Raw genomic sequence first — 54,194 nt, forward strand, 5'->3', positions numbered from 1 at the left:
CATCAGCGCGGCGCCGGGCCCAACTGGGCCCTGTGCATTTTTCAAATGCACAGGGAACGGGCGGGAGCCCCCCCGCCCGCCGTTTTATTCAGCGGCCGTTGCGCTGGGATTGTTCGGATGCGCGGTCCAATTTCCATATTCGCCGCTGACCACCTTGCCGGTGCGCGCATCGATCTGGCCAACCGGAACCTCTTCCATCGTGATGCAGCCCTCGATGGGGCAGACATTCACACAGAGGTTGCAGGCCACGCATTCGTCGTCCTTCACGGTAAAGGTCCGATCCGGTGACATCGCAATCGCCTGGTGGGAGGTATCCTCGCAGGCGGCAAAACAGCGGCCACATTTGATGCAATCGTCCTGATTGATCTTCGCCTTGGCCACGTAGTTCAGATCGAGATACTGCCAGTCGGTGACATTCGGCGTCGCCATGCCCCGGAAATCCTCGATCGACGTATAGCCCTTTTCGTCCATCCAGTCGGACAGGCCGGAGATCATCTCCTCAACCACTTTGAAGCCATAGGTCATCGCCGCCGTACAGACCTGTACGTTGCCTGCGCCAAGCGCGATGAACTCCGCCGCGTCGCGCCAGGTGGTGACGCCGCCGATGGCGGAAATCGGCAGGCCGGCGGTCTGCGGGTCGCGGGAAATCTCGGCCACCATGTTCATCGCAATCGGCTTGACCGCGGGGCCGCAATAGCCGCCATGGGTGCCCTTGTCGCCGATCATCGGCTCTGGTGCCATGGCATCCAGATTGACCGAGGTGATCGAATTGATCGTGTTGATCAGCGACACCGCATCGGCCTTGCCCGCATGGGCCGCGCGCGCCGGGTGGCGAATGTCGGTGATGTTCGGCGTCAGCTTCACGATCACAGGTTTGTCGTAATACTGTTTGCACCATTCGGTGACCATCTGGATGTATTCCGGCACCTGCCCGACGGCAGAGCCCATGCCCCGCTCGGCCATGCCATGCGGACAGCCAAAGTTCAGCTCGATCCCGTCGCAGCCGGTTTCGGCAACGCGCGGCAGGATCGCTTTCCAGGCCGCTTCTTCGCAGGGCACCATGATCGAGGCGATCAGCGCCCGGTCCGGATAATCCTTCTTGACGCGGGTCATCTCCTCGAGGTTGACCTCCAGCGGGCGGTCGGTGATCAGCTCGATGTTGTTGAGCCCCAGAAGCCGACGATCCGCGCCCCAGATCGCGCCATACCGCGGCCCGTTGACGTTGACCACCGGCGGCCCTTCGGCACCCAGCGTCTTCCACACCACACCGCCCCAGCCGGCCTCAAAGGCACGGCGGACGTTGTATTCCTTGTCGGTTGGCGGCGCCGAGGCGAGCCAGAACGGGTTCGGCGACTTGATACCGAGAAAGTCTGTTGTCAGATCAGCCATTTGATCTCTCCCTGTTTGCTAACTGTAGAGACCCGCTGTTGCGGCGCCTCACACAGCGGCTTCAGCCCATGAGGCTTGCGTGGATATCCTCGGCCGCGTCGCGACCTTCGGCAACGGCAGTCACGGTCAGGTCTTCGCCACCCGAAGCACAATCGCCCCCGGCCCAGACCCCTGCCACCGACGTGCGGCCGGTCTCGGTGACCTTGATCTTGCCGCCGGCGATGTCGACCGTTTCCGGCGCATCCTCCAGCGTCTGACCAATCGCCTTGTAGACCTGATCGGCCAGCAGGCGCACCGTCTCGCCGGTGCCAGAGACACGGCCGTCGACCACTTCGGTATATTCCAGTTCGATCTCCGCCGCCGTGCCCGCGCCGATGATCTGCTTCGGCATGACGTTGAACATCAGCTTCACCCCTTTGGAGGCCGCGAGATCCTGTTCGAACCGGCTGGCACCCATGGCACCGCGATCCCGACGGTAGGCGATCGTGACGTTTTCCGCGCCCAGAAGCTTTGACTGCACCGCGGCATCCACCGCAGTCATGCCACCGCCGATCACCACCACGTTGCGCCCCACGGGCAGCGCAGTGAGGTCTTCGGCCTGGCGCAGTTCGGCGATAAAATCGACCGCGTCGCGCACCCCGTCCATATCCTCGCCCGCGGCCCGCAGGCTGTTGACACCTGTCAACCCGATGGAGAGGAACACCGCGTCATAATCCGCTTTCAGACCCTCCAGCGTCAGGCCGTTGCCAAACCCCTTGCCATACTCGACCGAGATACCACCGATCTGCATCAGCCACTCGACCTCGCGGGCGGCGAAGTCATTGGTGGATTTATAGGCCGCGATGCCAAATTCATTGAGACCGCCCGCCTTGGGTCGGGCCTCGAACATCACCACGTCATGCCCCTTCATCGCCAGGCGATGCGCCGCAGAAAGCCCGGCAGGGCCGGCGCCAACCACCGCGACCGTCTTGCCGGTGCTGGCGGCGCGGGTGAACGGATGAACCCCTTTCGCCATCAGCTGGTCTGTCGCGTAGCGCTGCAGGCGACCGATCTCCACCGGTTTGCCTTCGGCCACTTCCCGCACGCAAACCTCCTCGCAGAGGGTTTCGGTCGGGCAGACACGGGCGCACATGCCGCCCAGAATGTTCTGGTTCAGGATCGTCTTGGCCGCGCTGTCTGCGTGACCGGCCTGGATTTCCCGAATGAACTGCGGAATGTCGATCGAGGTCGGACAAGCCGTCATGCAGGGCGCATCGTAGCAAAAATAGCAACGATCCGCCGCCACGGCTGCCTCATGTGCATCGTAGGGGGCGTGCAGATCCCCGAAATTCTCGGCAATCTCGGCCGCGGACAAGCGTGCGGGCCGGACTCCGGATGCCTGGTGGCTACTCGCCATTGGGTATCTCCCTCTTGGTGGTCGTCTGGGTGTTGGACAGTCTGATTTCTTGTTTTGTTGAACCTAGAGTGCCACAGGTTGATTTTTTATCAACTGGTAAAATTTTGGACCCTGAGGTTTTTTTCTTGAAATACCCGCAAGATGCCACTCAAAGCATTGAAACAACGTAAAATTAACCTGTGCCTAAAAGAGAAGCAGTCCGGTTGCGCGCGTCTCCGACCGCGCCAGATTGGCACATTTGGCCCGGCCCAGGACGCAAAACGGGGACCTGAGTGCTCTCAGATCCCCGCCAAATCACTGCAAGTCAGGCGCTGCTGCGCCTACTGCATGCCGAGCGCTTCCTTGTACATCTCAAGAACGGCTTCTTCTTCGGCAATGTCGTCAGAATCGCGTTTGCGCAGCGCGATGATCTTGCGCAGCACTTTGGTGTCGTAACCGCGCCCCTTGGCTTCGGCCATCACCTCTTTTTGCTGTTCGGCAATCGCCTTTTTTTCCTCGTCCAGCCGCTCGAAACGCTCAACGAACTGGCGCAGCTCGCCTGCGGTGACACGGTAGTTGTCGCTCTTTTCGTCTTCGGTCATGTCCATGGGGGTGCAGCCTCCGCAATTTGCCTCATTCGTCCGGTTTGCAACCGGTTGAGGCAGAGGGATACAGGGCGACATGCCGCCCCGCAAGGCTCTATAGTGCGGCGGGCCACCCCCGCGCGATGCTTGCACCGGCGCGGCCACTCGGGTAGGCGCTAGCACAGCTTGCCGCCCGCACCGGTCGGGCCGGTGCTGCGACGCTACGCAAGGAGGATCGCGAAATGGAAACCCTGATCTGGGGCGGCGGTGTCATATCGCTTCTGGGGCTGCTGGGCGTGTTGTCCTGCGTCTTTACCGTCTCGCGCGCCAAGCGCAAAAACCTGAGCGACGAGGAGCTTCGCGCAGCCCTGAAATCGGTGCTGCCCAGGAACCTCGGCGCGTTGCTGCTGTCGGTTCTCGGCCTGATGCTGATCATGGTTGGTCTGTTTCTCCGCTGACCGCCGCCGACTGAAGGCGGGGCGCGGGCCAGAGGGGGGTCTGCCCCCGGTGGCCCGAGATCCTGGATCCTGTCTTTTACGGGGGGGGCGGCCGCGTACCAATCGCCGGGGCATGGTGCCGCCCGGGCGATCAGTCTTGGTTCCGGTCCCGTCAGGCCCGCTCCTCCGGGATGTCACCCGGTGTCAAAGCAGGCAGATATCTGCGGACCGTCCAGCGGTCAGACTGGCATATTGTCGAAATGTGTTTCGACCAGTTCGTCATGCAAGACTTCTTCGGTCCGGCGCAGATGCCCGGGCACATGCATGCCCGACGCCCTGATCCGTGTCATCACTTTGGAAAACTCGGGCGCGAAGTCCAGGCGCCCGATCTCGGGTGCGCTGCGGATCTCTTGCTCAAGACGGCAGGCACGTTCCAACAGTTGCTCCGTGGTCATATGGTACTCTCCTCCCCTACTCACCAACAAAGCCCGTCTGAAGACCGGTCACGAGCTTCGTTTCACGGCACCAGTCTACAACAGTCTTAGGTTGCATCAATAACAGGGAGATGAAATTTCAACTTTAAGCGCCTGACCGCCGAAATTGTCAAAAAAATAGGCATGCTGCAACGTAGCGAAATTCAAGGGCTTTTCGCGCAGGTGCAGAAAACTTTGGCTCAGCCGCGTGCAAATTTCTATTTCTGGTTGTGCTGGCGCACTTGACAATTCGGGGTGATTTACAAATATGAATTTACGAATGTGAGTTCTGAACGGCGATACGCCGGAAGACAGAGAAAGATGACGGATGCCACAGGATTGGATTTTGGGACTACTCGGGGGTGCGCTGATTGGCTGCGCGGGAGCGCTCTATCTGCTGGGCGCGGGGCGCATTATGGGGGCCAGTGGAATTGTCGGCGGGCTTGTGGATGGCACCGCCCGCAATACCTGGGCCGAACGGCTGCTGTTTCTGGTCGGCCTTGTCGGCGCGCCTGTATTGGTGACGCAGATATTCGGCCTCAGTCCCGCCACCAACGCCACAGGTCCGGGCGCGGTGCTGATCGCTGCCGGATTGTTGGTCGGGCTGGGCACGCGGCTTGCCAATGGCTGCACTTCGGGCCACGGAGTCTGCGGCATTTCACGCCTGTCCCCGCGCGGCATTGTTGCCAGCCTTTTGTACATCGGCGCGGGCATGGCGACGCTTGCCCTGCTGCGGCAGGCCTGGGGTCTGATCTGATGCTGCGTTTCGGGTTTTCACTGATCTCGGGCGCACTGTTCGGGCTGGGGCTGCTGATTTCAGGCATGACCGACACCAAAAAGGTACAGGGGTTTCTGGACATTCTGGGGGCCTGGGACCCCACCCTTGCCTTTGTGATGGGCGGTGCATTGGTGCCGATGGCCCTCGCCTGGCGCTGGACCAGAGGTCGCGCGCCGCTGGTCGGAGGCGCCTTTCCCGCCCTGCCCGCAGCCCCGTTGGATCGCAACCTGATCCTCGGCTCCCTGCTCTTTGGCATCGGCTGGGCGCTGGCCGGGCTTTGTCCCGGACCGGCGCTGGCCTCGCTCAGCTTTGGCGGCGCTCAGGGCTTGCTTTTTGTGGCCGCCATGGCGCTTGGCATGCGGATTGCGCCTGCGCTGCGCTTGGTTCTGGACCGGCGCGCAGCAAAGGCGTAAAGACAGCGTTATGGATGCACGCACGCTTACCCCCCGCTATTCGGTTTCTCCCCAGATCTCTGTGGAGGATGTTCCCGCAATTGTTGCCGCCGGCTACACCACGGTGATTTGCAATCGCCCGGACAGCGAAGTTCCCCCCAGCCATCAGGCCGCCGCGATTCGGGCTGCGGTCGAAGAGGCGGGCCTGACCTTTCTGGAACTGCCGCTCACCCATCAGACCATGACGCCCGAGAACGTCGCCCTGCAACGCAGCTATTACGACGCGGCGGCGGGTCCAGTTCTGGCCTATTGCGCCTCCGGCACACGGTGTTCGGTGGCCTGGGCACTGGGTCTCGCGGGGGAGGTCGCGGTCAGCGACATCATGACCACCACCCAGAACGCCGGCTATGATCTGTCCGGCCTGCGCCCCACTCTGGAAGAGCTGGCGGCGCAGAAAAGCTGACACGCTGACGCCAAGAGCCGGTTGCGGCCGGCCTGTCCGGCGGCCGCTGCACCATCCTGCCCCGAAGCCCTAGTGCGCCGCCCCCGCGTTTGCGGCGGCGGTACCGATTTCTGCCGGGTTGCAGCTGCTGTGCGTCGGCCTAGGTGCCGGTATTGGGAAAGTCGGAGTTCAGGCCGGCCAATTCCGAAATTTCTGACGCTGTATCGTCGGGATTGAAATCTCCGAAATCATTCTGCGGCAGTTCCGACAGGTCCGGCAGCTCCCCCATGGCACCAAAGTCGCCCATGGGCATATCGCCGCCCTCAAGCCCGCCACCGAGGTCATTGCCAAGGCCACCGCCGAGATCGCTGCCGAGATCACCGCCGAAATCGTTGCCCATCTCGCCGCCAAAGCCGCCGAGACTATCGCCCGGCTCCTGCAGGCCATGGGCCGCGATGGACAGACCCATCGCGTTGTCCTCTGCAGCAGGTGCTGCGCCGCCTTTCCCGAGGCTGTCGGAAAACACGCCTTCTTCGATGGCGAGCATCGCCGTGCGCGGTTCATTCAACCGCACCGCCCGCGCGCCTTTCATCTGGCCGAGCCGCCCCTTGGCCATCGCATTGCCATTGATCGCCACCAGATCGGTTTCATAAAGGTAAGCCTGATCCAGATAGAGCAGTTCGCCCTTTTTCAGGGCAGCAAACTGGCGCAAGGGGATGCGCATCTTGCAGAGAACGGCCGTCAGTTCGGCCCGCATCGACCCAACGCTGGACCCCAGGCGCGGGCCACGCACCTTGTCGGCATCATCAAATTGCTGCACCGAGGGTTCCGGCAGGACCAGGCACATCTCGCCCTGCATCTTGCCACCATCCAGATCGACATTCAGGTTTATCACGCGATAATCATCCGCCTCCATACCGAGGACAAGCGTGCGCACATCCTCGACCTGAGCGCCGAACCTATACCCTTCAAAGATCCGCAGATCGGTTTGATCCTTCAGCAGCGCGGTGACGCGGCCAAACAGCTTTTCCAGAAATTCCGCCACCATCGCCGCATCGGTCGGCGTATAGGTGCGCTCACTCGACGACATGCCGAGGACAGCCCCCATGGTCTGCTGCTGAATGAGAGCGGTCACGGTCGCGGCATCCAGTGTGGCGGCACCAATCCGCCCCTGCGGGCAATCGAGGACAACCAACAGATGTTTGTTCGACAACAGGCCGGTCAGGTCTTCGGGCACGCGGTTGGTCTGGCGCGCCGCAATCACGGCCATCGGCAATTCGCACAGGTCTTCGGCAGCACGGGCAACAGAGCGACGCAACGCCTTCAGCGTGATCGACCCACCGGTCCCGCTTGTCCCTTCTTTCGAGGCAGCAAGTTTACGCGCCAGTCCCCCGACCGCGCGCTTGCCATCCTGCGTTTGATCCTTGTCAGTCATAAAATGAACCTGAGCCTTCCGCACCCTTATAGAACTGGTTCTAGCTTAGAGCTGGTTACCAAGACCTTTACGGAATTCAGAGGATTTCTTCTATTTTCGTCTGAATCGGCAAAGTCACTCGGAATCCGGCCCCGCCCTGTCTCGGCAATAACGAGATATCACCGCCCAGACGTCGCATGATTTCACGGCAAATCGCAAGGCCAAGTCCCGCACCACCTGCACGTTCAGGTGTAACCCTTGAAAATTTCTCGAAAATGACCTTTTCGAAGTCAGCGGGAATGCCATCGCCATTGTCCTGCAAATCGACATGGATCACCTGTTCCTCAAATGTCACGCCGATTTGCAATTTCGGATCCGGAGCGGTGCAGTATTTTTGCGCATTGGCGATCAGGTTGATGAAAACCTGCGACAGGCGGTCCACATCGGTTTCCAGCTCAATCGCCTCCGTCTTGCGGTCGCGCACTACTTTCAGCTCGCTTTCTGCCCCCGCCAGCGCCGAGGACATGGCATGGTCCAACACATCGCTCAGACGGCGGCGCGAGACATGCAGCGTCACCTGGCCGCTTTCCAGCACGCTCAGATCCAGCAGATCATTGAGAAGACGGGTCAGCCGGAGGGCCTCGTCATGGATGATCGAGGCGTATTTGTGTTGTTCTTCCGGACGCAGCCCCCAATCGTCCCGCAGGATTTCCGAAAACGCCCGCACAGAGGTCATCGGCGTGCGCAATTCATGGCTGACCTGACTGAGAAACGCATCCTTCTGTTCCGAAAGCTGTGTCAGTTTCTGGTTGGTTTCGCGCAATTGCCGCGCCGTCCGCGACAGTTCCAGAGACTGGGCCTCCAGACGGCTGGAATACTCCAGAAGTTGCGCCGATTCGTCGGCCACCGCCAGCAGATCCTCGACCGAAACCGCAGCCCCGCTGACAATCTGGCCAATCATCGCATGCGCGGCCGCCGCACCGATGGAGGCGCTGAGTTCGCGTTCCAGTTGCTCCAGAAAGGCCGGTGTCGGCTCTGGCAAGGCCCCCTGCCCGCCCTGTCGATCCGCCGCCGCCTGAAAAAACGACTGCGCCTCCTGCGGGCCGAGGATGCGCTGCGACATGATCATCAGGTCTTCGCTTTGGGCGACAGATCCGGTCCAGCCACCGGGGCCGGCCGAATGGTCAAAGACATGCACGAATTGCGCGCCCTGCAGACGCTCCATCGGGCTGGGAAAGCTGAGCACAGACACCAGGCAGAAGGCGAGAACATTCAACGACATCGACCAAAGAACGCAATGCACGATCGGATCAAGTCCTTCGATCCCGAACAGGGCCTGCGGACGCAACCAGGCCAGGCCGAAGGGGCCCTCTGCCAGGGTCGAGGCCGAAAAGACGCCGCCGGCCACCTCTGGCAACAGCAGCGTATAGCCCCAGAGGCTGAAGCCCACGAACAGCCCCGCCAATGCCCCGGCGCGGGTGGCGCCGCGCCAGAACAGCCCGCCCACCAATGCCGGCAGGATCTGCGAAATGCCGGAGAATGAGATCAACCCGATGGCCGCCAGCGCCGCGCCGCCGCCCGAGATCTGGTAATAGGCATAGCCAAGCGCCATGATCGCAGCGATGGAAAACCGGCGCGCAAACAGCACCACGCTGCGCACGTCGCCAGACACCGACGCGCCCCCAAAGGCATCCGTCGAGCGCAGCCAGATCGGCATCACGATATGGTTCGACACCATGGTCGACAGGCTCATGGCGGCCACGATCACCATCGAGGTCGCCGAGGAAAACCCGCCCAGAAACGACAGCATCGCCAGCCCGTTCTCGCCCTGCGACAGCGGCAGCGTCAGAACAAACAGATCGGGGTTTGACCCCTGGGGCAGCAGCTCCAGCCCCAATGCCGCAATCGGCACCACAAAGATCGAGATCAGCAGCAAATAGGTCGGAAAGGCCCAGGCCGCGATGCGCAGGTGGCGCTCGTCTTCGTTTTCGACCACCATCACCTGAAACATCCGGGGCAGACAGACAAAGGCCGCCGCCGCAAGAAAGGTGATCGCGGTCCAGCGCCCGCCATTGACCTGCCATTCCCCCAACGGAGAGGCGTCAATGCGCGCCAGCGTTTGCGACACGCCGCCCGCCAGCCCCCAGACAACAAAGATCCCCACCGCCACAAGCGCGATCAGCTTGACCACCGCCTCCAGCGCGACCGCCATGACGACGCCGTGATGGCGCTCGTTGGCATTGAGGTTGCGGGTGCCGAACAGGATGGCAAAACAGGCCAGACCGGAGGCGATCCAGAAAACGGTGCCGGTCTCATTGTAGCTGCGGGTCGGGTCTGCGGCGGCAAAAATCGAGACGGACAGCGTGATGGACTGCAACTGAAGCGCGATATAGGGCGTCACCCCCACCACCGCGAGCAGGGTCACGCCGATGGCCAGCACGTTGGATTTGCCATAGCGCGCCGACAGAAGATCCGCGATCGAGCTGATGCGCTGGCTGCGCCCCACCCGCACCAGTTTGCGCAGGCCCCACCACCAGCCGATCATCACCAGCGTCGGCCCGAGGTAGATGGTGATATATTCCATACCCGATCGCGCCGCATAGCCGACCGCGCCGTAAAAGGTCCAGGCCGTACAATAGATGGACAGCGACAGGGTGTAGATCAGGGGCGAGCCCATAAACCGGGCGCCCCGCCCGCGCAACGCCATCCGGTCGGCCCAGAAGGCAACCGCAAAGAGGATCGAGACATAGCCAAGGCTGACCATGGCCAGCAAATTCAAAGAGGTCATGACGGCCGCTCGCGATCCGCTTCGCCGCCCGTCTGCGGCGGCATCGGATCATCCGTCGCGGCCTCCTCCAGCCTGGCGGCCGGGATCGTGGCCGTCGGCGGGGCGGCGCGGTCACTCAGGGGATCAGAGATCTCTGTGGTGTTCCGGCTGCCGGTCCAGTGCACCGCCCACCGGCGGACCGCATAGGAAAACCCGACCGAAAAGACGATCAGCCCGACCCAGACGGTAAAGATATAGATCATCGCCGAGGACATGCTGGTGCCCTGTGGTCCTGCGCTGTCCCCTGTGCCGGAGCCGGACCCGCCGTCATGCTGGGGCCACAACAGCGGTATCAGGAACAGCAACGCCCCGATCAACGGCGCCAGCCGCGCGACATCCATCAATCGGCGACGCCGGTAGGTGCGCTGTTCCACAAACGGCGTGCGCAGTTCGTCCTTGCTGCCGGCCCCGTCCGAACGGATCATCGGCGCAGGCTCAGCCGGAGCCGCGCGCGCTGGCGCTTTGCAGGGCCTGGGCGTTCAGGTCACGGACAGCGGTCAGGACCTCGGCATTTGAAAACGGTTTCGTCATGAAGCGGGTCACGCCTGCGCGCTCTGCCATTTCACGATCTTTCAACTGCCCCCGCGCTGTCAGCATCAGCACCGGCAGATGAGCCATCGCCTCTATCTCGCGGATTTCGCGAATGATTTCCATTCCGCTTTTGCCCGGCAGCATAAGATCCAGAATCACCAGATCCGGAGCTGCGGCCTCGATCACCGCCAGCGCATCGCTGCCATCTGCATGCACATCCACCGTCCAGCCCTCACGCGAGAGCAGGAAGCGGATCGCCTCTGCAATATTGGCTTCGTCTTCGATTAGAACGACTCGTCCAGCCATTGTCCCTTTGATCCTCCCTTTGCACCGCGCCGGTTTTCCGGTTCCTCCCGGTGCAGGCCGGATCTTGCACCAAAGCTGCGGCGCTGTCACCCGGCAGTTACAGGGACACCGGTTCGAGCTCCTGCGACCCGCGCAGGATCGACGGTTCACGCCGCGCCGCACAGCCCCGTCGCACACAGATCCGGCAACTGGCCCCGACCGGGCGCGACGCCTGTGCCTCCGGCTCCTGCGGGACACCCCCGTCCTCCGCGCCCTCGGCCGAGGGGCCCGGCAGGATCAGCATGGCGGCGCGGCGCACCGGATCGGTGTCAAAGGTCAGTGGTTCTGCCGCCCAGGAAATTGCAAAACACAGGGTATCGCGCGCCGCGCGCCCCTGTTGATGGACCTGGCGCCGGATCGGCACATCCGGTTGTGACAGGGCGGTAAACAGCGGCCAGAGCGGACAGGACGCGCCGAACCGCGGCAAGGAAAACCCCGCCACCGGCTTGCGAAACAGAATCGACCCGGAGGCATCGCAGACCACCAGCCCGGCAGGTTGCCCCAGAACCTCTTCCGGCAGGGCCGCAAGCCGTCGCAGGACACGGTGCACCTCGACCCCGAACTCCCGCGCCAGCTGGCCCGGTCGCATACCGACCCGCGTCAGCGCCTCTTTGAAAACCCCCAGGGGCATGGCGCGGGCGTCGACCTCGTAGTCCGCCAGCGCCGAGGCGGCCAGCTTTTGCGCCGCGCGCCCCTCCAGTTCCGGTGCCTGATGGGCCAGCTCTGCCGCCGTCGCGGCCCCGGTTTCAAGCTGCGGAAAGTGAAACCCACGGGCGGTGAAAAAGGCCTCGACCTCTTCTTGCGGGATGCCGCGCCGCTCGCTGCCCTGATCGCTGTCGTCCAGAAACCGGACCAGCGCCCGGCTGCTGTCGGCCAGACGCTGGGCATCTTCGTCGAGGTTGCGGTGGAACCGGTCGCGCCATTCGGCCTCCAGCTCGCCGGGCTCTGCCAGAATGGCCGATGTGGAGCGGATCGCCGCCGCCGTCGAAAGCACCTCGTGCAGGGAGGCCGCCAGATGCGGATCATGGGTCAGCCGGTCCGACAGACCGCGCACCGTGCGTTCCAGCGCACCGATGCGGGTGTGAGTCTCGGCCAGCACCTCGGCCCAGCCGGGAAAACGGCCCGCGAATTCCTCGACCCGGTCCAGTTCCGCCTGTGGCCGCCGGGCATCGACCGCCGCCTCACGCAGGGCGGCCACCAGCGTCGCCTCCGCCCCTTCGGTCAGCACCGAAGGCTCCACCCCAAGCGCCTGCGCCAGCGTCACCAACAGTTTTCCGCCGATTCTGCGCCGGTTGTGTTCGATCAGGTTGAGGTAGGAGGCAGAGATCCCTACATCCTGTGCCAGGTCGGCCTGACGTATATTCAACATCAAGCGCCGCTCGCGGATACGACTTCCGGTCAGGCTGTCGGCTGTCATTGTGATGGCTCCGGTCTAAAACCGCCCCTTATCAAGGACTTTCTGCACGGCAGAATAAGGAAATTTACAAGCGTCCCATGCGCTGTGTGTATTTCTTTACAGGAAAACCTCTAAAAACAAGGGTTTTATTGCGCGGATTTACAATAGCCCCCCATACTCATTTTGCACATTGTTGCAGGAGGTGCGCGAAGTGAGGAGTCGCGCATCGCCTTATTCATCCTAGGGAGGAAACTCATGTCCAAGACAGACGTAAGCCGTCGTGGCCTGCTCAGAACCGGTGCCGTTACGGCAGGTGGTCTGGCTCTGCCAACCATCTTTACCGCGCAAAGTGCTTCGGCCTTTACCAATGATCCAACTGGCGGCACCGTCACACTCGGTTTCAACGTGCCGCAGACCGGTGCCTATGCAGACGAAGGCGCCGACGAACTGCGCGCCTACCAGCTCGCCGTCGAACACCTGAACGGTGAAGGCGATGGCGGCATGCTCAACACCTTCAGCTCCAAGGCGCTCGAAGGCAACGGTATCCTGGGTAAGAAGGTGGAATATGTCACCGGTGACACCCAGACCAAATCCGACGCGGCCCGCGCCTCAGCGAAGTCGATGATCGAAAAAGACGGCGCAATCATGATCACCGGCGGTTCGTCCTCCGGCGTTGCGGTTGCTGTCCAGGGTCTCTGCCAGGAAGCGGGCGTCATTTTCATGGCGGGCCTCACCCACTCCAACGACACCACCGGCAAAGACAAGAAAGCCAACGGTTTCCGTCACTTCTTTAACGCGTACATGTCCGCCGCCGCGCTGGCACCGGTGTTGAAGAACCTCTATGGCAGCGACCGCAAAGCCTACCACCTGACCGCAGACTACACCTGGGGCTGGACGCAGGAAGAATCGATCAAGGCCGCCACAGAGGCGCTCGGCTGGGAAACCGTCAACACGGTCAAGACCCCGCTCGCCGCGACCGACTTCTCGTCCTATATCGCACCGGTTCTGAACTCCGGCGCCGACGTTCTGGTTCTGAACCACTATGGCGGTAACATGGTGAACTCGCTCACCAACGCGGTTCAGTTCGGCCTGCGCGAAAAGCAGGTAAACGGCAAGAACTTCGAAATCGTGGTGCCGCTCTACTCCCGCCTGATGGCGAAGGGTGCGGGCGAAAACGTGAAAGGCATTCACGGGTCCACCAACTGGCATTGGTCGCTGCAGGACGAAGGCTCCAAGGCGTTCGTTCGCTCCTTCGGCACCAAATACGGCTTCCCGCCCTCTCAGGCGGCGCATACCTGCTACGTGCAAGCGTTGCTTTATGCGGATGCCGTGGCGCGTGGCGGTTCCTTCAACCCCTGTTCGGTTGTCGAAGCCCTCGAAGGGTTCGAATTCGACGGCATGGGCAACGGCAAGACACTTTATCGTGCCGAAGACCACCAGTGCTTCAAGGACGTTCTGGTTGTGCGCGGGAAAGAAAACCCGACCTCCGAGTTCGACCTGCTGGAAGTTGTCGAGGTCACCCCGCGCGAGCAGGTCGAGTATCCTGTTGACCACCCGATGTTCGCAGGCGGCCAGCTCGGCTCCTGTAACCCCGGCGCGTAAGCGAGAGCATTAAGACAGGTCGGGCGCGCAGGCCGCGCCCGACCCCCCTTCTCCCGCACAGTTTGGTCTACCTTAATCGCGCCTCGGCAAATACCGGGTCGTGACCTGCTGTTGCATTCAAATAACAAGCCACCCAGACGAACCGGAAGGTGGGAATCATGGACGCGTTCCTTCTGCAAATCCTAAATGGGCTCGACAAGGGCTCTGCCTATGCGCTGATTGCGCTCGGCCTGACACTTATTTTCGGCACACTTGGTGTTGTGAACTTCGCCCACGGGGCCTTGTTCATGATCGGGGCCTTCTGCGCGGTGACCGTACAGAAGTTCCTGACCCTCAGTGTCGAAACCATTGATCCAGAGAAAACCGACTTTCTCGGCAATCCGCTGAAGGTAAAGACCCCTTACGTGGAGAACTGGTTCGGCCCCGACATCGGCAACGCCATCATCGACTGGTCCGTGCCGCTGGCGATCCTCTTTGCGATCCCGATCATGATCGCCGTCGGCTTCATCATGGAGCGCGGCTTGATCAAGCATTTCTACAAGCGTCCGCATGCGGATCAGATCCTGGTGACCTTTGGTCTGGCGATCGTTCTGCAAGAAGTCATCAAGTACTTCTACGGCGCCAACCCGATCCCGACGCCCGCCCCCGAGGCGCTGAACGGCGTTGCCAACCTCGGCGCCATCGTCGGCCTCGACCTGATCTATCCGGTCTGGCGGATCGTCTACTTCTGCTTTGCCTGCCTGATTATCAGCGGCGTCTTTGCCTTCCTGCAGTTCACCACCTTCGGGATGGTCGTGCGCGCCGGCATGGCCGACCGCGAGACAGTGGGGCTTCTGGGCATCAACATCGACCGTCGCTTTACGATCATGTTCGGCATTGCGGCCGCGGTGGCCGGACTGGCGGGCGTGATGTACACACCGATCAACTCACCCAACTATCACATGGGCATGGACTTCCTGGTGCTGTCCTTCGTTGTGGTGGTGGTTGGCGGCATGGGCTCCCTCCCCGGCGCTGTGCTCGCGGGCTTCCTGCTCGGTATCCTCGAAAGCTTTGCCTCCATGGAATGGGCCATCAACCTGATCCCCGGCATCAATCAGATCATCATCTACCTTGTCGCCATCATCATCTTGTTGGTCCGCCCACGTGGCTTGATGGGGCGCAAAGGCGTGATGGAGGACTAAACCAATGTTCGGACTTAATAAAAAAGACACCTCCCTGCTTTTGATCGTCATCGTTCTGACGCTCTTTGCCCCCTTCATCCTGAACCCGTTCCCGACCGGATCCGGTCTGGCACAGTTCAACGCGGGCTATCCCGACCTGATGCAGCGGTTTGCGATCTTCGGCATCTTTGCCGTGGGGTTCAACATCCTGTTCGGCCTGACCGGATATCTCTCCTTTGGTCACGCGGCCTTTCTGGGTGTCGGCTCCTACTCCGCCGTGTGGATGTTCAAGCTGCTCAGCATGAATGTGCTGCCGGCCATTATCCTCAGCGTGATCATTGCCGGGCTCTTTGCGCTGGTGATCGGCTACATCAGCCTGCGGCGTTCCGGCATCTACTTCTCGATCCTGACGCTGGCCTTTGCGCAGATGTCCTTCAGCCTGGCCTATTCGGTCCTGACGCCGATCACCAACGGCGAGACCGGCCTGCAGCTGACGCTTGACGACCCGCGCGTGCTGGGGGTTACCTCGACCGCCGATGGCTCGATCCCGGTGACCAACCTCTTTGGCATCGAGATGCGCAGCACCTACAATCTTGCGGTTGGTCCCTGGGATTTCCAGTTCAACATGGGTTACTACCTCTGTGCGCTGGTGCTGATCGCGGCCTTCTACCTGTCGATCCGCATCTTCCGCTCGCCCTTCGGGATGATGCTGCGGGCGGTGAAATCCAACCAGCAGCGGATGAACTACACCGGGCTGAACTCCAAACCCTACACGCTGGCGGCCTTTGTGATCTCCGGCATGTATGCGGGCCTCGCGGGGGGGCTGATGGCCTCCATGGACCCGCTGGCCGGTGCGGAGCGGATGCAATGGACGGCCTCTGGCGAAGTGGTTCTGATGACCATCCTCGGCGGTGCGGGCACCCTGATCGGTCCGGTTCTGGGCGCCGGGTTCATCAAATACTTCGAGAACATCTTCTCCAAGATCAACGACAACATCCTGCACAGCTGGTTCAGCTTCATGCCGGATGGGCTGGAGGATTTCGTGGTCTTCCTCGTGCATCCCTTCATCGGCAAGGGCTGGCACCTGACCCTCGGCATTCTGTTCATGCTGGTGGTGGTCTTCCTGCCCGGTGGGCTGGTCGAAGGTGGTCAACGCATCGCTGGATGGGTTCGCGGCAAGAAAAAGCCCGACGCCCACCAAAGCGAAACCAACCCCGCGGAATAAGGAGAGAAAACAATGGGTATTCTCGAAGTTAAAAACGTGGGCAAACGCTTTGGCGGCTTGCAAGCCCTGTCGGATGTGAACCTGTCGGTGCGGGAAAACTCCGTACACGCCATCATCGGGCCAAACGGCGCGGGCAAATCCACCCTGCTGAACTGCCTGGTCGGCAAGCTGATCCCGGACACCGGATCGGTGATGTTTGACGGCCAGTCGGTTCTGGGGCGCCAGCCCTACGAGATCAACCAGATGGGGATTTCCCGCGTTTTTCAGACGCCCGAGATCTTTGGCGATCTTTCGGTGCTGGAAAACATGATGATCCCCTGCCTGGCCAAGCGCGACGGGTCATTCGAGCTGAACGCGATCGCCTCAGTGATGCGCCAGACGGATATCCTGGAGACCGCCGAAAAGATGCTGCTCGAGATGAACATGGCAGACAAGCGGCATATGAACGCCGCCTCCCTGTCACGTGGCGACAAGCGGCGGCTGGAGATCGGCATGTGCCTCAGTCAGGAACCACGGCTGCTGTTGTTGGACGAACCCACCGCCGGCATGGCGCGGGCCGATACCAACAACACCATCGACCTGCTGAAACAGATCTCGGACGAGCGCAACATCACCATCGCGATCATCGAACACGACATGCATGTGGTGTTCTCGCTCGCCAACCGGATCACCGTTCTGGCACAGGGCAAGCCGTTGGTGGAAGACGACCCGCAGAACATCCGCGGCAACCCCAAGGTGCGCGAAGCCTATCTCGGCGAGTCGGCGTAAAGGAGCAAGACAATGAACGTCAAACCTGATTTCTCCAACAGCGCCAACCAGGCGGCGACCGCCCCGGCGTTTCTGTCGGTCTGGGATGTGCATGCCTACTACGGTGAAAGCTACATCGTTCAGGGCATCAACTTCAACGTGCACGAGGGCGAGATCCTCGCCCTCCTGGGGCGCAACGGCGCGGGCAAGACCTCGACCCTGCGGTCCATTGCCCGCACCGGTTCGCCCATGGTCACCAAGGGCGAGATCTGGCTGGATCACCAGCCGCTGCACCTGATGGCCTCGCATGAGGCGGCCACTGCGGGCCTTGGCCTGGTGCCGGAAGATCGGCGCATCATTCCCGGCCTGACGGTCGAGGAAAACCTGCAGCTGGCGCAGATTGCGCCGCCCATCGGCTGGTCGATCGAACGGCTCTACGAGCTGTTCCCGCGTCTTGGCGAGCGGCGCAAGCAGGAAGGCGTCACCCTGTCGGGCGGCGAACAACAGATGCTGGCCATCGCACGGGCGCTGGCCCGCGACATCAAGGTGCTGTTGCTGGATGAACCCTACGAAGGCCTCGCCCCGGTGATCGTGGACGAGATCGAAAAGACGCTCATCCACATCAAGGAACAGGGCATGACCACGGTCATCGTCGAGCAGAACGCCGTGCGCGCGCTGCAACTGGCCGACCGTGCGGTCATCCTGGATACCGGTGGCATCGTCTTTGACGGGCTGGCCGAAGATGTGCTGTCCAACGAGGAACTGCGCTCCGAGTATCTCGCAATCTGACCGGCCCTTCGGGCCACCGGTCAGTCCGGAGCGCGTGCTCCACTCGTCCCCGATGACAGCCCCCCGCCGGTGCGGGGGGCTGTTTTTTTGCAAAATCCTGCGGTCCGTCCAATGTCGGATCAGAACAGGAAGTCATCCGCCGACAGCGCGTCCAGCGTGATGTCTTTCAGCACGATGACATTGGCGCCGTCCCCGTCGAGATCATAGATGACCCGGCTACCGGACTGTGTGCTTGCCGCCAGGAACGCATCGAAACTCTCGGCTTCGCCAGTGGCCCCTGACAGGTCGATCACATCAAGACCCGGCGTGAAATCCCGCACCACGTCGCGCCCGAAGTTCCCGCCCGAGAACACAAAAACATCTGCGCCATGGCCGCCGACCAATTTGTCATTGCCGGTGCCGCCATCCAGCGTGTCGGCGTGTTTGCCGCCCTTGAGGAGATCACGGCCGCTGCCGCCGCTCAGTTCGTCGGCGCCATTGCCGCCATTCAGCGTATCGGCCCCCTTCTGGCCCAGCAGGCGATCCGCCCCCTTGCCGCCGCTCAGCGTATCGGCGCCACTGCGCCCCTTCAGCAGATCGTCGTTGTCAAAGCCGGCAAAAACATCCGCGGCCGCAGAGCCGATGAACCGGATATCATCTGCAGCAACCAGGCTTCGCAGGCCGTCCGTCAGCCCCCCGTCGCCATAGCCGAGCAGGTCGTAGATCAGGTCGTACACCTCGTCGGCATCGTCGATCTGCGGCTTGAACCGGATCGAGTAATCCACTTCCTCCAGGTCGAGAACGGTGCTGCCGCCCGAAGCGGTGCCGGTCACGCCATAGCCCAGATCGACAGAGCTGACGCTGCCGGAGAGCTGGTGAGTCGTCATGCTGTAGACAATGTCATCGCGCAGAACAAAGGCCTGCGCTTCTGTGTCGGCGGTGTCGGTGATCGCCGCTTCGGAGACCGCGTAGTCCCCCTGGGTGCCGTCCGAAAACGCGCCCCGGCCGCTGGCGGTGAAGGTGGCGTCAAAATCGTCGAGATAGGCGGAAAAGCTCAGGTCGTTGGTGCTGCCCGCAGTGATAATCGTGGTCAAGGCGTGTCTCCTCGTGCGCGCAAATCCGCCCTGGGTCCCTGCCCCGGCCGGTCTGCGACATGCCTGCTCTGCGCAGACTGCAAATTCGTGGAAAGCTGGGCATTGGACGGGTGCCGCATCTGCGGTGCCTTGGGGGACGCATCTTGCGTTCCGGTCTTCTGTACCTCGCAGATCCCCTCTACCTTTGCTGAGTAATTCAGTCAAGATAGGCGCCGCACCATAGGCCAACCGGCGCGACATCAGCCCCGAAGCGCGGGCGCAAAGGCGTTTTTTCCTTTTCCTTCGACGCAATCCACGCAAGAAGGGGCCATGACTGATCCGTCGAGCGACCTTGCCTTTGACTTTGCCCCCGTAGGTCTGGCCCTGCTGGAGCAGCGTGTCATCAAACGCTGCAATCTGCAGTTTGCCGAGACGTTTGGCGGCACGCCGGGCGAATTGCGGGACCTGCCCGTCGCCGCCCTTTACCCCAGTGTCGAGGACTATCAGCGCATTGGCGAACGCCTGCAGTTGCCAGAGGCGCAGCAGGGGCTTTATCACGATGAACGGATCATGCGCCGCATGTCCGGGGCGCTGTTCTGGTGTCGCGTGCGGGGACGCTCCATCAGCCACGCGCAGCCCTTTCAGACCGGGATCTGGTCCTTTGCCGATCTGTCCGAGGAACGCCCGGTCGTCAGCCTGACCCCGCGCGAGCGCGAAGTGGCGATCCTGACCTGCCGCGGCCTGTCCGCCAAGGAGATCGGGCTGCAGCTTGATTTGTCCTACAGGACAGTGGAAACCCACCGCGCGCGGCTGCTTGACAAATTCGCCGCCCGCAAGCTGCCTGAACTGGTGGCGAAACTGACCGGCATGCCCCTTTGACAGCGGCACCAATCCGGTGCCATTGGGGTGAAAATGATTGAAACCCGTGGCTTTCGCCCTCATCTTGTGGCCAAACCAACGCCGCTTTCCTTATGGTCAGCGATGGCCTATAACGCCGAAAATTTCCGCTCCGGTATCGCCCGGAGCCAGACAGGACCCTGCCGAGGAACAAAATGACAAATAAATCTCATGACGCAGATGTGGAATTCATCAAGGCTCTGGCGGAGCTCTTGCGGGAAAACGACCTGACTGAGCTGCAGGTCAAGCGTGACTACGGCGAAGATGACAGCCTGAACGTCCGTGTCTCCCGTCAGATGATGGCCGCACCGATGCAGGTGGCCGCCGCCGCGCCGCTCGCCGCTGCCGCACCGGCCGCTGCCAATGTCTCTGTCGAGGTTGCCGAAGATCCCGCAGCCCATCCCGGTGCTGTCGCGTCGCCGATGGTTGGCACCGTCTATCTGCAGCCAGAACCGGGCGCGCCATCCTTCATCAAGGTCGGCCAGGCCGTGAGCGAAGGCGACACATTGCTGATCGTCGAAGCGATGAAGACCATGAACCACATCCCCGCCCCCAAGGCCGGCACGGTCAAACGCATCCTGGTCGAAGACGGCGCCGCGGTCGAGTTCGGATCGCCGCTGGTCATCGTCGAGTAAGGATCACACATGTTTGACAAGATCCTGATTGCCAACCGGGGAGAGATCGCCCTGCGCGTGATCCGCGCCTGCCGCGAAATGGGTATTCATTCCGTCGCCGTGCATTCCACCGCAGATGCCGATGCCATGCATGTGCGCATGGCCGATGAATCCGTCTGCATCGGACCGCCGTCCGGGGCACAAAGCTATCTGTCGATCCCGGCCATCATTTCGGCCTGCGAAGTGACCGGCGCCCAGGCGATCCATCCGGGCTATGGCTTCCTGTCGGAAAACGCCAATTTCGTCCAGATCGTCGAAGATCACGGCATCACCTTTATCGGCCCCTCCGCCGAACATATTCGCCAGATGGGCGACAAGATCACCGCCAAAGAGACGGCCAAGGCGCTCGGCATTCCCTGCGTGCCCGGCTCTGACGGCGGGGTGCCCGACGTGGAGACCGCCAAGCAGGTCGCCGCCGACATGGGCTATCCGGTGATCATCAAGGCCACCGCCGGTGGCGGTGGACGCGGCATGAAGGTCGCCAAGACCGAAGCCGATCTGGTGCAGGCCTTTCAGACCGCCCGCTCCGAATCCAAGGCCGCATTTGGCAATGACGAAGTTTACATGGAGAAGTACCTCCAGAAACCGCGTCACATCGAAATCCAGGTCTTTGGCGATGGCAAGGGTGGTGGCGTCCACCTGGGCGAGCGCGACTGCTCCCTGCAGCGCCGTCACCAGAAAGTGTTCGAAGAGGCCCCCGGCCCGTCGATCACCGCCGAGGAACGCGCCCGCATCGGCGAGATCTGCGCCAATGCCATTGGCAAGATGGGCTATTCCGGCGCCGGCACCGTCGAATTCCTCTATGAGGATGGCGAGTTCTATTTCATCGAGATGAACACCCGCCTGCAGGTGGAACATCCGGTGACCGAAGCGATCTTTGGCCAGGACCTCGTGCGCGAACAGATCCGTGTCGCCTCCGGCTTGCCGCTGTCGTTCACGCAGGACGAACTGGTCATCAACGGCCACGCCATCGAGGTCCGCATCAACGCTGAAAAACTGCCGAATTTCTCGCCCTGCCCGGGTAAGATCACGGCGTTTCACGCGCCGGGCGGGCTGGGTGTCCGGATGGATTCGGCGCTGTATGACGGCTATTCGATCCCGCCCTATTACGACAGCCTGATCGGCAAGCTGATCGTGCATGGCCGCGACCGGGACGAGGCGCTGGCCCGTCTCAGCCGCTCGCTGGGCGAGTTGATCGTGGATGGCATCGACACCACGGTGCCACTGTTTCACGCGCTGCTGCAGGAAAAGGCCGTGCAAACCGGAGACTACAACATCCACTGGCTGGAAAAATGGCTCGAAGCCAATCTGCAAGGCTGACCACCCCCCGCCGGGGCGGCACTGCGTTTTGCCGCCCCGCACCATCTGTGCCATATGTCACCTATGACACTAACCCCTGAACTTCTGCTTCATGCCTATGCCAGCGGGGTGTTCCCGATGGCAGAAAGCCGCGACGACCCAGAGGTGTTCTGGGTCGATCCCAAACTGCGCGGGATCCTGCCACTGGATGGGTTTCACATCTCCCGGTCGCTGGCCCGCCGGTTGCGCCGCAACGACTACAGCATCAGCGTCAATGGGGATTTCACCGGGGTTGTGCAGGGATGTGCCGCGCGTGCCGAAACCTGGATCAACGAAGAGATTTTCGACCGCTATCTGGAGCTCCACCGGATGGGGTTCGCCCATTCGATCGAGGTCAGGGAAGACGGCAGACTGTCGGGCGGGGTTTACGGCGTCGCGCTGGGGGCGGCGTTTTTTGGCGAAAGCATGTTCTCCCACCGCCGTGACGCCTCCAAGGTGGCCCTTGCCTATCTGGTGGATCGTCTGGTGCAGGGCGGCTACAGCCTCTGCGACACGCAGTTCATCACCCCGCATCTGGCCTCGCTCGGTGGACAAGAGATAAAACGCGCCAGATATCACCGGATGCTGTCAGAGGCTCTGACCCATCGCGGCGATTTCCTCTCCCCTGCGATCCCCTCGGCTCAGGCGCTTTTGCAGCGCAGAACCCAGACGTCATAGCGGCGGTGGTCCAGCGCATTCAGTGCCGGGCTGGAGGCAATCATCCAGCCATCAAAGAAAACCTGACCGCCGCGCGGGTCGCGGATGTTGAGATAGGCATAGGCATCACCCGTCGGATTCTCTGCCGGGTAGCGGCATTCCTGCAAGGTCACCAGGAGGCCAAAGACCTCGGCTGAACCGCCGGTTTTCACATCGACATCAATGCTCTTGCCGTTGACCTTGTCGAGGCCGCGCAGGCTGACGAGATTGCCAACCTCGGCCTCCACCCGTTCCACGCTTTCACGCAGTTCCGGCACCAGGGGCTGGACCGGTGCGGGCGCCAGTTCCTGGATGGAGATGGATTGCGCCACGGCCGCAGTGGTGCAGAACAGCAACGATGCCAGGCTCAGGGTGGTGCGCAGCAGCACAGTCATCAGGAATCGTCACCACCGCTGCCGGATACGAATTTCACCAGGAGCGAGATCAGGCTGACCGCGCCTTGCGTGTCGGTAATTTCATCGCCCGCTTCGAAATTGAACGGCGAACCACCGGGCATGACCTCGACAAAATTCCCGCCCAGCAGCCCTTCGGACGCTATGACGATGGCGCTGTCGTCAGGGATCATGATCTCCTGATCGACGGTAAAGGTAGTGTCGGCGCGAAAGGTTTCGGTGTTGAGCTCGACCTTGGTCACAGTGCCGACTTTGACCCCCGCCAGACGCACATCCGTGCCGACATTGACCCCCTCCAGCGAGCGGAAAGACGCGGTCAGCAGGTAACTGTCACCGCCCCGCGACAGCCCTGCCGCCTGCGCCGCAAAGAACGCAAATCCAGCTGCCACGGCTAGCACAACGCCGCCGGTGATCACTTCGGTGGTGGAATGGGTCATCGTGTTCTGCCTTTTGGCCAGATCGAAACCGCCTGCCCAAAGGGGATGGGCCGACGGGTTTTGGGGTTACTCCGGGCTCCAGGCCTCGTAGTCGCTGCGGTTTTTCGGCTCGCCCCCGGCCCGGATGGAGCCTGCAGGCGCATAGGCCATCATCGTCCCGGTCAGGTTTTCCTGATGCGGCTTTTCCCAGACCTTGTGCGGCAGCGGGTTTATGCTTGGCACCTCGTTAAAAGTCCGGTGCAGCCAGCCATGCCAATCCGCATCAACGCGAGAGGCCTCTGCCTCGCCGTTGAAGATCACCCAGCGTCGGCTGTCGTCGGCCGTGTGGTAGAACAGGTTGCCCTGGCTGTCTTCTCCGACCTTTACCCCTTTGCGACGGGTGTAAAGCATCGTTCCCAGCGTGGCGCCGTTCCACCAGGTCACGGCCTGCAATAGCGAATTCAGGATTCCCATCGGTCCCTCCGAAAGTGTTGTCCCCGATATGGCGCATTCTGTCCCCAAGGTCCAGTGGTTCGCGCCTCTTGCCCGCCCCCGCGCGCGGGAAATGGCGGTTTTACCGCATAAGCTTAGCCCGCATCAGCGTCGGAGGCCTCTGCGCTGCGCTGCTCGCAGAACCGCAGCCGGTTGCCAAACGGGTCCGTCACCGTGATCTGAAGTCCCCAAGGCATCTCGTCCAGCCCCGGTCGCAGATGGGGATAGGCCTTGGCCGCCAGTTCCCGGTGCAGCGCGGCGGCGTCTGCGACCGGCACAAAACTGGTCGACCCCGGTGTCGCATCGCCGTGATGGCCGCTCAGATGCAGCAGGCATCCCGCGCGACTGACCTGCAGGTAGATCGGCAAATCCGCCTCGAACCGATGGCTCCAATCAACGGTGAAACCAAGGTAATCCACATAGAACTCCAGCGCCTTGGCCTCGTCAAAGATCCGGATCACCGGAATTGCAGCCCGCAGCGCGATCAAATCTGATGTCTCCGACACAGCGATCTCCTGTTGTTTCAGGGGGAAGAAGGATGACGTTGACGTAAGCGTATCAATCGGACGCCGCCAGGGCCGTGACCTCGATCTCGATGCGGAACTTCGGGTCGATCAGGTTGCATTCGATCATTGTCGCCGCCGGCGGGTGCGCCCCAAACGCCTCTGTCAGCAATGGCCAGCAGGGTTCAAATTCAGCAGCATCCGGCAGGTAGTAATTGACCCGTACCACATCGGCCAGCCCGACACCGGCGTTGTTCAACGCCGTTTCAATCACCGACAGCGCATGGCGGCACTGGCTCACCACATCGTCGCCCTGCCCGACCGTGCCCGCAACATGCACGAAACCTCCGGCCACCACCGCCCGGCAATAGCCGATCTTGGCCTCGTATTCGCCCCCTGACGAGATCCGTCTGATCTTCATGTCTGTCTTCTCCTGAGATGGATTTGTCGTTTTGTTGACTGCGCTTTCGCGCCTTTCCTCATGCGGGAATTTACAAATTTTGCAAGCGGTTCAACGTGAAAATCATGCCGCGCCCGCAGTGTCAGGCAGTGGTTCAATGCATGATGTCGCCTTCGCCATCCTGCGCGTTGCGACGGCCCGTTTTCATAAAATTCTCCGCATTTAAGGAGCTTGGCACGCGGAACTAAGGCGCCGTTCGGCGGTCCCTGGATCAAAAAAGGCCGATGTCACAGGGACACCGGCCTTTGAAAGTCACATTTTCAGGTCATCTGCGGCCTCACCCGGCGCTGGCAGATTCTTTTTCATCGGCGTGGATCATCAACGGCTGGGCGTTGGTGTTCACCGCCTCTTCGTTCACGACAACCTTGGTGACGCTGTCCATGCCGGGCAGGTCAAACATGGTGTCCAGCAGGATATCCTCGAGGATCGACCGCAGACCACGGGCGCCGGTTTTGCGTTCGATGGCCTTCTTGGCAATCGCCGACAGCGCCTCCTCGGTAAAGTCCAGCTCGGTTTCTTCCAGCTCGAACAGGCGCTGGTATTGCTTCACCAAGGCGTTCTTCGGCTTGGTCAGGATGGTGATCAGCGCATCTTCGTCCAGATCTTCGAGCGTTGCCAGAACCGGCAAACGGCCGACGAATTCCGGGATCAGGCCGAATTTCAGCAGATCCTCTGGCTCCAGATCCTTGAAGGTCTCGCCCACGCCGGCTTCGCTCTCGTCCCGCACATCAGCACCAAAGCCCATGGCAGAGCCTTTGCCACGCTGTTTGATGATCTTGTCGAGACCGGCAAATGCGCCGCCACAGATGAACAGAATGTTGGTGGTGTCCACTTGCAGGAATTCCTGCTGCGGATGCTTGCGCCCGCCCTGCGGCGGCACCGAGGCAACCGTGCCTTCCATCAGCTTCAGCAGCGCCTGCTGCACGCCCTCGCCCGACACATCACGGGTGATCGAGGGGTTTTCGGACTTGCGGGTGATTTTGTCGACCTCGTCGATATAAACGATGCCGCGCTGCGCTTTTTCGACATTGTATTCAGAGGATTGCAGCAGCTTGAGGATGATGTTTTCCACATCCTCGCCCACATAACCGGCTTCGGTCAGGGTGGTCGCATCCGCCATCGTGAAGGGCACATCTAGAATACGCGCCAGCGTCTGCGCCAACAGGGTCTTGCCGCAGCCCGTGGGGCCGATCAGCAGGATGTTGGATTTTGCCAGTTCGATGTCACCGCCGGATTTCTGCGAATGATTGAGCCGTTTGTAGTGGTTGTGCACCGCCACGGACAGCACCCGTTTCGCAGTCATCTGACCGATCACATAATCGTCCAGCACCTGGCAGATATCCTTGGGTGTCGGAACACCGTCGGTCGCCTTCATTCCGGAGGCCTTGGTCTCCTCGCGGATGATGTCCATGCACAGCTCGACGCATTCATCACAGATGAATACGGTCGGCCCTGCGATCAGCTTGCGTACTTCATGCTGGCTTTTGCCGCAGAAGCTACAGTAAAGCGTGTTCTTGCTGTCGCCGCTCGAGTTCGTCGCCATGGTCTACCTTTCCATCCGCCTCGGGGCTAGCGCATGTCAGTTCGCCCCGATTTCAAGCCAACTTAGGACAGCTCCCAACCGGCCACAATGTCAAATTGTGCTCCCATGCACGCGCAAAGGTGAAGGGAGCACAAAGCCCGTGCAAAAGCGCGGGATCAGCTGTTGTCTTCGTCTTCGATTTTGGCCCGGTTTTCGACGATCTCGTCGATCAGCCCAAATTCCTTCGCCTGTTCCGGCGACATGAAGTTGTCCCGCTCCAGCGCCGCTTCGATCTTCTCATATTCCTGACCGGTGTGCTTCACGTAAATCTCGTTCAGGCGCCGCTTCAGCTTCTGGGTCTCTTCGGCGTGGATCATGATGTCCGTCGCCTGGCCCTGATAGCCGCCGGAGGGCTGGTGCACCATCACCCGCGAATTCGGCAGCGAGAACCGCATGCCATCCGCGCCCGCCGTCAACAGCAGCGAGCCCATGGAGGCGGCCTGACCGATTACCAGGGTGGAGACCTTGGGTTTGATATACTGCATCGTATCGTAGATCGACAGGCCCGAGGTCACAACACCACCGGGAGAGTTGATATACATCGAAATTTCCTTGGACGGGTTTTCCGCCTCAAGGTGCAAGAGCTGCGCGACGATCAGCGACGACATGCCGTCATGCACCGGGCCGTTCAGGAAGATGATACGCTCCTTCAACAGGCGCGAGAAAATGTCATAGGCCCGCTCGCCGCGGCTGGTCTGCTCAACGACCATCGGCACGAGCGTGTTCATGTAGGTTTCTGTTGGATCAATCATTGGACCTGCCTGTCTTGGGATCTCTGCGGGCACCATACCCGACAGAGGATTACCTGAGTCTTAGTGCTGCGAAAAATCAGCTGCAAGAGGTCAGCCCGCATTTTAGCCGTGCCACCGGGGCCAGTGTGTCCCTTTGCCGAAAAGACAGCAAGACCGCCAAGTGTCGCAATCCAACGGATCAAGGTCGCAATATCCGGGCAAATTTCGCCCCGACAAGGCTAGCTGAGATGACACCGCCGTGACAGTTCTGTTGTCGCGCCAGCCCTCAACGCATGGATTTGCCCATGTCTGATGACAGTTTTGTTCAAAAAGGGGCCGCTGCCACCCTGGCTGTTCCCTATGTCGGCGCGCCGCAGGATTTTTATTTCCTGCTGTTGCCCAAGGCCACCATGCTGCCGGTCGCCGCCGCAATCGAACCCTTGCGGATTGCCAATCAGGTCACCAATACAAAACTCTACCGCTGGTACATCATGACCGAGACCGGCGCGCCGGTGCGATGTTCGAATGGCATGGTGGTCACCCCCGACACCCCGCTTGCCCCGCTGCCGCCCGATGCGATGGGTTTTGTCTGTGCCGGGGTCGAACCTCAGGACGCCGCCAGCGAGACAACGCTGAACTGGCTGCGCCGGGAACATCGGTTCGGACGCAAGATCGGCGGCATCTGCACCGGTGCCTTTGCATTGGCGCAGGCGGGCCTGATCCAGGATCACGCCTTTACGCTGCACTGGGAAAACCAGCCCGGTTTTGTCGAACGCTACGCCCATCTGAAGCCGTCGCCGAACATCTACGAGGTCTCCGGCGCGCTGATGACCTGCGGCGGAGGCAGCGCCGCCACCGACATGATGCTGACTCTGATCGAAGAGCGCCACGGCAAACAGCTCGCCATCATCGTGGCCGACATGTGCCTGCATGTGCGCTCCACCAGCAGCACCGCACCGCAGAAATCCAACTATGCCGTTGCCATCGGCAGCCGCAATCAACGACTGCTGAGCGCCTTGCAGCTGATGCAGGAATCCATCGAGGAGCCGCTGTCGATCGGCGCTCTGTGCCGCGAGCTCGACATCTCCCGCCGCCAACTGGAGCGGCTGTTCTCCCGCTACCTCGATCAGAGCCCGATGCATGTCTATTCCGACATGCGGCTCGCTCATGCCTTTGCCCTGATGAACGAGACCTCGCTGTCGGTGACGGAAATCGCGCTGGCCTCCGGGTTCAATTCCGCCACTCATTTCTCGCGCCAGTTCAAACGCAAATTCGGTGCCAGCCCGCATTTCTTTCGCAAAAGCTGGGCCTGATGTCGCAGCGATCCCGGGCAATCCAAGGCGATCTGCCCCAATTCGCCCCCACCGAGGCGGCGACAACAGGCCAAACGCACTGAAATGTGACGAGTATTTCATCTGTGTTGCGCGTAAACCCGTCGCAGAACAACAAGGGGATGCGCAATGTCAGGGATCACGTCTCGTCTTTTCGGCGGTGTAATCGGCTTCTGCCTGTCGGTGAGCGCCCTTGCCCCGGCATGGGGCGGCGACCTTGGCCCGCGCCCCGGCTGGGTGGTGGAACACAGCACAAAGGACTACGCCACATTGCTCGGCGATCTGAAGGCGGCGGTGCGCAGCCACGGCATGGGGGTGGTGACCGAAGCCGGCCCGACCGAGGCCGCCCGGGCCCGCGGGATCACCCTGCCCGGCAACCGCGTGGTCGGCGTGTTCCGGAATGACTTTGCAGTCGATATCCTGGCCCTGTCCACCGCCGCGATGATCGAGGCCCCGATCCGATTTTATGTCACCGAAGCCGACGCCGGCCCCGGTGGTGACGCCGGTGCAGCGCTGGCCTATAAAACCCCCGGCCATGTCTTTGCTCCCTATGCGACAGAGGGCGGAGCCGCCCTGACCGCCCTCGCGGCCGAGCTGGACGACATCTTTGCCGCGATTGCCGCAACCGCCCTGAACTAACGTCGTTTCCACAGCGACACTGACGAGAACGGACTGAATATATGACTGACCCCCTCCGCGCCGCCGATGTTCTGGCTCGCAGACTTTATGCCGCAGGGTGCCGCCATGCCTTTGGCATGCCCGGCGGCGAGGTGCTGACGCTGGTGGATGCGCTGCAGCGCGCCGGGATCACCTTTCACCTGGCCAAGCACGAAAACTGTGCCGGGTTTATGGGCGAAGGGGTCCATCACGCCGATGGCGCGCCCGCCATTCTGGTGGCAACCCTCGGCCCAGGCGCGCTCAACGGGGTCAATGTGGTGGCCAATGCGCATCAGGATCGGGTGCCGATGCTGGTCCTGACCGGCTGCGTCGATGCAGACGAGGCCCAGACCTATACCCATCAGGTGCTCGACCAGCAGGCGGTGTTCGCCCCGATCACCAAGGCCAGTTTTCGTCTCGATGCTGCAGCGGCAGAGGTCATCGCCGATAAATCCGTCGCCATCGCGCTGGACCCCCGCCAGGGTCCGGTCCATATCGACGTGCCGATCACGGTGGCAAACGCGCCGGCAACCGAACGCAACATCCGCCGCGCGCCTGCAGGCGCAACGGCCCCCGCGGGCGCGACACTGGCGCAGGCGCATCGCTGGCTGGCCGAGGCACGCCGACCGCTGGCGATTGTCGGCCTCGACGCCCTGTTGCCCGGTGCGCCCGAGGCCACCCGCGCCTTTCTGGAGGCCCGCCAGATCCCCTTTGTAACAACCTACAAGGCCAAGGGCATCCTGCCAGAAGACCACCCGCTCTGCCTTGGCGGGGCCGGCCTGTCACCACTGGCCGATACCCATCTGTTGCCGCTGGTGGAGTCCGCCGACCTGATCCTCTGCATCGGCTACGATCCGATCGAAATGCGCCCTGGCTGGCGCGAGGCCTGGGATCCACACAGCACCCGCGTCATCGACATCGCGCCGGAACCCAACACACATTATATGCACCAGGCCAGCCTGACCCTGGGCTCGGCCCTGCCCGACACGCTGGCGGCGCTGGCGGTTGCGCCCCCATCGCCGCCCCCCTGGCCCGAGGGCGAGATTGATCGCAGCAAAGCAGCACTCGCCGCCGCCTTTCCCCGCTCAGACGCCTGGGGGCCTGCCGGCGTCATCGCCGAATGTATCGACCAGCTGCCCGCCGATACCCTGCTGACTGCCGACAGTGGTGCCCATCGCATTCTGCTCAGCCAGATGTGGACCTGCACCGCGCCGCGCCAGCTGGTGCAGTCCTCGGGCCTGTGCACCATGGGCTGTGCCTTGCCGCTGGCAATCGGGCGCAAACTTGCACAGCCGGATCGCACCGTCGTCAGCTTTTCCGGCGACGCGGGTTTCCTGATGGTCGCGGGCGAGCTGGCAACCGCCGCCGAAATGGGCCTGACACCGATCTTCGTGGTGTTTGTAGATGCCTCCCTCGCCCTGATCGACCTCAAGCAACGCCAGCGCCAATTGCCCAACGCCGGGGTCGATTTCGGGCGCCACGACTATGCCGCCATCGGCCGCGCCTTTGGCGGCGCCGGCCACCGGGTGCACAATCGGGACGAGCTGCGGGCGGCGCTGACAGCGGCGCAACAGGCCGACACCTTCACCGTGATTGCCGCCGAAATTGACCGGGAGGAATACGATGGCCGGATCTGATATGCTGCCCCACGGCGCCCTCAAAGGGGTCAAGGTACTGGATCTGTCGCGGATCCTGGCCGGACCGACCGCGACCCAGTTGCTGGGCGATCTCGGCGCCGATGTGATCAAGGTGGAAAACCCCGGCACAGGCGGAGACGACACCCGCCAATGGGGCAAGAGCGTCGCCGAAGGCGCTGATCTTACGCCCTATTTCATGGCCGCCAACCGCAACAAACGCTCTCTCGCGCTGGATATCTCCACCCCCCAAGGGCAGGAAGTCATCCGCCGTCTGGCCGCGCAGGCCGATGTGCTCATCGAGAATTTCAAACCCGGTGGCCTGGCCCGGTACGGCCTCGACTATGACAGCCTGCGCGCCGACTGCCCGCGGCTGGTCTATGGGTCGATCTCCGGCTACGGCCAGACCGGACCAAACCGGGAAAAGCCGGGGTATGACCTGATGGCACAGGGGTTTGGCGGCATCATGTCGCTCACCGGTGCGCCGGACGGCCCTCCGATGAAGGCGGGTGTCGGCATCGCGGACGTGATGTGCGGCATGTATGCGACGGTGGGCATTCTCGCCGCGCTGCGCCACCGCGACCTGACCGGCGAGGGCCAGCACGTGGAACTGGCCCTGGTCGATACCCAGATCGCCTGGCTCATCAACGAAGGGGTGAGCTATCTCAACACCGGTGAGCCACCGGTGCGCCGCGGCAACGAACACCCCTCCATCGTGCCCTATGGCACTTATCAAACCTCGGACGGGCACGTCATCCTTGCGGTCGGCAATGACAGCCAGTTCCGCCGGTTCATGGCGTTTCTGGCGCTTGAAGGTCAGGCGCATGACCCGCGTTTTGCCAGCAACCCGGCGCGGTTGCAGAACCGGGGCGCGCTCAATGACATCCTGATCCCGGCACTGCGGCGCCACTCCACGGATGCAATCATCGCCGCGATGGAGACCGCCAAGGTGCCGGTCGGCCCGGTGCAGACCCTCGCGCAAGTGTTTGCAACCGATCAGGTCGCGGCGCGGGAGATGGTGGTCACCCAACAGGTCGGCGACACCCCGCTAAAACTTCTCGGCAACCCGCTCAAATTCTCCCGCACCCCCGTGACCTACCGCAAAACCCCGCCCAGCTGCGGCGCCGACAGTGCAGAGATTCTCGCCACTGACACGCCGTTCGACGACGGCTGAAACAATTCCCGGTCCGGCGCAGGATCAAGCGCCGGGCAATGTTACAAAAAACTGCCTTCTTTTGTCGCCTGCCGCCCAAAACAGCGTCGGCCCGTTCGGGTGCGCCATTTTTTGCCGATCTCAGCCCGGATTTGCTGCCTTTTGCTTGGCCCAGTCACACGCGCCTTCACCAAAGCGAGAGCAGGGGGCGCGCGGTGAATTCGCCTCGGTTAGCATCTTCGGTAACACCTGTTTTCCACCAGATTGCGAAAGTGAATTGCCATGACCCAGGATATTTTTGGACAGGACTGCAGCCTGTCGGATCCACAGGCCCAGGCGGATTGGAATGCCGTTCAGATCGGCGTTCTGGCACATGCCGCGCGCACCGCCGACCACCTTGGCGCGGTGTTGGCCGCTGCGCCGCAGTTTGCCATGGCGCAGGCCATTCGCGGCCTGTCCATCCTGATGCTGGGGCGCAGCGAACTGGTCCCCACCGCGCGCGAGGCCCTGGCCGCCGCCCGCGCCGGATACGAGACCGCCCTGCCTCGCGAACGCAAATATGTCGACGCCCTCGCGGCCTGGCTCTCGGGCGCACCATCGCAAACCATCACCCTGATGGAAGAGGTGCTGAACCAGCATCCCTGCGACACGCTGGCGATGAAGCTCAGCCATGGCACCCGGTTCATTCTGGGCGATGCGCGCGGCATGCGGGCCTCGGTCGAACGGGTGATGCCCGCCTATTCCAGCGACCATCCCGGCCATGGCTACCTTCTGGGTTGTCATGCTTTTGCGCTGGAAGAGACCGGCGAATATGACCGCGCCGAAGTCACCGGGCGGCAGGCGCTCTGGACGGCGCCCGACGATGCCTGGGGGCTGCATGCGGTGGCGCATGTGCATGACATGACCGGCAACGCCAGGGCCGGACTTGGCTGGCTCAACGGGCGCGAGGACGCCTGGGCCCATTGCAACAACTTTCGCTATCACGTCTGGTGGCACAAGGCGCTGATGCATCTCGACCTTGGTCAGGTGGACGAGGTGCTGCGGCTCTATGACCTTGAGGTGCGCAAGGACAAGACCGACGATTACCGCGACATCTCCAATGCCAGCTCGCTGTTGATGCGGCTGGAACTGGAGGGCGTCTCGGTCGGCGACCGCTGGGAAGAGCTGGCCACGCTCTGTGCCAACCGGACCGAAGACGGCAGCCTGATCTTCGCCGATCTGCATTACCTGCTGGCCCTGGTCGGCGGCGAACGAAAAGCAGCAACAAACCGCCTGGTTCAGCGGATCCACGCCGATGCGCAAAAGACCGACACAGAAGCCGCGCAAAGAATGGCCGATCCCGGTTGCGCCGCTGCAATGGGGCTTGAGGCCTTCGGCGAAGGAGATTACCGGAATGCTTTCGGATACCTCGCTAAGTCTCGGGATTCGCTACAACTTGCAGGTGGCAGCCATGCACAGAGGGATGTCTTTGAACGGATGACCATTGATGCGGGTCTGCGGGCCGGACACTGGCGGCAAGTGGAGGCGATTCTGGATGATCGCCGGACAAAACGGGGCGGGACCGAAGACAATTATGCGCTGGCACGGCGCGCCCTGATCGCATCCGCCCGGAACAATGGCGGCATACAGAGCGTTCCTGCGGAGTGATATCCTTTTGGAGATTTGAGACAGATGGCAGACATCGCGCCTTTTCCGGCGCCTAATCAGGGGAGCGCGTCCCGCGCCGCCGCCAATGCGATGACCGCGCCCCCGGAAACGGTCCCGGCAGGGCAATCCCGCCCCCGCGACCCGAGACTGGATTTTTATCGCGGCATCGCGATGTTCATCATCCTCGTGGCCCATGTTCCCGGCAACCGCTGGGGCGGCTGGATCCCGGCCCGCTTCGGCTTTTCCGACGCGACCGAGATTTTCGTCTTCTGCTCTGGCATGGCCTCCGCCATCGCCTTTGGCGGCTCTTTCGCGCGGCACGGCTGGTGGCTGGGCACCGCGCGGGTCGCCTATCGCTGCTGGCAGGTCTACTGGGCTCATATCGGCCTGTTCTTCTTTCTTGCCATGTCGATGGCGGTGCTCGACCTCACTCTGGCGTCGGACAAAAGCTATATCGGCTCGCTGAACCTGCATCCGTTCTTTTCCAACACCGTGTCGCAGATGGTGGGGATTTTCACCCTCACCTATGTGCCCAACTATTTTGACATCCTGCCGATGTATCTGGTGGTGCTGGCGTTGATGCCCGCCGTCATGGGGCTGCGGCACGCCGGCCGCTGGGCCGTGGCGGGATTTTCCGTGGCCCTGTGGCTGCTGGCAAACCCCTATGTGCTGGGCCTTGGCCCCAACGGCCTGTCGCTGCCGGCCGAGCCCTGGTCGGACCGGGAATGGTTCTTCAACCCCTTTGGCTGGCAATTGCTGTTCTTTACCGGCTTTGCCTTCATGTCCGGCTGGCTGCCAAAGCCTCCGGTGCACTGGGGCCTTGCGGTGCTGGCGGCCTGTTTCCTGATCTTCTCGGCCCCGTTCGGCTCCTGGAAGGTGTTCAGCTGGCTCAATGCCGCGGCGCCCGATCTGGGTGCCACCATTCGCCCCGTCTGGAGCGTGATCGGCGAGTGGCGCGAAAAGACCGACTTTGGCCTGTTGCGCTTCGTCCACTTCCTGTCGCTGGCCTATCTGGCCTGGATCGTTGCCGGGGCTGGCGGCCGCAACCTCTATGCGCGGGGCAACTCGCTTCTGGCTCGCATCTGGACCGGGATCCTCGCCGTGGTCACCAAGGTCGGCCAACAGAGCCTTGCAATCTTTATCACGTCGATGGCGCTGGCCCGGTTCCTCGGTGCGGCCCTTGACCAGACCGACCGCAGCATTGCCGCGACCGCTGTCGCGAACCTCTGTGGCTTCGTTCTTATCATCGCTTGTGCCTATGGCGCAGGCTGGTTCAAATCCCAACCTTGGAGACGCAAACGATGAGCAATCTGAGCCGTCGCGCCTTCTTTTCGTCCGCTTCCGCCCTGGCGCTGGTGTCGCAAATGGCGCCGCTGCAGGCCGCCGACGCCGCAACCTCTGGCTCGGCCGTGCCCGAGACAGAGCCGTTCTCCCGCGCCGAGGTCATCGCCCGTGCCCGCGCCCTGGCCGAACGCCCGTTCAAACCCCGCAGCAAGGTGCCGCAGGACTGGCTGGACATGACCTATGACCAGTACCGCTCGATCCAGTTCGATGTGAAAAAGGCGCTCTGGGCCGATACGGACCGAAGCTACAACGTCGATTTCTTCCTGCCCGGTCTCTACTTCGAACGTCCGGTCCAGCTGCATACCGTGGTTGACGGCACCAGCAGCAACCTGCCCTTTGACATGGACCGGTTCCGCAAACACCCGGAGATCTCGCCCGAGCTGTCCCGGGACGGCGCGCTTGGCTATTCCGGTTTCCGGCTGCGCACCGATCTGGACGACCCGGATCACCCCGGCAAGAAAACCGAATTCTGCGTGTTCCAGGGCGCGAGCTATTTCCGCGCCATTGCCAATGGCAACAACTATGGGCTGTCCGCCCGTGGTCTGGCCCTCAAGACCGCCGATCCCGAGGGCGAGGAGTTCCCGGAATTCGTCAGCTTCTGGCTCGAAGCGCCCGGCCCGCTTCAGGAAAACATGGTGGTTCACGCCCTGATGGACAGCCCTTCGGTGACAGGGGCCTATCGGTTCGACATCACCCCCGGCAGCCCCTGCTTGATGGAAGTCGAAGCGACGCTTTTTGCCCGCGAGGACCTGCCCCATGCCGGGCTCGCGCCGCTGACCTCGATGTTCCTGTTCGACGGCACCAACCACCAGCGGTTTGACGATTTCCGTCCCGCCGTGCACGACAGCGACGGGCTTTTGCTGCGCAACGGCAATGGCGAGGTCATCTGGCGCCCGCTTGCCAACCCGACCCGGCTGCAGGTCTCCAGCTTTGTCGACACCAACCCTCGCGGCTTTGGCCTCATGCAGCGGACCCGCAACCTGTCGGATTTTGCCGATCTCGAAGCCCACTACCATCGCCGTCCGTCGCTCTGGGTGGAACCCAAGGGCGATTGGGGTAAAGGCGCGATCACCCTGGTCGAGATCCCGGCGGACAAGGAAATCTACGACAACATCGTTGCCTATTGGCGCCCCGAAACTCCTTTCGAAGCCGGCGCGCAGATCGACCTGTCCTATCGCCTGTCCTGGGGGGACGAACCCGCCCTGGATCTGCCACGGGTGATCGACACCGCCTCGGGGGCCAAGATCTTTGGCGATCCGGGCCGCCTGATGGTGATCGACTTCGAAGCGCACCCCCTGTTCGAGGCAGAGCCGGACGCCTTTGACATCCATGTGTCCTCGCCGCATCTGGACACCAGTGCCGGGATCTTGCAACGCAACCCGGAAACAGGCGGCATGCGGCTGGCGTTCTCTTTTGATCCCGGCGACCAGACCCATGTGGAACTGCGCGCGCAACTGCGCAAGGACGGTGCCCCGGCCTCTGAGGTCTGGCTTTATCGGTGGACTGTGTGAGTAACATGCGCGATTATCTGATCCCCCCGCTCGTCCCCCCGGAGACGCCGCTGGCGATGCCGGAACAGGACTTCGACTGCCCGTTTCACGACAGCGACGCGCCAGAAGACAGCGCCGCCCATCCCAACGTCGCCATCTGGCGGATCCTTGCGTTTTCGCCTGCCATGGCGGCGACGCTCGGGCTTGGCTGGGTGATGAAAGGCTGGTTCATGGCTGACGGCATCACGGCACTGGAATGGGTGCTGCTGGTGCTGATCGCCTTCAACTTCTTCTGGATCACCTTCACCGTCTCCACCGTGCTTCTGGGCTTGTTCAGCCTGTCGCAAACCCGGCCACGGGTTGCACGCGGCCCGCGCAAACCGATGCGGGTGGCGCTCCTGGTGCCGGTCTATAACGAGGTGCCCTGGTATGTGCTCGGCAATGCCCGCTCAATGCTGGAAGAGCTGCGCGCGATCGGCGGCAAACACCGCTTTGACATGTTTATCCTGTCCGATACCCGCGACCCGGAGATCGCCGCGCAGGAAGAACAAAGCGTCCGCGCGCTTCATGCCGAATTGCCGGAAGGCATCACCCTTTACTATCGCCGCCGGGCCAAGAATACCGCGCGCAAGGTTGGCAATATCCACGACTGGGTGACCCGCTGGGGCGGTGCCTATGAGGCGATGCTGGTGCTGGACGCCGACAGCCTGATGACCGGGCGCGCGATTGTGCGCCTGACCGATGCCCTGTCGCGCGACCCGGCCGCCGGCCTCATCCAGAGCTTCCCGCAACTCATTGGGGCCCAATCTGTTTTTGGCCGCATGCAACAATTTGCCAATGGCGTCTATGGTCTGGCGCTGGCCGAAGGTCTGGCCCGTTGGACCGGCCACGAGGGCAACTATTGGGGCCATAATGCGATCATCCGCACCCGGGCCTTTGCCGCCTGTGCCGGCCTGCCGGAACTGCCGACCCTGACGGGCGGCACCTCGATCATCATGAGCCACGATTTTGTCGAAGCGGGCCTGTTGCGCCGGGCCGGCTGGCGGGTGCGGTTCCTGCCGCGTATCCGGGGCTCCTACGAGGAAACGCCTGCCACCCTGATCGACCATATCCAGCGGGACCGCCGCTGGTGCCAGGGCAACCTGCAACACTTGCGCATTCTCGGCACCACCGGGTTTCACGCGATGTCGCGTTTCCACCTGGCCCATGGCGCCATCGGCTATCTGATGGCGCCGGTCTGGTTCGCCCTCTTGGTGATCTGGGCGCTGATCGGCCATGACGAGGGCGGCTCCGTGCTGACCTATTTCTCAGAAACCAACCCGACGCGCCCCTCCTGGCCGGATATGAGCGAGCCGCGCCATGTCGCCGTGATCATCCTGATTTACGCGATGCTGCTGCTGCCCAAGGTGCTGTCGGTGGCAGCCCTGCCGCTGACCGGTCGGCGGATCGCCGATTATGGCGGCCTGGGTCAGTTCCTGCTGTCGATGCTGACCGAGATCCTGCTGGCGATCCTTTATGCCCCGATCCTGATGATCCAGCAGATGATCGCGGTTCTGCGCACCGTCTTTGGCCTGCAGAAAGGCTGGGCACCGCAGGCACGCGAAGGCGGCCACTACAGCCTTGCCACCCTGATCCAGTGCCATGCGCTGGAAACCGTCAGCGGCATCGCGCTCTGGGTGGGGGTCGCCTCCGGGCTGGTGTCGCTCTGGCTGGCGCCAATTGCCCTGTCGCTGGTGCTGGCGGTGCCGCTCTCGGCGCTGTCCAGCCTGCGGTTGCCACGCCGCTGGATGGGCACGGCAGAGGTGCTGCACGAACCCCAGATCAACCAGGCCGCACGCCACTATCGCCAGCTTTTGCGGCAAAACCTGCAAGGCAGCGCGGCGCCGGTTCAGGCCGCCGAATAACACCCTGTTGACACTGCATTGACACCGGGGGGCTCTGCGCTCCCCGGTGAAAACCGGGGTGCCGTTATGCCAGGATCACTCGGTGGCAGAGCGCCGCCGCATGGGATCTTCATACCAATCCAAGACCCGATCCGCCCAGCCCGAAGGCACGCCATGGCCACCGGGAAACAGCTCGAATGTGATCTCCGCCCCAGTCCCGCAGGACCAGCGCCGCAACATCAATGCCCCCGCCTGCCAGATCCGGTCCGGCGCATGCCCGCCGCAGCCCAGGGTCTCGCGCCACAGCTCCAGCCCCGCCCAGATGTCGCCCTGAATGAACCGCCCGCCGCCGAGGGTCCGGCCCTCCAGCGGAACGGTGCCATCCTTCCAGCCATGACTGTGGTAGAGTTCGACCGGACCCGCGCAATGCGTCGGCTGCGGCCGCCAGAACCCGCCCGACACCGGCAAATAGGCGGCAAAGGCCTCCGGGTCCTGGCAAGCGAGATAGTTCACCATAAAGGCCCCGGAGGAAAATCCCGCCAGAACAGAGGATTCGGCGTCGATATCAAAGCGCGCCGCCGCATCTTCCAGCACCGCAGGCAGAAACGCAAAATCATCGCGTCGCTCAGGATTGCCCGCCAGAAACGTCCAGCTGCGCGTGCCGCTGCCGGGGCGGGGTGCGCCGTCCGGCGCGATCACCGCATAGCCGCGCGCGGTCAGCGCCGACACCATGCCGGTCATCCGCAACACCCCCGCACCAGACCCGCCGTGCCCGTGCAGGAACATCACCGCCGGGGACGAACCGGTGCCGCCGACGCTGTCGCCCGCCGGCAGCACCAGGTGATAGCGGCCACCGATCATCTCGCAGGCCTCTGCCTCAGGTCCGCAGCCCGCCTGCGCGGCAGCGGGGGCGACCAACATCGCCACTGCGCTGAGGACGGCGGTTGAAAAAATCTCGGGAATAGGTCTCATGGCTCCGCCTGTCGGTTTGAACATGGGCCGGTCGGCCAAAATCTCGGGCCGCTCTCCCTCATGGCCCCCTCGAACCAGGGGGCGATTGCCCGGACCGTTGTCCGTTTTCTAACACGCATTCCGCGTCCGTCTGCCCTTGGCGGGGCCGCAGAGCGATCAACATCGCGTGTGCCGCCCACGATTTCGCCAGGTATCGGCGGCTACATTTCGACGCGGCCAACAGGAATTCCGCAAGATTCTGTCGGGAATGTCTGGAACAGCACCGCAAAATTCCTTAGTCAGCTCTCAGCTTGCAGCCTAATCTCTGCCTTCAAGATCAAACTGCCCGACCAGGAGAGTTATGACGTGTCCCTTTTCTTGATTGCGGCCCTGCCCTTTCTCGGCGCCCTGTTTCCCGCGCTGCTTATTCGTGCCGGCCGCAATGCCAGCGCGTCCTCTGCCGCTCTGGCCACAGGCCTGGCCTTCATCGGTCTGATGCTGCACGCCCCGGCGATCCTGCGCGGAGACACCGTGCAGGTCGGCATCGACTGGCTGCCTGCGCTGGGGCTGCATGTGAATTTCTTTCTCGACGGGCTGGGGTTCCTGTTTGCCACCATGATCCTCGGGATCGGGCTGCTGATCATCCTTTATGCGCGGTTCTACCTGTCGCGGCAGGACCCGATGGGGCAATTCTACACCTATCTGCTGCTGTTCCAGGGCGCGATGGTTGGTATCGTTCTGTCCGATAACATCCTGCTCTTGCTGATTTTCTGGGAACTGACCTCGCTGTCGTCCTTCCTGCTGATCGGCTATTGGAAACACCTGCCCGAGGGACGTCAGGGCGCGCGCATGGCGCTGACCGTCACCGGCATGGGCGGGCTGGCGATGATCGGCGGCATGCTGATCCTTGGCCATATCGCGGGCTCTTATGATATCAGCGTGATCCTGCAGAACCGCGAGGCGATCCAGTCGTCAGATCTCTACCTGCCCGCTCTGATCCTGATCCTGATCGGCGCCTTTACCAAATCGGCGCAGTTCCCGTTCCACTTCTGGCTGCCCCATGCGATGGCGGCGCCGACGCCGGTCTCGGCCTATCTGCACTCTGCCACCATGGTGAAGGCGGGGCTTTTCCTGATGGCCCGCCTGTGGCCGGTGCTGTCGGGCACGCCGGAATGGTTCTATATCGTCGCCACCACCGGGCTGGTGACCATGGTGATCGGCGCGGTGATTGCCCTGTTCAAGGACGACCTCAAGGCGCTGCTGGCCTTCTCCACCGTGTCGCATCTGGGCCTGATCACCATGCTTCTGGGGTTTGGCACCGAGGCGGCCGCGATTGCCGCCGTGTTCCACATCATCAACCATGCCACGTTCAAGGCGGCGCTATTCATGTCCGCCGGGATCGTCGACCACGAGACCCATACCCGCGACATCAAACGCCTGGGCGGCCTGCGCCACCTGATGCCGGTCACCTTTGTGATCGCCACCGTGGCGGCCCTGTCGATGGCAGGCATTCCGCCGCTCAACGGCTTCCTGTCCAAGGAAATGATGCTGGAGGAAGCCTCGCACACCTACTGGCTGCAAAGCCCCTATCTGATCGCCGGGCTTGCGACCCTCGCGGCGGTGTTCTCGGCGGCCTATTCCTTCCGCTATATCGGTCATGTCTTTCTCGGACCCAAGCGCACGGATTACCCGGCCAAGCCCCATGATCCCGGGTTTGGCATGTGGGCCTCGCCGGCGCTGCTGGTGGCGCTGGTGGTGCTGATCGGGCTGTTCTCGGCCACCATGGTCGGCCCGCTTGTCGATGCTGCCGCAGGTGCCGTGACCCAGGCCCATCCCCATGCCCATCTGAAGCTTTGGCACGGGGTGACCCCGGCGCTCTATATGTCGATCATCGCGGTGGTTGGCGGTCTGGTCCTGCTGGCCCTGCATGGCCCGCTGGAGCGGATCTGGACCGCCCTGCCCCGCCCCGAGGCCAAGGTGATCTTTGATCGCGTCGTCGCGGCGGCCACCACCCTGTCGCAGGGCATCACCGGGCGGCTGCACGACGGATCGCTGACCCGCTACGCGCTGATCATGGTCAGCTTTACCATCGCGATTTCCGTCTATGCCTATGCCACCGGCACCATCGGCGCGCCCAGCCGGGCGGTGCAGGCCATCGGCGTTCTGCCGCTGGTCGTCTGGATCTGCCTGATCGTTGCAACCAGCTGTATCGTGCTGTTCCACCGGCAACGCTTTCTGGCCCTGATCCTGATCGGGATCGTCGGCCTGGCCGTGTCGCTGGCCTTCAACTATCTCTCGGCACCGGATCTGGCGCTGACGCAGATCTCGGTCGAGGTGGTGACCATCATCCTGATGCTGCTGGCGCTGAACTTCCTGCCCAAGGAAACCCCGGCCGAGACCCCGGTCCTGCTGCGGCTGCGCGACGGGGTGATCTCGGTGATTGGCGGGCTTGGCGTGGGCGGGCTGATCTATGCGCTGATGCTGCGCGATTTCGCTGCACCGTCGATTTCCGAATTCCATCTGGCGAATTCCTACAAGGGCGGCGGCGGCACCAATGTGGTCAATGTGATCCTGGTCGATTTCCGCGGCTTTGACACCTTTGGCGAGATCATCGTGCTTGGCATTGCCGCATTGGTGATCTTTGCCCTGACCGAAGCGGTGCTGTCGACGCGCGTGCGCGCCTATCTGCTGAACCGCGAACCCGACATGCCCCAGGCAGGCGATACCCATCCGGGGCTGATGGTTGTCGTGACGCGGATGATGATGCCAGTGGCGCTGATGGTTGCGGCCTATATCTTCTTTCGCGGTCACAACCTGCCGGGCGGTGGTTTCATCGCCGGGCTGGTGGCGGCGATCGCGGTCATCATGCAATACATGGCTTCTGGTTTTGGCTGGGCGACCGAACGTCAGCGCATCCCCTATCACGGGATCATCGGCTCTGGCGTGCTGATCGCGGCGGCGACCGGGCTTGGCGCCTGGTTCAACGGGCAACCCTTCCTGACCTCCGCGTTTGGCTATGTCCATATCGCGCCGCTGGAAGAGTTCGAACTGGCCACCGCAGCCCTGTTTGATCTGGGCGTATTCCTCGCCGTGGTCGGCGCGGTGATGCTGGCGCTGGAAAGCCTCAGCCGCTTTGCCTGGCAGCCCGGCACCGTCACCAAACACGCCATGGACATCAACCCCGCGCGCGAGAGCGCGGCCCAAGACACCAACGAGGTCTGAGCATGGAATTTCTTGTCGCGTCGGCCGTCGGCCTACTGACCGCTGCCGGGATCTACCTGATCCTGCGGCGGCGCACGTTTCCGGTGATCCTTGGCACCTCGCTCCTGTCTTATGCGGTGAACGTGTTTCTGTTTGCCACCGGGCGACTGGTCACCAACGCACCGCCGATCCTGAACAAATACGCCGATGTGCCCTATACCGACCCGCTGCCGCAGGCGCTGGTGCTGACGGCCATCGTGATCTCTTTCGGGATGACGGCCGTTGTGGTGATGGTGGCGCTCGGCGCCTATCTCAGCGCCAAGGATGACCGCATCAACATGGACGACACCCCAGCCACCCCGGGAGAGGACGCATGAACCATTTGCTGATTGCGCCCATCGTGCTGCCCGCGCTGGTGGCGCCCTTCATCATCATGACCCTGCGGTTCCACATCGACCTGCAGCGGATCTTTTCGATTGCCTCCAACGTCCTGCTGGTTGCCATCGCCCTGGCCCTTGCGGTGCAGGCAGCGGATGGCACCGTGCAGGTTTACGAATTGGGGGACTGGCAGGCTCCGTTTGGCATCGTGCTGGTGCTGGACCGGCTCTCGGCCATGATGGTGCTCTTGACGACGCTGCTGGCGCTTGCGGTCAACCTCTATGCGGTCGGCAGCAACTGGGACGCACGCGGGCAGAATTTCCACCCCCTGTACCAGTTTCAGCTGATGGGCATCATTGGGGCATTTCTGACCGGTGACGCCTTCAACCTGTTCGTGTTCTTCGAAGTGCTGCTGATCGCCTCCTACGGGCTGATGATCCATGCCGGCGGCACCCGGCGGTTTCAGGCCGGGGTGCAATATGTGGTCTACAACCTGCTCGGCTCCACCCTGTTCCTGTTTGCGCTCGGCACCATCTATTCGGTCACCGGCACCCTCAACATGGCCGATCTGGCGCTGCGCGTGGCCGAGCTTCCGGTCGAAGACAGCGCCCTGATCCGGGTCGGTGCGGTGATGCTGCTGCTGGTCTTTGCGATCAAGGCCTCCCTGTTGCCGCTGCATTTCTGGCTGCCGGCCTCCTATGCCCATGCCCCGGCGCCGGTGGCGGCGCTGTTTGCGATCATGACCAAGGTCGGCGCCTATGCGATCCTGCGGATGTTCACGCTTGTTTTCGGCCCCGATGTTGCGGTGGTCTCCGGTCTGGTGGGCGATTGGCTGCTGCCTGCTGCCCTGCTGACCGTTGCGGTGGGCGCCATCGGCGTCCTTGGCGCGCGTGAAATCGGGCGCTTGATGTCCTTTGGCGCGATCACCTCGGTCGGCACGCTGCTGACCGCGATTGCCCTGTTCACCCCCGAGGCCACGGCGGCCGCGCTTTATTACACGGTGCATTCCACGCTTGCCGCGGCGGCGTTGTTCCTGGTGGCCGACATGGTCCGCGAACGTCAGGGCGGTGCCATTTCCGCAAGGCCGGTCATGGCGCAAAGCGGCCTGATCTCGGTGCTGTTCTTCGTGGCAGCCATCGCCACCGCAGGCATGCCGCCCTTGTCGGGGTTCCTGGGCAAGCTGCTGATCCTTGATGCCGCGCGAACCTCCGCGTTGTCGGTCTGGATCTGGGCCGTGATCCTGGCCAGCTCGCTCGTCACCATCATGGGGTTTGCCCGTGCCGGCACGCTGATCTTCTGGAAATCCCACGGGCTGAGCACCGATGACACCCAGACCACGCCCGAGGGCGACGCCGACGCCGCCCCGTCAGAGGAGGACCAGAATGCAGCGCCGGTGACACCGCGTCCCGCCGCCCTGCCCTTTGTCGCCCTCTTCGCCCTCCTGGCCGGGCTGGTCGCGCTCACCGTCTTTGCCGGTCCGATGAGCCGCTACACCACCGCCACGGCCCAGGATCTGTTTGCGCCACAAGCCTATATCGAAACCGTTCTGGCCAATCGCGACCGCCCGGTCACCGATGCGCCCTACGAGACAACGGCAGAACACAAGGCCGACGATCACAGCGCCGACAGCCACGGTGACGACACCGCAACCGAGGAGAGCCACTGATGAAGCTTTTGAACCGCCTGCTGCCGCATCCGCTGCTGACGCTGATGCTGACGGTGATCTGGCTGCTGCTGGTGAACCGCTTCTCGCTCAATTCACTGCTGTTCGGCTTTGTGCTGGGGCTGTTGATCCCGGTCGCGACCCAGCCCTATTGGCCCAACCGGCCCAAGCTGAAGCGCCCGATCAAGCTGGTGCCCTATGTCGCCCTGGTGATGTGGGATATCGTGGTGGCCAACTTTGCCGTTGCCCGGATCGTCCTGTTCATGCCCAACAGCAAACGCAAGCCCGCCTGGGTCGAGATCCCGCTGGACATCCGCACCCCCGAGGCGATTGCGATGCTGGGGGGCACCATCACCATGACACCGGGCACCCTCACTGCCGACATCTCGGCTGAGGGGCGTTCCCTGCTGGTCCATTGCCTGCATGCCCCCGACGTCGACGAGATCCGGAACGAGATCAAGACCCGCTATGAAGCCCGCCTGAAGGAGATCTTCGGATGATCGACTATGCCTATGTCTTTACCTTTGGCTGTTTCGCGCTGGCGCTGCTGATGAACCTGTGGAAGATCCTGACCGCGACCGAGATCACCGACCGGATCCTGGCGCTGGACACCATGTTCATCAATGCCATTGCCCTGGTGCTGCTGTTCGGCGTGATTGCCGGATCTGAGATCTTTTTCGAAGCGGTGCTGATCATGGCCATGCTCGGCTTTATTTCCACCGTGGCCTATGCGCGCTTCTTGCTGCGCGGCAATATCATCGAGTGAGGTGCGCGACATGATCATTGATCTTCTTATCACTGTCAGCCTGGTCACCGGCGGCATCTTCGGCTTTGTCGGCTCATTCGGTCTGCTGAAACTCAACGACCCGATGTCGCGGATGCATGCCCCGACCAAGGCCACCACGCTGGGGGTGGGCGGGGTTCTGATCGGCTCCATGGCACACGCCTGGGCCTACGAGGGCCATGCCTCGGCGCATGAGCTGCTGATCACCCTGTTCCTGCTGGGCACGGCGCCGGTCACGGCGAATTTCCTTGCCAAGGTCTATATCAACCAGCAAACCAAACCCAGCGACCTGCCCGGCCCCGGGGCCTGCGCCCTCTGGGCGACCCACGACAAGTCAGAGCATCAGCCGCCCACCGAACAGCCCAAAGCCTGACGGCCACCCCGGGAAACCGCCCCGCAGCCCGTCCCCAACAGCAAGGTCTGGCCCGCGATGATGACGCATTCCGATCTGCCCCTGACGCGGGACCTGGTGCTGGTGGGCGGTGGCCATAGCCATGCGCTGGTGCTGCGCATGTGGGGGATGGCGCCGCTGGCGGGCGTGCGTCTGACCGTGATCAACCCCGGCCCCACCGCGCCCTATTCCGGCATGTTGCCCGGGTTTGTCGCCGGTCATTACCCGCGCGAGGCGCTGGATATCGACCTGGTGCAACTGGCCCGCTTTGCCGGGGCGCGGCTGGTGCTGGGGTCTGCGACCGCGATCAACCCACAGACCAAACAGATCCACCTGCCGGGCCGCCCTGCAATTGCCTATGACGTGGCTTCGGTGGACATTGGCATCACCTCAGACATGCCCGCCCTTGCGGGGTTTGGCGAACACGCCCGGCCGGCGAAACCGCTTGGCGCCTTTGCAACCGCCTGGGAGGCGTTTCGCGATGGCACAGGACCCGCCCGGATTGCCTGCATCGGCGGCGGGGTCGCCGGGGTCGAGCTGATCCTTGCCATGGCCCATGCCCTGCGCCAACAGAACCGACTGGCCCAGGCCACGCTGATCGACGCCGGCGCGGCGCTCTCGGCCCTGGGACCGCGCAGCATCGCCCGTCTGCAAAAGGCGCTGCGGGCGCAGCAGGTCACAGTGCTGGAAAACGCCCCCCTTGCCGAGGTCACCGCAACCGGCCTGCGCCTGCAGGACGGCCGCGAGATCGCCAGCGATTTCACCGTCGGAGCCGCCGGCGCGCGCCCCTATGACTGGCTTCGGGACACCGGCCTGACCCATCACGAAGGCGCGCTGGTGGTCACCGACAGGCTGCAGACCTCCGACCCGGACATCTTTGCCAGCGGTGACTGCGCGCATATGGCATTTGCCCCGCGCCCCAAGGCCGGCGTCTTTGCCGTGCGCCAGGCGCCGGTGCTTTTCCACAACCTCCGCGCGGCCCTGTCGGGGGGGCGGATGCGCCGCTACCGCCCGCAGGCGGACTATCTCAAGCTGATTTCGATGGGGTCGAAAACCGCCTTGGCCGACCGGGGCAGCCGGTCCTACGCCGGCCCGCTGCTGTGGCACTTGAAGGACCGGATCGACCGTCGGTTCATGGCGAAATTCGCGGCCCTGCCAGTGATGGCGCCACCCGCCCTGCCGCAGCCTCACGCCAAGGGCCTGGCCGACGCCCTGGGCGACAAACCGCTCTGTGGCGGCTGCGGCTCCAAAGTCGGGCGGGGCAGCCTGAGGCACGGGATCGGCGCCCACGCCGGCGCCGCCCGCGATGATGTCACGCCCCTGCCCGGCGACGATGCCGCGCAGCTGCGGACAGGCGAGGTCACACAGGTCCTCAGCACCGATCACCTGCGCGCCTTTACCAATGATCCCTTCACCATGACCCGGATCAGCGCCCAGCATGCGCTGAACGATATCTGGGCGATGGGGGCACAGCCGCAGGCGGCCACCCTGACGCTGATCCTGCCGCGTCAGTCGCCTGCCTTGCTGCAACGGCAACTGGCTGAAATCATGGCTGCCGCCGATCAGGAGATGGCAGCGGCCGGCGTTGCCATCGTCGGCGGGCATACCTCCATCGGGGCCGAGCTGACGGTGGGGTTCACGCTTACCGGGCTTTGTGACCGCGCCCCGATCACCCTGTCCGGCGCGCGACCGGGCGACCATCTGATCCTGACGAAACCGATTGGCTCCGGCACGATTTTGGCCGCCGAAATGTCCGGTCAGGCGCGCGGGCGCTGGGTGGCCGGGGCGCTGGAAACCATGTGCCAGAGCCAGCGAAAGGCGGCCCAGATCCTGGCCGAGGAGGCCCATGCGATGACCGATGTCACCGGCTTTGGCCTGCTGGGGCATCTGCAGGGGCTCTGCGCTGCTTCGGGCCTTGGCGCCCAGATCCGGTTTGAAGCGGTGCCCAAACTGCGGGGCGCGGCAGAACTGGCCATCGCCGGGGTGCGCTCCAGCCTGTTTGCGGAAAACGCCGCCCTCCTGCCGCAGATCCAGGCCACCGGGGCGCGTGCGCTGCTGTTTGATCCGCAGACCTCGGGCGGACTCTTGGCCTGTGTCGCGCCGGAACAGTCGGAAATGCTGCTGACCCGCCTGCGCGCGCAGGGCTACCGCGCGGCAGAGATCGGCGTGATGCGCGGGCCCGGGGATGGCATCATTCTCCGCGACCCGCCGTCACCGCCGCCGCGCTGAGGGCGTCAAGCCGTGCCAGGATGTCGCCCGCCGCCGCTGTCCGGTCCGCCTGTCCAAGCCCCGGCAACATGACCCGACCAAGAACTTCGGTCCGGTAGCGGCCCCGCGCCTTGCGATAGGCGGGGTCATAGTGGTCCTGCATCAGCCGCGCCGTCAGCGCCGCCTTGTCGCCGGCCTCGATCAGCGCCATCCAGTCATCCACCACCGCATGAGAGCGATGCACCCGCAGCGGATCGAGCTGGCGGCGCAGCCTGTCCTGATCCGACAGAATGTCCGCATAGGCCGCGACCAGATAGTCACAGCGCGCCGCAAAGGGCGCATCGAGATCTATGCGCGGCGCTGATTTCATTGCCTCCCACAGGCACGGCGGCAGGATCCGGGCCCCGATCTTGCTGGCCTCCGCCTCGACCAGCACCGGCCGGCTGAGGTCCATCCGGGCCAGGGCACAGGCGATGTCGCTCTCGAAACGTTTCTGGCTGGGCTGGCCGCCGGCTCGCTCGCCCAGCAGGGATCCGCGATGGCGCGCCAGCCCCTCCAGGTCCAGAACCTGCCCGCCCAGACGCGCGACCTCCTGCAGGATTTCGGTCTTGGCGGTGCCGGTCAGCCCGTCCAGCAGCACCAGCCGATGCGCCACCGGCGTTACATAAAGCGCGTCATGCACCAGCCTGCGATAGGATTGATAGCCGCCGTCAACCACCTCTGCGCGCCAGCCGATCTGCCGCAACATCCAGGTAAAACTGCCCGACCGCTGCCCGCCGCGCCAGCAATAGACCAGCGGTTTCCAGCCGCCGTCGTGATGGCTCAGATGGTGTTCTATGTGGTTGGCGGCGTTGCGAAAAACCATCGCCGCCCCCAGCTTGCGCGCCAGAAAGGGGCTCTGCTGCACATAGATCGTGCCAACCTCGGCGCGTTCATCATTGTCCAGCACCGGCAAGTTGATCGCCCCCGGCACATGATCCTCGGCAAATTCGGCCGGGCTGCGCACGTCGATCACAGTATCGTGCGCATGGATCAGAAAATCTGAAAGTGTTTGAAACGTCAGCGACATGCTCCATCTCTAGCGGCAAGGGTGGAACAACAAAACCGAAATTGATCGTCAGCGCGCCGGATCGGCTGGAGAGAGGCATACTCCTCCGCGTTCAGCGCACCTGCAGACCCGGCCGGATGTCGTTCGCCCGCAATGCCCCCAGGTGCGTCCCGGAGGGCCCCAAACCCTGAGTTGCGTAGAAAGCCCGCCATGCCGGACCCGGATGTAGACATCGAGCTGTTGCCCGCGACGCTGATCCGCCGGCTGAACCAGTTGGCCGTGGCGCGTTTCATGTCTACCATGGCCGCAACTGGGCATGACCTGACGCCGGTGCAATTCTCGGCCCTGTCCAGTCTGCAATCACATCCCGGTGTCGATCAGGCGACCCTGGCCGGGCTGATCGGCTATGACCGGGCGACACTAGGCAAGGTGGTGGAACGGCTGGAGAGCAAATGCCTGGTCAAGCGTCAGGTCCGCAGCACCGACCGGCGGGCCCGCAACCTGCATCTGACGCCGGCCGGCGACGCGCTGGTGACCGAGGTCCGCCCCCATGTGATCGCCATTCAGCCCAAGATCCTCGCCGGGCTCACTGCGGCAGAGCGGGCGCGGCTGATCCGCCTTTTGTCCCGTGCCGTCCTCAGCGCCGAACAGGACCAGCACGACGCGCCGCGCATGGTCTGGCACAGCTGACATCACAGCCGCAGCGGCCCCGTCAGATCAGCGGCCCGGTGTCCGATGGCGGGTGCGCGACGGGGTCCGGATCAAACGGCTCGATCAGGTCCGGCCCGGCGGCGCGGTTGGAATTGACCACGGGATCGACCCGGTGAAAGGCCAGCGCCCCCTCCGGGCCGGGCTGCATCAGGCGCGACGCCCCCTTGCCCGCCTCCCCCAGCCACAGCGCCCAGTCCTGCGGCGCCAGGATCAGCGGCATCCGGTGGTGAAGCCCGGCCATCTGCCGGTTGGCGGCGGTGGTGACGATGGCACAGGTGTCAAAGGCATCGGCCTGTGCTTGCCCCTGCCCCTGGCTGTTTTGCCCCTGCCAGCTTTGCCAGACTGCGGCAAAGGCCAAAGGCGCGCCATCGGCGCGATGGATGTACCAGGGCAGTCGGCGGCCGGCGGCATCCTTGGTCCATTCATAAAACCCCGTCGCCGGGATCAGGCAGCGCCGGGCGCGGCAGGCCTCCCGAAAGGCGGGTTTTTCGGCCAGGGTTTCGGCGCGCGCATTGATCAGCAGCGGACCAGAGTTTTCCGCATCATACCAGCTGGGCAGGAACCCCCAACGCATCGCGACAAGGCGCCGCCCCAGATCAGAAGCACGGACCACATGCACCGGGTCGGTGGGGCAAATATTGTAATTCGGCACCGGTGGCAGGGTGTTGGCAGGCTGCGCCGCAAAGAGCCGCACCATGGCATCGGCGGGCGTGGTGTTGGAAATCCGGCCACACATGCCGCGTCACCCGCGCCTGCGGGCCAGTTCGATCCGCGCTTCGGTCAGCGACATGTCTGCAATGATCTTGCGCCGTTTGGTGCGGTCTCCCGTCTCGCGCAGCTCGGCCCGCAGCCGCGCCAGCTCCCGGCTGAGTGACACCACCTCGGGCACCGCGCCGCTGTCCTTCAGAATGCGGTTCATCACCGCGTTTTCGGGATCCTCACAGGGCGGCAAAGGCTGGCCTGCCCCCTTGAGATTATCAAAGGCACCCTCCGTTTCGGCGCGTGCGATCCGCGCATTGATAAGGTCGATCAGCGGGTGGTCCATGGCGTCTTGAAAAAGCCTGCATCGGGTCGGTCAAACCCCAGATACACCGCCGCAGGCGCGCGGTCCATCGCTCCGTGCCTCCCGACAGCATGTTACACGAAATCAAACACATCCCGTGTCAGATCCGCGATCTCCACATCCTCGAGTATCAGGGTGGTCTGGGCGAATCGGACCACCACATCGTCGCCGCTGTCGGAGAAGTCCAATTGGCCATAGCGCCGTGCGCCGCTGGTGATCTCGATCTGATCCCGCGCATCGTTGAAATCGCGGATGGTATCCTCGCCAGAGTTCCGGCCAAAGACAAAAACATCGCGCCCGCCGCCGCCGACCAGCCTGTCGTCGCCGCCGCCGCCGTTCAGGGTATCGTTGCCCCGATTGCCCTTCAGCACATCACGCCCATTCTGCCCCAACAGGAGGTCATCCCCCGACCCGCCACTCAGGCGATCCGCGCCGCCGCCGCCGTTCAGATCGTCATTGCCACTCTGCCCGTTCACGCGGTCCCGCCCGCCACCGCCAAAGAGCCGATCCGCACCGGCGCCGCCGTTCACAAGATCATTGCCGCCATCGCCGCGCAGGGTGTCATCGCCGCCGTTGCCGCTTATACGATCATTGCCACCGAAGCCCCGCACGTCATCTGCATAGGCGGACAAGGAAAACACATCCACGCCAGACAGCGCCTGCACCATCAAAGCCGCGTCATCCGCGGTGGAGGCGGTTGCCGACGCGTTAAAAATCGCCACAGCGCTCATCGCGATGCCGCTCACCTGGTAGTAGTAATAGAAGTCTCCGCCGGAGTAGCTGCCATCCAGAAAGCCGGTCACCGTCCCGCCGGTCGGAATGCCGTCCGAGGACACCGAAATTCCGGAACCGCCGAAAATCGTGCTGTAATATCCGCCGTAATAATATTCTATTTCAAGGACGTCCTCATACGTCACACCACCGAACGTGTAATGGGCATCATTGGAGAAATAGCTGTACACATAATTGGTGTAGAGGAGACCCAGATTGAGATTGTTCAGATTAAAGGCACTGTACGTCGTAATATTCGCCACGGAAAATTCCTTCTTTCTTAATGCCTTGGCCCATATGGCCCATCGTCTGACCCTGCACAGGTATTTTGTTGCAATTGGGCGATTGCAGCCCGCATTTGCACCCTCTGGGAAATGGGCCGCGTTTCCTCTCCAATGAATGCCCCATTTTACGCTGCGGGGGAATAAAGATTTAGGGTCGTGACCCGAATTAACCCCCGCCGGATCGCGCCGACGGGGGTTAATGATATGTTACCGATATGTCACACATGTTGACCCATTGTTTCGCGCACGAAACAATGGGTCAGAAGTGCTGACTTACTTCTTGCTGATGCGACCGTCGGTATAGGCACTGTAAGGGCCTGATGCGGCAAGGTATTCGGCGACGACATCGGCCAGATCCGGACCAAAGTCATAGGCGTTCTTGTCATCGCCGGCGAACATCTTGTAGCCATCCCCGCCGTTGCGAACGTAGTTGTTGGACACCACGCCATAGGTTTTGGCCGGGTCGATCGCCACATAGGCGTCGCCTTCCATCACCATCACGTCAGAGATACGCGCGCCCGGTTCCTGAGCGGGATCAAAGGTGAACTTCATCCCCGCCACCTGCGGGAAGCGGCCGGCGCCCTCTTCGATTTGGCCGACACCGTTTTCCAGCGCGTCGATCATCGTCTGGCCGGTCACTTCGAAGGTCGAGAGCGTGTTCTGGAACGGCAGGACAGAGAGAACCTCGCCCATCGTCACTTCGCCCGCATCAATGGAGGACCGCAGACCGCCCCCGTTCTGGATCGCGATGGTGACGCCCTGATCCTTCACCCGGTCGAGCATGGCATCGGCCACCAGATTGCCCATCGCACATTCGCCGGCCCGGCAGACATCGCGCGAGCCATCGACGGTATCGGTGGTCTCGGCAACCACGCGGGTTTTCATTTCCTCGATCGGAGCGCCCATTTCGGCGACACGCGCCGCGATATCCGCATCCGGTGTCACCGAGGCATCCAGCAAGATCGGCTCGCCTTCGGCAGAGATCACATTGCCTTCGTCATCAAAGGTGACCGTCAGCTCGCCCAGATATTTGGAATAAGCATAGGCCTGAACCACCGGAACCCCGCCCGCCATCATCGGATAGGGACCAGCGGCCCGGTCGGACGTGTTGGACAAAAGGGTATGCGAATGGCCGCCAACCACCAGATCCAGCCCGGGCACCTTTTCCGCGATTTCCAGATCCTTGGCCAGACCGACATGGGTCAGCGCAATGATCTTGTTGATGCCCTCGGCCTGCAGCGCCTCGACATCGGCGGTCAGGCTGTCGATTTCATCCTGAAAGACCACATTCGGACCGGGCGAAGATGTTTCGACCGTATCGGTGGCCAGCGCGGAGATAATGCCGATCTTCTCGCCACCGATCTCCAGCACGACGTGATTCTTCACCTTGCCCTTCAGCAGCGGCTCTGATGTCAGGTCAAGGTTGCCGGAGATCACCGGGAAAGACACGGTATCCACGAAAGCTTCCAACCCGGCCGGACCATCGTCGAATTCGTGGTTGCCCACCGCCATCGCGTCATAGCCGATGGCCTCCATGAATTCGGCCTCGGCGGCACCTTTGTAGGTGGTATAGAACAATGAGCCCTGGAACGGATCGCCCGCATCCAGCAGAACCACGTTCTGCCCGTCAAGCGCGGCACGCATCTCGTCGACCTTGGCCTTGACCCGCGCCACACCGCCAAAACAGCTGCCTTCTGCTTCGCCCTCGGCGTCGCAGGTGGAATCGTATTTGTTGATCGATTCAATCCGGCTGTGGATGTCATTGGTGTGCAGGATGGTCAGCTTGTAATCCGCAGCCGCCAGGCCGGCTGTCAGCCCCAGCGCAGCAACCGATGTCAGGAAACGTGTCATCATTGGTTAAATCCTCTCCTTGTTATGCCACCGCTACCGATGGTTGTTATGACGTTGATACTCGGGATCTTTGCCCAAACAGTCAAAAACAAACTTACGTGACAGAGCCCGATCGACCCTAGGGAAACTTTGACCTGCCATTTGCATAAGCGCCCTTGCGCAAGAGGGTAGACTGGGGGCATGACACCGCCATGCTGATTTACAAAATTTTCCGTGACGATGAATGGCGCGCCCTTGAGGCCGCCGGTGAAACCAATGGCGCGCCCGTGGACCTTGCGGACGGCTACATCCATTTCTCCACCGCGACCCAGGCCGCTGAAACCGCCGCGAAACATTTCGCCGGGGCCGAGGGGCTGTGGCTTCTGGCCTTCGAAGCCGAGGCATTGGGCGAGGCCCTGATCTGGGAGCCGTCGCGCGGTGGGGCGTTGTTTCCGCATCTCTACCGGCCCTTGCGGCTGGAGGAGATGACCTGGGTCAAGCCGCTGCCGCTGGTCGAGGGTCGCCATCAGTTCCCGGCCGAGATGGTCTGAGACTGGTCTGAGACTGGTCTGAGACTGGTCTGAGACGCCGCCCCCTCCCCCAGGCCTGCCC

The 54,194-nt window shown here is 62.8% G+C and carries 53 protein-coding genes; 30 read left to right on the forward strand and 23 right to left on the reverse strand.

All coding sequences use genetic code 11. The features are described from left to right. Window positions 1–84: 84 nt before the first annotated feature. The 3 genes from preA to TRIHO_RS13905 all read right to left on the reverse strand — a co-directional run bounded on the left by preA (window position 85) and on the right by TRIHO_RS13905 (window position 3,372). Entirely contained in the window at window positions 85–1,389 is a 1,305-nt protein-coding gene (preA, locus tag TRIHO_RS13895; RefSeq protein WP_068244828.1) for an NAD-dependent dihydropyrimidine dehydrogenase subunit PreA, read from the reverse strand. Between the two features lie 61 nt (window positions 1,390–1,450). After that, window positions 1,451–2,785 carry an NAD(P)-dependent oxidoreductase gene (locus TRIHO_RS13900; protein ID WP_068244830.1) on the reverse strand — a complete coding sequence of 445 codons (1,335 nt, stop codon included), beginning with the start codon at window positions 2,783–2,785 and terminating at the stop codon, window positions 1,451–1,453. Window positions 2,786–3,105: 320 nt separating this feature from the next. Then, a complete protein-coding gene (locus tag TRIHO_RS13905) occupies window positions 3,106–3,372 on the reverse strand; it encodes a DUF2312 domain-containing protein (RefSeq protein ID WP_068244832.1) in 267 nt (88 codons plus the stop codon). 218 nt (window positions 3,373–3,590) lie between these two features. Between TRIHO_RS13905 and TRIHO_RS13910 the strand changes: the two genes are divergently transcribed. After that, window positions 3,591–3,806: a hypothetical protein gene (locus tag TRIHO_RS13910; RefSeq protein WP_068244836.1), complete on the forward strand. Its 216-nt coding sequence runs from the start codon at window positions 3,591–3,593 to the stop codon at window positions 3,804–3,806. A 218-nt stretch (window positions 3,807–4,024) separates the two neighbouring features. On the opposite strand, the gene TRIHO_RS13915 is transcribed toward TRIHO_RS13910, so the two are convergent. Next, complete coding sequence (locus TRIHO_RS13915; protein WP_068244839.1) at window positions 4,025–4,240, reverse strand: hypothetical protein; 216 nt, start codon at window positions 4,238–4,240, stop codon at window positions 4,025–4,027. A 346-nt stretch (window positions 4,241–4,586) separates the two neighbouring features. On the opposite strand from TRIHO_RS13915, the gene TRIHO_RS13920 reads away from it, so the two are divergent. Genes TRIHO_RS13920 through TRIHO_RS13930 form a run of 3 tightly spaced genes read left to right on the forward strand, consistent with a single transcriptional unit; the run spans window position 4,587 to window position 5,891 of the window. Continuing rightward, the gene (locus tag TRIHO_RS13920; protein ID WP_068244842.1) at window positions 4,587–5,015 is read left to right on the forward strand and encodes a YeeE/YedE family protein; all 429 of its coding nucleotides are present in this window, start codon (window positions 4,587–4,589) and stop codon (window positions 5,013–5,015) included. Continuing rightward, the gene (locus TRIHO_RS13925) at window positions 5,015–5,449 is read left to right on the forward strand and encodes a DUF6691 family protein (protein ID WP_068244845.1); all 435 of its coding nucleotides are present in this window, start codon (window positions 5,015–5,017) and stop codon (window positions 5,447–5,449) included. The genes TRIHO_RS13920 and TRIHO_RS13925 overlap by 1 nt, the downstream gene beginning before the upstream one ends. A gap of 10 nt (window positions 5,450–5,459) precedes the next feature. Beyond that, window positions 5,460–5,891 carry a TIGR01244 family sulfur transferase gene (locus TRIHO_RS13930; protein ID WP_068244848.1) on the forward strand — a complete coding sequence of 144 codons (432 nt, stop codon included), beginning with the start codon at window positions 5,460–5,462 and terminating at the stop codon, window positions 5,889–5,891. A gap of 139 nt (window positions 5,892–6,030) precedes the next feature. Here the strand turns inward: TRIHO_RS13930 and TRIHO_RS13935 are convergent, their stop codons facing one another. The 5 genes from TRIHO_RS13935 to TRIHO_RS13955 form a co-directional block, all read right to left on the reverse strand. Next, window positions 6,031–7,305: a FliM/FliN family flagellar motor C-terminal domain-containing protein gene (locus TRIHO_RS13935; RefSeq protein WP_068244849.1), complete on the reverse strand. Its 1,275-nt coding sequence runs from the start codon at window positions 7,303–7,305 to the stop codon at window positions 6,031–6,033. Window positions 7,306–7,381: 76 nt separating this feature from the next. Beyond that, complete coding sequence (locus TRIHO_RS13940; RefSeq protein ID WP_068244852.1) at window positions 7,382–10,072, reverse strand: ATP-binding protein; 2,691 nt, start codon at window positions 10,070–10,072, stop codon at window positions 7,382–7,384. Beyond that, a complete protein-coding gene (locus TRIHO_RS13945) occupies window positions 10,069–10,536 on the reverse strand; it encodes a hypothetical protein (protein ID WP_232367792.1) in 468 nt (155 codons plus the stop codon). Before TRIHO_RS13945 ends, TRIHO_RS13940 begins: the two co-directional genes overlap by 4 nt. Window positions 10,537–10,546: 10 nt before the next feature. Beyond that, the gene (locus TRIHO_RS13950; protein ID WP_068244854.1) at window positions 10,547–10,948 is read right to left on the reverse strand and encodes a response regulator transcription factor; all 402 of its coding nucleotides are present in this window, start codon (window positions 10,946–10,948) and stop codon (window positions 10,547–10,549) included. A gap of 97 nt (window positions 10,949–11,045) precedes the next feature. Next, window positions 11,046–12,404 (reverse strand): helix-turn-helix transcriptional regulator, encoded by a 1,359-nt coding sequence (locus TRIHO_RS13955; RefSeq protein WP_068244856.1) that lies wholly within the window; start codon window positions 12,402–12,404, stop codon window positions 11,046–11,048. A gap of 234 nt (window positions 12,405–12,638) precedes the next feature. Between TRIHO_RS13955 and TRIHO_RS13960 the strand changes: the two genes are divergently transcribed. From TRIHO_RS13960 to TRIHO_RS13980, 5 genes are all read left to right on the forward strand, one after another. Beyond that, window positions 12,639–13,985, forward strand: coding sequence for a substrate-binding protein (locus TRIHO_RS13960; protein ID WP_068244859.1), 1,347 nt, complete (start codon window positions 12,639–12,641; stop codon window positions 13,983–13,985). Between the two features lie 158 nt (window positions 13,986–14,143). After that, window positions 14,144–15,166: a branched-chain amino acid ABC transporter permease gene (locus TRIHO_RS13965; protein WP_068244861.1), complete on the forward strand. Its 1,023-nt coding sequence runs from the start codon at window positions 14,144–14,146 to the stop codon at window positions 15,164–15,166. Between the two features lie 4 nt (window positions 15,167–15,170). Continuing rightward, complete coding sequence (locus TRIHO_RS13970; protein ID WP_068244863.1) at window positions 15,171–16,370, forward strand: branched-chain amino acid ABC transporter permease; 1,200 nt, start codon at window positions 15,171–15,173, stop codon at window positions 16,368–16,370. 12 nt (window positions 16,371–16,382) lie between these two features. Further along, the gene (locus TRIHO_RS13975) at window positions 16,383–17,138 is read left to right on the forward strand and encodes an ABC transporter ATP-binding protein (protein ID WP_068244865.1); all 756 of its coding nucleotides are present in this window, start codon (window positions 16,383–16,385) and stop codon (window positions 17,136–17,138) included. A 12-nt stretch (window positions 17,139–17,150) separates the two neighbouring features. Further along, window positions 17,151–17,906: an ABC transporter ATP-binding protein gene (locus TRIHO_RS13980; protein ID WP_068244867.1), complete on the forward strand. Its 756-nt coding sequence runs from the start codon at window positions 17,151–17,153 to the stop codon at window positions 17,904–17,906. 119 nt (window positions 17,907–18,025) lie between these two features. Here TRIHO_RS13980 and TRIHO_RS13985 read toward each other — a convergent pair whose 3' ends face one another. After that, the gene (locus TRIHO_RS13985) at window positions 18,026–18,979 is read right to left on the reverse strand and encodes a calcium-binding protein (RefSeq protein WP_068244870.1); all 954 of its coding nucleotides are present in this window, start codon (window positions 18,977–18,979) and stop codon (window positions 18,026–18,028) included. A 309-nt stretch (window positions 18,980–19,288) separates the two neighbouring features. On the opposite strand from TRIHO_RS13985, the gene TRIHO_RS13990 reads away from it, so the two are divergent. The 4 genes from TRIHO_RS13990 (at window position 19,289) to aat (ending at window position 22,545) form a co-directional block, all read left to right on the forward strand. Continuing rightward, window positions 19,289–19,837, forward strand: coding sequence for a PAS and helix-turn-helix domain-containing protein (locus TRIHO_RS13990; RefSeq protein WP_068244873.1), 549 nt, complete (start codon window positions 19,289–19,291; stop codon window positions 19,835–19,837). 173 nt (window positions 19,838–20,010) lie between these two features. After that, the gene (gene accB, locus TRIHO_RS13995) at window positions 20,011–20,490 is read left to right on the forward strand and encodes an acetyl-CoA carboxylase biotin carboxyl carrier protein (protein WP_068244876.1); all 480 of its coding nucleotides are present in this window, start codon (window positions 20,011–20,013) and stop codon (window positions 20,488–20,490) included. 9 nt (window positions 20,491–20,499) lie between these two features. Then, a complete protein-coding gene (gene accC / locus TRIHO_RS14000; protein WP_068244879.1) occupies window positions 20,500–21,849 on the forward strand; it encodes an acetyl-CoA carboxylase biotin carboxylase subunit in 1,350 nt (449 codons plus the stop codon). Between the two features lie 63 nt (window positions 21,850–21,912). Next, window positions 21,913–22,545, forward strand: coding sequence for a leucyl/phenylalanyl-tRNA--protein transferase (gene aat, locus TRIHO_RS14005; protein ID WP_068244882.1), 633 nt, complete (start codon window positions 21,913–21,915; stop codon window positions 22,543–22,545). Here the strand turns inward: aat and TRIHO_RS14010 are convergent. The 7 genes from TRIHO_RS14010 to TRIHO_RS14040 form a co-directional block, all read right to left on the reverse strand. Further along, window positions 22,509–22,958, reverse strand: a complete 450-nt coding sequence (locus tag TRIHO_RS14010) for a DUF2155 domain-containing protein (protein WP_207498693.1) — start codon at window positions 22,956–22,958, stop codon at window positions 22,509–22,511. The two genes, aat and TRIHO_RS14010, sit on opposite strands and share 37 nt — an antisense overlap. Further along, complete coding sequence (mlaD, locus tag TRIHO_RS14015) at window positions 22,958–23,413, reverse strand: outer membrane lipid asymmetry maintenance protein MlaD (protein ID WP_068244886.1); 456 nt, start codon at window positions 23,411–23,413, stop codon at window positions 22,958–22,960. The genes TRIHO_RS14010 and mlaD overlap by 1 nt, the downstream gene beginning before the upstream one ends. A gap of 66 nt (window positions 23,414–23,479) precedes the next feature. Beyond that, window positions 23,480–23,866: an NADH:ubiquinone oxidoreductase subunit NDUFA12 gene (locus tag TRIHO_RS14020; RefSeq protein ID WP_068244891.1), complete on the reverse strand. Its 387-nt coding sequence runs from the start codon at window positions 23,864–23,866 to the stop codon at window positions 23,480–23,482. Window positions 23,867–23,979: 113 nt separating this feature from the next. After that, window positions 23,980–24,390 (reverse strand): glyoxalase superfamily protein, encoded by a 411-nt coding sequence (locus tag TRIHO_RS14025; protein ID WP_082705145.1) that lies wholly within the window; start codon window positions 24,388–24,390, stop codon window positions 23,980–23,982. A 52-nt stretch (window positions 24,391–24,442) separates the two neighbouring features. Further along, entirely contained in the window at window positions 24,443–24,808 is a 366-nt protein-coding gene (locus TRIHO_RS14030; protein WP_068244892.1) for a RidA family protein, read from the reverse strand. 316 nt (window positions 24,809–25,124) lie between these two features. After that, window positions 25,125–26,390: an ATP-dependent Clp protease ATP-binding subunit ClpX gene (gene clpX / locus TRIHO_RS14035; RefSeq protein ID WP_068244893.1), complete on the reverse strand. Its 1,266-nt coding sequence runs from the start codon at window positions 26,388–26,390 to the stop codon at window positions 25,125–25,127. Between the two features lie 155 nt (window positions 26,391–26,545). Beyond that, window positions 26,546–27,181 carry an ATP-dependent Clp protease proteolytic subunit gene (locus TRIHO_RS14040; protein ID WP_068244895.1) on the reverse strand — a complete coding sequence of 212 codons (636 nt, stop codon included), beginning with the start codon at window positions 27,179–27,181 and terminating at the stop codon, window positions 26,546–26,548. 284 nt (window positions 27,182–27,465) lie between these two features. On the opposite strand from TRIHO_RS14040, the gene TRIHO_RS14045 reads away from it, so the two are divergent. The 8 genes from TRIHO_RS14045 (at window position 27,466) to mdoH (ending at window position 38,320) form a co-directional block, all read left to right on the forward strand. Then, the gene (locus TRIHO_RS14045; protein ID WP_068244954.1) at window positions 27,466–28,473 is read left to right on the forward strand and encodes a GlxA family transcriptional regulator; all 1,008 of its coding nucleotides are present in this window, start codon (window positions 27,466–27,468) and stop codon (window positions 28,471–28,473) included. A gap of 147 nt (window positions 28,474–28,620) precedes the next feature. Next, window positions 28,621–29,130: a hypothetical protein gene (locus TRIHO_RS14050; RefSeq protein ID WP_068244898.1), complete on the forward strand. Its 510-nt coding sequence runs from the start codon at window positions 28,621–28,623 to the stop codon at window positions 29,128–29,130. A 41-nt stretch (window positions 29,131–29,171) separates the two neighbouring features. Continuing rightward, complete coding sequence (locus TRIHO_RS14055; RefSeq protein ID WP_068244900.1) at window positions 29,172–30,785, forward strand: thiamine pyrophosphate-binding protein; 1,614 nt, start codon at window positions 29,172–29,174, stop codon at window positions 30,783–30,785. Beyond that, window positions 30,772–31,956 carry a CaiB/BaiF CoA transferase family protein gene (locus tag TRIHO_RS14060; RefSeq protein WP_068244902.1) on the forward strand — a complete coding sequence of 395 codons (1,185 nt, stop codon included), beginning with the start codon at window positions 30,772–30,774 and terminating at the stop codon, window positions 31,954–31,956. Before TRIHO_RS14055 ends, TRIHO_RS14060 begins: the two co-directional genes overlap by 14 nt. 261 nt (window positions 31,957–32,217) lie before the next feature. Continuing rightward, entirely contained in the window at window positions 32,218–33,582 is a 1,365-nt protein-coding gene (locus TRIHO_RS14065) for a tetratricopeptide repeat protein (RefSeq protein ID WP_068244904.1), read from the forward strand. Between the two features lie 24 nt (window positions 33,583–33,606). Next, entirely contained in the window at window positions 33,607–34,887 is a 1,281-nt protein-coding gene (locus TRIHO_RS14070; protein ID WP_068244912.1) for an OpgC family protein, read from the forward strand. After that, on the forward strand, window positions 34,884–36,437 hold the full coding sequence (locus tag TRIHO_RS14075; protein WP_068244915.1) for a glucan biosynthesis protein: 1,554 nt from the start codon (window positions 34,884–34,886) through the stop codon (window positions 36,435–36,437). The genes TRIHO_RS14070 and TRIHO_RS14075 overlap by 4 nt, the downstream gene beginning before the upstream one ends. 5 nt (window positions 36,438–36,442) lie before the next feature. Next, on the forward strand, window positions 36,443–38,320 hold the full coding sequence (gene mdoH / locus TRIHO_RS14080; RefSeq protein ID WP_068244921.1) for a glucans biosynthesis glucosyltransferase MdoH: 1,878 nt from the start codon (window positions 36,443–36,445) through the stop codon (window positions 38,318–38,320). A 75-nt stretch (window positions 38,321–38,395) separates the two neighbouring features. On the opposite strand, the gene TRIHO_RS14085 is transcribed toward mdoH, so the two are convergent. Then, entirely contained in the window at window positions 38,396–39,271 is an 876-nt protein-coding gene (locus TRIHO_RS14085) for an alpha/beta hydrolase family esterase (protein WP_068244957.1), read from the reverse strand. Window positions 39,272–39,616: 345 nt separating this feature from the next. On the opposite strand from TRIHO_RS14085, the gene TRIHO_RS14090 reads away from it, so the two are divergent. Genes TRIHO_RS14090 through selD form a run of 7 tightly spaced genes read left to right on the forward strand, consistent with a single transcriptional unit; the run spans window position 39,617 to window position 47,896 of the window. Then, complete coding sequence (locus tag TRIHO_RS14090; RefSeq protein WP_068244922.1) at window positions 39,617–42,472, forward strand: monovalent cation/H+ antiporter subunit A; 2,856 nt, start codon at window positions 39,617–39,619, stop codon at window positions 42,470–42,472. A gap of 2 nt (window positions 42,473–42,474) precedes the next feature. After that, window positions 42,475–42,828 carry a Na+/H+ antiporter subunit C gene (locus TRIHO_RS14095; RefSeq protein ID WP_068244923.1) on the forward strand — a complete coding sequence of 118 codons (354 nt, stop codon included), beginning with the start codon at window positions 42,475–42,477 and terminating at the stop codon, window positions 42,826–42,828. Then, window positions 42,825–44,495, forward strand: a complete 1,671-nt coding sequence (locus tag TRIHO_RS14100) for a monovalent cation/H+ antiporter subunit D (protein ID WP_068244924.1) — start codon at window positions 42,825–42,827, stop codon at window positions 44,493–44,495. Before TRIHO_RS14095 ends, TRIHO_RS14100 begins: the two co-directional genes overlap by 4 nt. Next, a complete protein-coding gene (locus tag TRIHO_RS14105; protein WP_068244926.1) occupies window positions 44,495–44,992 on the forward strand; it encodes a Na+/H+ antiporter subunit E in 498 nt (165 codons plus the stop codon). The genes TRIHO_RS14100 and TRIHO_RS14105 overlap by 1 nt, the downstream gene beginning before the upstream one ends. After that, the gene (locus TRIHO_RS14110; RefSeq protein ID WP_068244929.1) at window positions 44,989–45,258 is read left to right on the forward strand and encodes a K+/H+ antiporter subunit F; all 270 of its coding nucleotides are present in this window, start codon (window positions 44,989–44,991) and stop codon (window positions 45,256–45,258) included. The genes TRIHO_RS14105 and TRIHO_RS14110 overlap by 4 nt, the downstream gene beginning before the upstream one ends. A 10-nt stretch (window positions 45,259–45,268) precedes the next feature. Beyond that, window positions 45,269–45,649 (forward strand): Na+/H+ antiporter subunit G, encoded by a 381-nt coding sequence (locus TRIHO_RS14115; protein WP_068244960.1) that lies wholly within the window; start codon window positions 45,269–45,271, stop codon window positions 45,647–45,649. A 60-nt stretch (window positions 45,650–45,709) separates the two neighbouring features. Next, window positions 45,710–47,896: a selenide, water dikinase SelD gene (selD, locus tag TRIHO_RS14120; protein WP_068244963.1), complete on the forward strand. Its 2,187-nt coding sequence runs from the start codon at window positions 45,710–45,712 to the stop codon at window positions 47,894–47,896. On the opposite strand, the gene mnmH is transcribed toward selD, so the two are convergent. Next, window positions 47,859–48,944, reverse strand: coding sequence for a tRNA 2-selenouridine(34) synthase MnmH (mnmH, locus tag TRIHO_RS14125; RefSeq protein ID WP_068244932.1), 1,086 nt, complete (start codon window positions 48,942–48,944; stop codon window positions 47,859–47,861). The genes selD and mnmH overlap by 38 nt on opposite strands. 189 nt (window positions 48,945–49,133) lie before the next feature. Between mnmH and TRIHO_RS14130 the strand changes: the two genes are divergently transcribed. Next, on the forward strand, window positions 49,134–49,613 hold the full coding sequence (locus TRIHO_RS14130; RefSeq protein ID WP_068244935.1) for a MarR family winged helix-turn-helix transcriptional regulator: 480 nt from the start codon (window positions 49,134–49,136) through the stop codon (window positions 49,611–49,613). Window positions 49,614–49,635: 22 nt separating this feature from the next. On the opposite strand, the gene TRIHO_RS14135 is transcribed toward TRIHO_RS14130, so the two are convergent. The 4 genes from TRIHO_RS14135 to TRIHO_RS14150 all read right to left on the reverse strand — a co-directional run bounded on the left by TRIHO_RS14135 (window position 49,636) and on the right by TRIHO_RS14150 (window position 53,606). Then, window positions 49,636–50,370 (reverse strand): SOS response-associated peptidase, encoded by a 735-nt coding sequence (locus TRIHO_RS14135; RefSeq protein WP_068244938.1) that lies wholly within the window; start codon window positions 50,368–50,370, stop codon window positions 49,636–49,638. A 6-nt stretch (window positions 50,371–50,376) separates the two neighbouring features. Continuing rightward, entirely contained in the window at window positions 50,377–50,679 is a 303-nt protein-coding gene (locus TRIHO_RS14140; RefSeq protein WP_068244941.1) for a DnaJ family domain-containing protein, read from the reverse strand. A gap of 92 nt (window positions 50,680–50,771) precedes the next feature. Then, complete coding sequence (locus TRIHO_RS14145) at window positions 50,772–51,731, reverse strand: calcium-binding protein (RefSeq protein ID WP_068244944.1); 960 nt, start codon at window positions 51,729–51,731, stop codon at window positions 50,772–50,774. A 294-nt stretch (window positions 51,732–52,025) separates the two neighbouring features. Next, a complete protein-coding gene (locus tag TRIHO_RS14150) occupies window positions 52,026–53,606 on the reverse strand; it encodes a bifunctional metallophosphatase/5'-nucleotidase (RefSeq protein ID WP_068244946.1) in 1,581 nt (526 codons plus the stop codon). A gap of 188 nt (window positions 53,607–53,794) precedes the next feature. On the opposite strand from TRIHO_RS14150, the gene TRIHO_RS14155 reads away from it, so the two are divergent. Then, window positions 53,795–54,133, forward strand: coding sequence for a DUF952 domain-containing protein (locus TRIHO_RS14155; RefSeq protein ID WP_068244949.1), 339 nt, complete (start codon window positions 53,795–53,797; stop codon window positions 54,131–54,133). The last annotated feature ends 61 nt before the right edge of the window (window positions 54,134–54,194 follow it).

The sequence above is a fragment of the Tritonibacter horizontis genome (assembly GCF_001518015.1).
Lineage (GTDB): Bacteria > Pseudomonadota > Alphaproteobacteria > Rhodobacterales > Rhodobacteraceae > Epibacterium > Epibacterium horizontis.

Bases quoted from the DNA above. Each gene is read 5' to 3' on its own strand.
- TRIHO_RS14100 (WP_068244924.1), top strand. From the start codon at position 42,825: ATGAACCATTTGCTGATTGCGCCCATCGTGCTGCCCGCGCTGGTGGCG.
- TRIHO_RS13930 (WP_068244848.1), top strand. From the start codon at position 5,460: ATGGATGCACGCACGCTTACCCCCCGCTATTCGGTTTCTCCCCAGATC.
- TRIHO_RS13925 (WP_068244845.1), top strand. From the start codon at position 5,015: ATGCTGCGTTTCGGGTTTTCACTGATCTCGGGCGCACTGTTCGGGCTG.
- TRIHO_RS13940 (WP_068244852.1), bottom strand. From the start codon at position 10,072: ATGACCTCTTTGAATTTGCTGGCCATGGTCAGCCTTGGCTATGTCTCG.
- TRIHO_RS13975 (WP_068244865.1), top strand. From the start codon at position 16,383: ATGGGTATTCTCGAAGTTAAAAACGTGGGCAAACGCTTTGGCGGCTTG.
- TRIHO_RS14055 (WP_068244900.1), top strand. From the start codon at position 29,172: ATGACTGACCCCCTCCGCGCCGCCGATGTTCTGGCTCGCAGACTTTAT.
- TRIHO_RS14130 (WP_068244935.1), top strand. From the start codon at position 49,134: ATGCCGGACCCGGATGTAGACATCGAGCTGTTGCCCGCGACGCTGATC.
- TRIHO_RS13970 (WP_068244863.1), top strand. From the start codon at position 15,171: ATGTTCGGACTTAATAAAAAAGACACCTCCCTGCTTTTGATCGTCATC.
- TRIHO_RS14010 (WP_207498693.1), bottom strand. From the start codon at position 22,958: ATGACTGTGCTGCTGCGCACCACCCTGAGCCTGGCATCGTTGCTGTTC.
- TRIHO_RS14060 (WP_068244902.1), top strand. From the start codon at position 30,772: ATGGCCGGATCTGATATGCTGCCCCACGGCGCCCTCAAAGGGGTCAAG.
- accC (WP_068244879.1), top strand. From the start codon at position 20,500: ATGTTTGACAAGATCCTGATTGCCAACCGGGGAGAGATCGCCCTGCGC.
- TRIHO_RS13980 (WP_068244867.1), top strand. From the start codon at position 17,151: ATGAACGTCAAACCTGATTTCTCCAACAGCGCCAACCAGGCGGCGACC.
- TRIHO_RS14020 (WP_068244891.1), bottom strand. From the start codon at position 23,866: ATGGGAATCCTGAATTCGCTATTGCAGGCCGTGACCTGGTGGAACGGC.
- TRIHO_RS14115 (WP_068244960.1), top strand. From the start codon at position 45,269: ATGATCATTGATCTTCTTATCACTGTCAGCCTGGTCACCGGCGGCATC.
- TRIHO_RS13990 (WP_068244873.1), top strand. From the start codon at position 19,289: ATGACTGATCCGTCGAGCGACCTTGCCTTTGACTTTGCCCCCGTAGGT.
- TRIHO_RS14155 (WP_068244949.1), top strand. From the start codon at position 53,795: ATGCTGATTTACAAAATTTTCCGTGACGATGAATGGCGCGCCCTTGAG.
- TRIHO_RS14070 (WP_068244912.1), top strand. From the start codon at position 33,607: ATGGCAGACATCGCGCCTTTTCCGGCGCCTAATCAGGGGAGCGCGTCC.
- TRIHO_RS14065 (WP_068244904.1), top strand. From the start codon at position 32,218: ATGACCCAGGATATTTTTGGACAGGACTGCAGCCTGTCGGATCCACAG.
- TRIHO_RS14135 (WP_068244938.1), bottom strand. From the start codon at position 50,370: ATGTGTGGCCGGATTTCCAACACCACGCCCGCCGATGCCATGGTGCGG.
- TRIHO_RS13915 (WP_068244839.1), bottom strand. From the start codon at position 4,240: ATGACCACGGAGCAACTGTTGGAACGTGCCTGCCGTCTTGAGCAAGAG.
- TRIHO_RS13900 (WP_068244830.1), bottom strand. From the start codon at position 2,785: ATGGCGAGTAGCCACCAGGCATCCGGAGTCCGGCCCGCACGCTTGTCC.
- TRIHO_RS14050 (WP_068244898.1), top strand. From the start codon at position 28,621: ATGTCAGGGATCACGTCTCGTCTTTTCGGCGGTGTAATCGGCTTCTGC.
- TRIHO_RS14140 (WP_068244941.1), bottom strand. From the start codon at position 50,679: ATGGACCACCCGCTGATCGACCTTATCAATGCGCGGATCGCACGCGCC.
- TRIHO_RS14045 (WP_068244954.1), top strand. From the start codon at position 27,466: ATGTCTGATGACAGTTTTGTTCAAAAAGGGGCCGCTGCCACCCTGGCT.
- TRIHO_RS13905 (WP_068244832.1), bottom strand. From the start codon at position 3,372: ATGGACATGACCGAAGACGAAAAGAGCGACAACTACCGTGTCACCGCA.
- TRIHO_RS14150 (WP_068244946.1), bottom strand. From the start codon at position 53,606: ATGATGACACGTTTCCTGACATCGGTTGCTGCGCTGGGGCTGACAGCC.
- TRIHO_RS14105 (WP_068244926.1), top strand. From the start codon at position 44,495: ATGAAGCTTTTGAACCGCCTGCTGCCGCATCCGCTGCTGACGCTGATG.
- TRIHO_RS14085 (WP_068244957.1), bottom strand. From the start codon at position 39,271: ATGAGACCTATTCCCGAGATTTTTTCAACCGCCGTCCTCAGCGCAGTG.
- accB (WP_068244876.1), top strand. From the start codon at position 20,011: ATGACAAATAAATCTCATGACGCAGATGTGGAATTCATCAAGGCTCTG.
- mdoH (WP_068244921.1), top strand. From the start codon at position 36,443: ATGCGCGATTATCTGATCCCCCCGCTCGTCCCCCCGGAGACGCCGCTG.
- aat (WP_068244882.1), top strand. From the start codon at position 21,913: ATGACACTAACCCCTGAACTTCTGCTTCATGCCTATGCCAGCGGGGTG.
- TRIHO_RS14110 (WP_068244929.1), top strand. From the start codon at position 44,989: ATGATCGACTATGCCTATGTCTTTACCTTTGGCTGTTTCGCGCTGGCG.
- TRIHO_RS14075 (WP_068244915.1), top strand. From the start codon at position 34,884: ATGAGCAATCTGAGCCGTCGCGCCTTCTTTTCGTCCGCTTCCGCCCTG.
- TRIHO_RS13955 (WP_068244856.1), bottom strand. From the start codon at position 12,404: ATGACAGCCGACAGCCTGACCGGAAGTCGTATCCGCGAGCGGCGCTTG.
- TRIHO_RS13945 (WP_232367792.1), bottom strand. From the start codon at position 10,536: ATGATCCGTTCGGACGGGGCCGGCAGCAAGGACGAACTGCGCACGCCG.
- preA (WP_068244828.1), bottom strand. From the start codon at position 1,389: ATGGCTGATCTGACAACAGACTTTCTCGGTATCAAGTCGCCGAACCCG.
- TRIHO_RS14095 (WP_068244923.1), top strand. From the start codon at position 42,475: ATGGAATTTCTTGTCGCGTCGGCCGTCGGCCTACTGACCGCTGCCGGG.
- TRIHO_RS13960 (WP_068244859.1), top strand. From the start codon at position 12,639: ATGTCCAAGACAGACGTAAGCCGTCGTGGCCTGCTCAGAACCGGTGCC.
- TRIHO_RS13950 (WP_068244854.1), bottom strand. From the start codon at position 10,948: ATGGCTGGACGAGTCGTTCTAATCGAAGACGAAGCCAATATTGCAGAG.
- TRIHO_RS14040 (WP_068244895.1), bottom strand. From the start codon at position 27,181: ATGATTGATCCAACAGAAACCTACATGAACACGCTCGTGCCGATGGTC.
- mnmH (WP_068244932.1), bottom strand. From the start codon at position 48,944: ATGTCGCTGACGTTTCAAACACTTTCAGATTTTCTGATCCATGCGCAC.
- mlaD (WP_068244886.1), bottom strand. From the start codon at position 23,413: ATGACCCATTCCACCACCGAAGTGATCACCGGCGGCGTTGTGCTAGCC.
- TRIHO_RS13965 (WP_068244861.1), top strand. From the start codon at position 14,144: ATGGACGCGTTCCTTCTGCAAATCCTAAATGGGCTCGACAAGGGCTCT.
- TRIHO_RS14030 (WP_068244892.1), bottom strand. From the start codon at position 24,808: ATGAAGATCAGACGGATCTCGTCAGGGGGCGAATACGAGGCCAAGATC.
- selD (WP_068244963.1), top strand. From the start codon at position 45,710: ATGACGCATTCCGATCTGCCCCTGACGCGGGACCTGGTGCTGGTGGGC.
- clpX (WP_068244893.1), bottom strand. From the start codon at position 26,390: ATGGCGACGAACTCGAGCGGCGACAGCAAGAACACGCTTTACTGTAGC.
- TRIHO_RS13910 (WP_068244836.1), top strand. From the start codon at position 3,591: ATGGAAACCCTGATCTGGGGCGGCGGTGTCATATCGCTTCTGGGGCTG.
- TRIHO_RS13935 (WP_068244849.1), bottom strand. From the start codon at position 7,305: ATGACTGACAAGGATCAAACGCAGGATGGCAAGCGCGCGGTCGGGGGA.
- TRIHO_RS13920 (WP_068244842.1), top strand. From the start codon at position 4,587: ATGCCACAGGATTGGATTTTGGGACTACTCGGGGGTGCGCTGATTGGC.